This window comes from Runella limosa DSM 17973 (assembly GCF_000482465.1).
GTDB lineage: Bacteria > Bacteroidota > Bacteroidia > Cytophagales > Spirosomataceae > Runella > Runella limosa.
Map to the genome: position 1 here is coordinate 148,872 of NZ_KI519424.1, position 56,735 is coordinate 205,606.

64 protein-coding genes, 1 tRNA gene and 1 pseudogene (2 of these 66 cut by a window edge) are annotated in these 56,735 nt (G+C 43.7%); 11 read left to right on the forward strand and 55 right to left on the reverse strand.

Translation table 11 applies throughout. The features are described from left to right. The 8 genes from K339_RS34475 to mog all read right to left on the reverse strand — a co-directional run. Positions 1-1,642, reverse strand: partial view of a right-handed parallel beta-helix repeat-containing protein gene (locus K339_RS34475; RefSeq protein WP_051398169.1) — the 5' portion only. The gene continues 107 nt to the left of window position 1, outside the view; only the first 1,642 of its 1,749 coding nucleotides appear in the window; the start codon lies at positions 1,640-1,642; its stop codon lies beyond the left edge, outside the window. Between the two features lie 321 nt (positions 1,643-1,963). Beyond that, positions 1,964-3,424, reverse strand: coding sequence for an endo-alpha-N-acetylgalactosaminidase family protein (locus tag K339_RS34480; RefSeq protein ID WP_051398170.1), 1,461 nt, complete (start codon positions 3,422-3,424; stop codon positions 1,964-1,966). A 90-nt stretch (positions 3,425-3,514) separates the two neighbouring features. Next, positions 3,515-4,018 carry a DUF5018-related domain-containing protein gene (locus K339_RS0122205; protein ID WP_051398171.1) on the reverse strand — a complete coding sequence of 168 codons (504 nt, stop codon included), beginning with the start codon at positions 4,016-4,018 and terminating at the stop codon, positions 3,515-3,517. A 26-nt stretch (positions 4,019-4,044) separates the two neighbouring features. Beyond that, complete coding sequence (locus K339_RS0122210; RefSeq protein WP_037301595.1) at positions 4,045-5,826, reverse strand: RagB/SusD family nutrient uptake outer membrane protein; 1,782 nt, start codon at positions 5,824-5,826, stop codon at positions 4,045-4,047. A 19-nt stretch (positions 5,827-5,845) separates the two neighbouring features. Continuing rightward, positions 5,846-9,262, reverse strand: coding sequence for a TonB-dependent receptor (locus tag K339_RS0122215; RefSeq protein ID WP_051398173.1), 3,417 nt, complete (start codon positions 9,260-9,262; stop codon positions 5,846-5,848). A 160-nt stretch (positions 9,263-9,422) separates the two neighbouring features. Continuing rightward, positions 9,423-10,514: a FecR family protein gene (locus tag K339_RS0122220; protein ID WP_028525571.1), complete on the reverse strand. Its 1,092-nt coding sequence runs from the start codon at positions 10,512-10,514 to the stop codon at positions 9,423-9,425. Positions 10,515-10,593: 79 nt separating this feature from the next. Further along, complete coding sequence (locus K339_RS0122225; protein ID WP_051398174.1) at positions 10,594-11,202, reverse strand: RNA polymerase sigma factor; 609 nt, start codon at positions 11,200-11,202, stop codon at positions 10,594-10,596. 520 nt (positions 11,203-11,722) lie between these two features. Continuing rightward, the gene (mog, locus tag K339_RS0122230) at positions 11,723-12,244 is read right to left on the reverse strand and encodes a molybdopterin adenylyltransferase (RefSeq protein WP_028525573.1); all 522 of its coding nucleotides are present in this window, start codon (positions 12,242-12,244) and stop codon (positions 11,723-11,725) included. Positions 12,245-12,344: 100 nt separating this feature from the next. Here mog and K339_RS0122235 point away from each other — a divergent pair, with 100 nt between their 5' ends. Both K339_RS0122235 and K339_RS0122240 read left to right on the forward strand, forming a co-directional pair. Continuing rightward, entirely contained in the window at positions 12,345-12,761 is a 417-nt protein-coding gene (locus K339_RS0122235; protein WP_028525574.1) for a Fur family transcriptional regulator, read from the forward strand. A 92-nt stretch (positions 12,762-12,853) separates the two neighbouring features. Next, complete coding sequence (locus K339_RS0122240; RefSeq protein WP_157607701.1) at positions 12,854-13,816, forward strand: hypothetical protein; 963 nt, start codon at positions 12,854-12,856, stop codon at positions 13,814-13,816. 212 nt (positions 13,817-14,028) lie between these two features. On the opposite strand, the gene K339_RS36170 is transcribed toward K339_RS0122240, so the two are convergent. Together K339_RS36170 and K339_RS36175 are read right to left on the reverse strand one after the other, a co-directional pair. Next, on the reverse strand, positions 14,029-14,682 hold the full coding sequence (locus tag K339_RS36170) for a hypothetical protein (RefSeq protein WP_051398175.1): 654 nt from the start codon (positions 14,680-14,682) through the stop codon (positions 14,029-14,031). Beyond that, a pseudogene (locus K339_RS36175) lies at positions 14,679-15,098 on the reverse strand (DUF4136 domain-containing protein); the annotation flags it as partial. The pseudogene K339_RS36175 and the gene K339_RS36170, both read right to left, overlap by 4 nt. Positions 15,099-15,677: 579 nt before the next feature. Between K339_RS36175 and K339_RS0122255 the strand changes: the two are divergent. From K339_RS0122255 to K339_RS0122265, 3 genes are all read left to right on the forward strand, one after another. Further along, on the forward strand, positions 15,678-16,352 hold the full coding sequence (locus K339_RS0122255; protein WP_028525576.1) for a response regulator transcription factor: 675 nt from the start codon (positions 15,678-15,680) through the stop codon (positions 16,350-16,352). Beyond that, complete coding sequence (locus K339_RS34495) at positions 16,349-17,611, forward strand: sensor histidine kinase (RefSeq protein WP_051398177.1); 1,263 nt, start codon at positions 16,349-16,351, stop codon at positions 17,609-17,611. The genes K339_RS0122255 and K339_RS34495 overlap by 4 nt, the downstream gene beginning before the upstream one ends. 114 nt (positions 17,612-17,725) lie before the next feature. Continuing rightward, a complete protein-coding gene (locus tag K339_RS0122265; RefSeq protein WP_028525577.1) occupies positions 17,726-19,255 on the forward strand; it encodes a Do family serine endopeptidase in 1,530 nt (509 codons plus the stop codon). Positions 19,256-19,325: 70 nt separating this feature from the next. On the opposite strand, the gene K339_RS0122270 is transcribed toward K339_RS0122265, so the two are convergent. Continuing rightward, positions 19,326-20,651 carry a DEAD/DEAH box helicase gene (locus K339_RS0122270; RefSeq protein WP_028525578.1) on the reverse strand — a complete coding sequence of 442 codons (1,326 nt, stop codon included), beginning with the start codon at positions 20,649-20,651 and terminating at the stop codon, positions 19,326-19,328. 83 nt (positions 20,652-20,734) lie between these two features. Then, entirely contained in the window at positions 20,735-21,286 is a 552-nt protein-coding gene (locus K339_RS0122275; protein ID WP_229598801.1) for a 3-keto-disaccharide hydrolase, read from the reverse strand. Between the two features lie 130 nt (positions 21,287-21,416). On the opposite strand from K339_RS0122275, the gene K339_RS0122280 reads away from it, so the two are divergent. The 4 genes from K339_RS0122280 (at position 21,417) to K339_RS0122295 (ending at position 25,215) form a co-directional block, all read left to right on the forward strand. After that, entirely contained in the window at positions 21,417-22,271 is an 855-nt protein-coding gene (locus K339_RS0122280) for an SMP-30/gluconolactonase/LRE family protein (protein ID WP_028525580.1), read from the forward strand. An 85-nt stretch (positions 22,272-22,356) separates the two neighbouring features. Continuing rightward, complete coding sequence (locus K339_RS0122285) at positions 22,357-22,917, forward strand: DUF4126 domain-containing protein (RefSeq protein WP_028525581.1); 561 nt, start codon at positions 22,357-22,359, stop codon at positions 22,915-22,917. A gap of 48 nt (positions 22,918-22,965) precedes the next feature. Then, a complete protein-coding gene (locus K339_RS0122290; RefSeq protein WP_028525582.1) occupies positions 22,966-24,315 on the forward strand; it encodes a Gfo/Idh/MocA family protein in 1,350 nt (449 codons plus the stop codon). Positions 24,316-24,318: 3 nt separating this feature from the next. Continuing rightward, on the forward strand, positions 24,319-25,215 hold the full coding sequence (locus tag K339_RS0122295; RefSeq protein ID WP_028525583.1) for an EamA family transporter: 897 nt from the start codon (positions 24,319-24,321) through the stop codon (positions 25,213-25,215). Between the two features lie 72 nt (positions 25,216-25,287). Here K339_RS0122295 and K339_RS0122300 read toward each other — a convergent pair whose 3' ends face one another. From K339_RS0122300 to galK, 4 genes are read right to left on the reverse strand one after another with little or no spacing between them, the layout of a single operon-like run. Further along, entirely contained in the window at positions 25,288-26,364 is a 1,077-nt protein-coding gene (locus K339_RS0122300) for a mandelate racemase/muconate lactonizing enzyme family protein (protein ID WP_028525584.1), read from the reverse strand. Positions 26,365-26,376: 12 nt separating this feature from the next. After that, complete coding sequence (locus K339_RS0122305; RefSeq protein ID WP_028525585.1) at positions 26,377-27,429, reverse strand: N-acetyltransferase DgcN family protein; 1,053 nt, start codon at positions 27,427-27,429, stop codon at positions 26,377-26,379. A gap of 7 nt (positions 27,430-27,436) precedes the next feature. After that, the gene (locus K339_RS0122310; protein WP_028525586.1) at positions 27,437-29,068 is read right to left on the reverse strand and encodes a glycerol-3-phosphate dehydrogenase/oxidase; all 1,632 of its coding nucleotides are present in this window, start codon (positions 29,066-29,068) and stop codon (positions 27,437-27,439) included. Between the two features lie 23 nt (positions 29,069-29,091). Beyond that, on the reverse strand, positions 29,092-30,261 hold the full coding sequence (gene galK / locus K339_RS0122315; RefSeq protein ID WP_310586646.1) for a galactokinase: 1,170 nt from the start codon (positions 30,259-30,261) through the stop codon (positions 29,092-29,094). 134 nt (positions 30,262-30,395) lie between these two features. On the opposite strand from galK, the gene K339_RS0122320 reads away from it, so the two are divergent. Both K339_RS0122320 and K339_RS0122325 read left to right on the forward strand, forming a co-directional pair. Then, positions 30,396-30,469, forward strand: a tRNA-Arg gene (locus K339_RS0122320). A gap of 266 nt (positions 30,470-30,735) precedes the next feature. Then, entirely contained in the window at positions 30,736-31,929 is a 1,194-nt protein-coding gene (locus K339_RS0122325) for a site-specific integrase (RefSeq protein ID WP_028525588.1), read from the forward strand. Positions 31,930-31,970: 41 nt separating this feature from the next. Here the strand turns inward: K339_RS0122325 and K339_RS0122330 are convergent, their stop codons facing one another. The 39 genes from K339_RS0122330 to K339_RS0122540 form a co-directional block, all read right to left on the reverse strand. Further along, entirely contained in the window at positions 31,971-32,474 is a 504-nt protein-coding gene (locus K339_RS0122330; protein ID WP_157607703.1) for a hypothetical protein, read from the reverse strand. Positions 32,475-32,476: 2 nt separating this feature from the next. Further along, positions 32,477-33,637 (reverse strand): DUF4344 domain-containing metallopeptidase, encoded by a 1,161-nt coding sequence (locus K339_RS0122335; protein WP_028525590.1) that lies wholly within the window; start codon positions 33,635-33,637, stop codon positions 32,477-32,479. A gap of 98 nt (positions 33,638-33,735) precedes the next feature. Further along, entirely contained in the window at positions 33,736-33,981 is a 246-nt protein-coding gene (locus K339_RS0122340) for a type II toxin-antitoxin system HicA family toxin (RefSeq protein WP_028525591.1), read from the reverse strand. After that, positions 33,981-34,373 carry a hypothetical protein gene (locus tag K339_RS0122345; protein ID WP_028525592.1) on the reverse strand — a complete coding sequence of 131 codons (393 nt, stop codon included), beginning with the start codon at positions 34,371-34,373 and terminating at the stop codon, positions 33,981-33,983. Before K339_RS0122345 ends, K339_RS0122340 begins: the two co-directional genes overlap by 1 nt. 83 nt (positions 34,374-34,456) lie before the next feature. Next, positions 34,457-34,639, reverse strand: coding sequence for a hypothetical protein (locus tag K339_RS0122350; RefSeq protein ID WP_028525593.1), 183 nt, complete (start codon positions 34,637-34,639; stop codon positions 34,457-34,459). 28 nt (positions 34,640-34,667) lie between these two features. After that, positions 34,668-35,099, reverse strand: coding sequence for a hypothetical protein (locus tag K339_RS0122355; RefSeq protein WP_028525594.1), 432 nt, complete (start codon positions 35,097-35,099; stop codon positions 34,668-34,670). Position 35,100: 1 nt separating this feature from the next. Beyond that, positions 35,101-35,514, reverse strand: coding sequence for a hypothetical protein (locus K339_RS0122360; RefSeq protein WP_028525595.1), 414 nt, complete (start codon positions 35,512-35,514; stop codon positions 35,101-35,103). Beyond that, positions 35,514-36,827 (reverse strand): phage tail-like protein, encoded by a 1,314-nt coding sequence (locus tag K339_RS0122365; protein ID WP_037301600.1) that lies wholly within the window; start codon positions 36,825-36,827, stop codon positions 35,514-35,516. Before K339_RS0122365 ends, K339_RS0122360 begins: the two co-directional genes overlap by 1 nt. A gap of 1 nt (position 36,828) precedes the next feature. Next, complete coding sequence (locus K339_RS0122370) at positions 36,829-37,101, reverse strand: hypothetical protein (RefSeq protein ID WP_157607704.1); 273 nt, start codon at positions 37,099-37,101, stop codon at positions 36,829-36,831. Next, complete coding sequence (locus tag K339_RS0122375; protein ID WP_157607705.1) at positions 37,101-37,457, reverse strand: hypothetical protein; 357 nt, start codon at positions 37,455-37,457, stop codon at positions 37,101-37,103. The genes K339_RS0122370 and K339_RS0122375 overlap by 1 nt, the downstream gene beginning before the upstream one ends. Positions 37,458-37,583: 126 nt before the next feature. Further along, positions 37,584-38,054, reverse strand: coding sequence for a phage holin family protein (locus tag K339_RS0122380; RefSeq protein WP_211243830.1), 471 nt, complete (start codon positions 38,052-38,054; stop codon positions 37,584-37,586). A 23-nt stretch (positions 38,055-38,077) separates the two neighbouring features. Further along, positions 38,078-40,828 carry a putative phage tail protein gene (locus tag K339_RS0122385; protein ID WP_211243831.1) on the reverse strand — a complete coding sequence of 917 codons (2,751 nt, stop codon included), beginning with the start codon at positions 40,826-40,828 and terminating at the stop codon, positions 38,078-38,080. Next, entirely contained in the window at positions 40,812-41,072 is a 261-nt protein-coding gene (locus K339_RS0122390) for a hypothetical protein (RefSeq protein ID WP_028525601.1), read from the reverse strand. Before K339_RS0122390 ends, K339_RS0122385 begins: the two co-directional genes overlap by 17 nt. A gap of 2 nt (positions 41,073-41,074) precedes the next feature. Further along, entirely contained in the window at positions 41,075-42,613 is a 1,539-nt protein-coding gene (locus K339_RS0122395) for a hypothetical protein (RefSeq protein ID WP_028525602.1), read from the reverse strand. Positions 42,614-42,618: 5 nt separating this feature from the next. Next, a complete protein-coding gene (locus K339_RS0122400; protein ID WP_028525603.1) occupies positions 42,619-44,172 on the reverse strand; it encodes a hypothetical protein in 1,554 nt (517 codons plus the stop codon). Positions 44,173-44,174: 2 nt separating this feature from the next. Next, positions 44,175-44,660: a hypothetical protein gene (locus K339_RS0122405; RefSeq protein WP_028525604.1), complete on the reverse strand. Its 486-nt coding sequence runs from the start codon at positions 44,658-44,660 to the stop codon at positions 44,175-44,177. 2 nt (positions 44,661-44,662) lie between these two features. Continuing rightward, positions 44,663-45,343: a hypothetical protein gene (locus K339_RS0122410; protein WP_028525605.1), complete on the reverse strand. Its 681-nt coding sequence runs from the start codon at positions 45,341-45,343 to the stop codon at positions 44,663-44,665. Positions 45,344-45,668: 325 nt separating this feature from the next. After that, the gene (locus tag K339_RS0122425; RefSeq protein WP_037301604.1) at positions 45,669-46,187 is read right to left on the reverse strand and encodes a transglycosylase SLT domain-containing protein; all 519 of its coding nucleotides are present in this window, start codon (positions 46,185-46,187) and stop codon (positions 45,669-45,671) included. Then, positions 46,187-46,375 (reverse strand): hypothetical protein, encoded by a 189-nt coding sequence (locus tag K339_RS0122430; protein ID WP_028525607.1) that lies wholly within the window; start codon positions 46,373-46,375, stop codon positions 46,187-46,189. The genes K339_RS0122425 and K339_RS0122430 overlap by 1 nt, the downstream gene beginning before the upstream one ends. 11 nt (positions 46,376-46,386) lie before the next feature. Further along, positions 46,387-46,863 (reverse strand): hypothetical protein, encoded by a 477-nt coding sequence (locus tag K339_RS0122435; RefSeq protein WP_028525608.1) that lies wholly within the window; start codon positions 46,861-46,863, stop codon positions 46,387-46,389. Further along, positions 46,841-47,455: an SH3 domain-containing protein gene (locus tag K339_RS0122440; protein ID WP_028525609.1), complete on the reverse strand. Its 615-nt coding sequence runs from the start codon at positions 47,453-47,455 to the stop codon at positions 46,841-46,843. The genes K339_RS0122435 and K339_RS0122440 overlap by 23 nt, the downstream gene beginning before the upstream one ends. A gap of 1 nt (position 47,456) precedes the next feature. Continuing rightward, a complete protein-coding gene (locus tag K339_RS0122445) occupies positions 47,457-47,981 on the reverse strand; it encodes a hypothetical protein (RefSeq protein ID WP_028525610.1) in 525 nt (174 codons plus the stop codon). 1 nt (position 47,982) lies between these two features. Continuing rightward, positions 47,983-48,696 (reverse strand): hypothetical protein, encoded by a 714-nt coding sequence (locus tag K339_RS0122450; protein WP_028525611.1) that lies wholly within the window; start codon positions 48,694-48,696, stop codon positions 47,983-47,985. Between the two features lie 90 nt (positions 48,697-48,786). Further along, positions 48,787-49,440, reverse strand: coding sequence for a hypothetical protein (locus K339_RS0122455; RefSeq protein WP_028525612.1), 654 nt, complete (start codon positions 49,438-49,440; stop codon positions 48,787-48,789). 197 nt (positions 49,441-49,637) lie between these two features. After that, complete coding sequence (locus K339_RS0122465; RefSeq protein WP_028525613.1) at positions 49,638-49,952, reverse strand: hypothetical protein; 315 nt, start codon at positions 49,950-49,952, stop codon at positions 49,638-49,640. 3 nt (positions 49,953-49,955) lie between these two features. After that, a complete protein-coding gene (locus K339_RS0122470) occupies positions 49,956-50,297 on the reverse strand; it encodes a hypothetical protein (protein ID WP_028525614.1) in 342 nt (113 codons plus the stop codon). A gap of 1 nt (position 50,298) precedes the next feature. Beyond that, entirely contained in the window at positions 50,299-50,634 is a 336-nt protein-coding gene (locus K339_RS0122475; protein ID WP_028525615.1) for a hypothetical protein, read from the reverse strand. Continuing rightward, positions 50,597-50,980, reverse strand: a complete 384-nt coding sequence (locus K339_RS0122480; RefSeq protein WP_028525616.1) for a hypothetical protein — start codon at positions 50,978-50,980, stop codon at positions 50,597-50,599. The genes K339_RS0122475 and K339_RS0122480 overlap by 38 nt, the downstream gene beginning before the upstream one ends. Positions 50,981-51,281: 301 nt before the next feature. Next, positions 51,282-51,506, reverse strand: coding sequence for a hypothetical protein (locus K339_RS0122490; RefSeq protein ID WP_028525618.1), 225 nt, complete (start codon positions 51,504-51,506; stop codon positions 51,282-51,284). Continuing rightward, a complete protein-coding gene (locus tag K339_RS0122495) occupies positions 51,506-52,138 on the reverse strand; it encodes a hypothetical protein (RefSeq protein WP_028525619.1) in 633 nt (210 codons plus the stop codon). The genes K339_RS0122490 and K339_RS0122495 overlap by 1 nt, the downstream gene beginning before the upstream one ends. A 2-nt stretch (positions 52,139-52,140) precedes the next feature. Then, complete coding sequence (locus K339_RS0122500) at positions 52,141-52,803, reverse strand: hypothetical protein (protein WP_211243832.1); 663 nt, start codon at positions 52,801-52,803, stop codon at positions 52,141-52,143. Continuing rightward, positions 52,775-53,323, reverse strand: a complete 549-nt coding sequence (locus K339_RS0122505; RefSeq protein ID WP_157607706.1) for a hypothetical protein — start codon at positions 53,321-53,323, stop codon at positions 52,775-52,777. Before K339_RS0122505 ends, K339_RS0122500 begins: the two co-directional genes overlap by 29 nt. Positions 53,324-53,354: 31 nt before the next feature. After that, on the reverse strand, positions 53,355-53,870 hold the full coding sequence (locus K339_RS0122510; RefSeq protein WP_028525622.1) for a hypothetical protein: 516 nt from the start codon (positions 53,868-53,870) through the stop codon (positions 53,355-53,357). A gap of 107 nt (positions 53,871-53,977) precedes the next feature. Continuing rightward, on the reverse strand, positions 53,978-54,235 hold the full coding sequence (locus K339_RS0122515) for a hypothetical protein (RefSeq protein ID WP_028525623.1): 258 nt from the start codon (positions 54,233-54,235) through the stop codon (positions 53,978-53,980). Between the two features lie 66 nt (positions 54,236-54,301). Beyond that, entirely contained in the window at positions 54,302-55,201 is a 900-nt protein-coding gene (locus K339_RS0122520) for an LPD1 domain-containing protein (RefSeq protein WP_028525624.1), read from the reverse strand. After that, the gene (locus K339_RS37265) at positions 55,188-55,343 is read right to left on the reverse strand and encodes a hypothetical protein (protein WP_157607707.1); all 156 of its coding nucleotides are present in this window, start codon (positions 55,341-55,343) and stop codon (positions 55,188-55,190) included. Before K339_RS37265 ends, K339_RS0122520 begins: the two co-directional genes overlap by 14 nt. A gap of 21 nt (positions 55,344-55,364) precedes the next feature. Continuing rightward, positions 55,365-55,952, reverse strand: coding sequence for a hypothetical protein (locus tag K339_RS0122530; RefSeq protein ID WP_028525625.1), 588 nt, complete (start codon positions 55,950-55,952; stop codon positions 55,365-55,367). A 13-nt stretch (positions 55,953-55,965) separates the two neighbouring features. After that, positions 55,966-56,718 (reverse strand): DNA cytosine methyltransferase, encoded by a 753-nt coding sequence (locus K339_RS36180; RefSeq protein WP_051398178.1) that lies wholly within the window; start codon positions 56,716-56,718, stop codon positions 55,966-55,968. Further along, positions 56,715-56,735: the end of a hypothetical protein gene (locus K339_RS0122540; protein WP_028525626.1), read on the reverse strand. The gene runs 186 nt beyond the window's last position; 21 of the gene's 207 nt are visible here — the last part of the coding sequence; its start codon lies off the right edge, out of view — the gene reads right to left on this strand; it ends in the stop codon at positions 56,715-56,717. Before K339_RS0122540 ends, K339_RS36180 begins: the two co-directional genes overlap by 4 nt.

The following is a 56,735-nucleotide window of genomic DNA, read 5'->3' on the forward strand; positions in this document are numbered from 1 at the left end:
CCAGTTGAAAATTGGTTTTGTCAGCCGTAAACTCTACCGTTTTTGACGAAATGATTTTGTTATAACGAAATACCAATCCATCCACACTTTTAGCTGAAAGCAAGGGCGCTACCGAAGTTTTGAAAGTATTATTTTCAATGAGAATGTTTCGATGCACATAAAAACCATTGACTAAATCGTGGTTTTCGGGGGCAATTGCAATCACATAACTACCTGGTATTGAATTATATCCGCATTCTTCAAACACATTATTACGAATCACTACATCTTGTACGGGGCCTGACTCAAACCAACTGGCGGCATCGTCAGCAATGAGAATGGCGTGCATTCCTGTTTTGTAAAATTGGTTGTTTTCAATCACCACTTTACGGCGCGTGGTCATCAAAATCCCGCGCGTATTGGTCCGTTCAAAACGACAGTTGCGTATCGTCACTTCGGGCGTCCAAGTGAGGTTTTCGATGCATTGCCCCACCGCCACATTGGCAGCAAAAGGTTTGTCGGTTTCTATTTCCATCTCCCGTTTGTTTTTCAAGACGGCGTTTTTCAGTTTGGCATAAGCGATGGGTTGCAACGTTTTTGGGTTCACAAACGCAATGCTGTCCCTTTTAAAAAATGCCTCAAAACCGTACGTTTGGTGGTGCATAAACCGCACCGTGAGTTTGTTGGAACCCGTTTTAGCTATAATCTGCAAATGCGTTCCGTGAACATTGATGGGGTCATCGTGCGCACCTGAAGTGAAACAACTGTCAACCAAGATTTTGCCCTTACATCCCGAAAAATGAAAACAGTCGGCAAAGGCACTGATAATCCGCCCCGATTCGAGACGAGGCGCCACGTTGACTTTTCGGATGGTGATGTTTTCGGAAAACTGCGATACTACGCCCAATCCGTGCATGTAGTGCAAATTGATGCTATGCAACAACACATGCTGACTAAGCGTGATAAATCCACCGCAATTGTCGCGGTAGGTATCACGAATCGACAGCCTCTCCCCTGCTTTTAGTTTCATTTTGGAAAAATCTCCCGTAAATACTACCTCTCCTCGTTGTTTTTCTTCCACTTTGCTCTCCAAAAACGCCCTAAACGAGCTGTATTTCATGGTTTGGTCGGTTTCATTGAAAACAATGGTGTGGTGATTGTTGCTTTTCCAACCTTCTCCGTAAAAACCAAATTTTCCATTTTTGATAAAATAACGCGTGTCAGGATGCAGCTTGGCTTCTACTTTGGTGGGCGATACCGACGTCAGTAACAACTCGCTCATGGTAGGCCGTTCGTAGTCAAAAGAGAGGTTGCGAATGGTGATGTTTGAAGACTTAAAAAGGGCAAAAGCTACCATTTTTCCATGCAAGTAAATCTGCGTTCCGTTGCCTTCAATCGTCAGGTTTTTGAACTCTTTCAGCAAAAAAGCGACGTTTTTTACCTTCGGTAAGGTATCATTTTCCGTGCTGTTTGAAATATAAATTTCCTGTTTATAAGCACCGTCGGGCCACAAATCCAAGCGCCCACCTGGCAATACAAGCGTGGCGTTTGGGAGTTTTCGGCACTGTTCAATGGCTCTAACAAGTGCGGGGCTTGCGTTTTCGTAGCTGTCGGGCTTGACTCCAAAATTGCTTAAAAGTACCTGCTGTTGGGCAAAAGTCATTTGGCAAAGACACCGCATTAAACACAAGCCGAGACACTTTATTTTATGGTTATTCATGGGTTTCAGGTAGGATTTTTGTTGTTCTACCGAACCGTCGGCATCCATTTCGAGGGAGTTAATCCCCTCAAAATGAACACCTCGACTGTACGGATAATATCGTCGGGCAATACGCCAAATTTCGTCACTGAAATTTGGCTAAATGAAAGAAAAGTGTGGATAAAGAAAACTGTAATTAGTATAACGCTTCGTCGGAAAGCCATAGAAAATAAAATTGAACACATGAAAATAATAACAATCAGGTCTGAAACTGCCCATAAGTACTCAATCAATCAAAACGGCTTCGCCAGCGCCAAGTGTCAGCATGACCGAATTGGCTTCTACTTTTACCTTTTTTGATAATTTTAGTCCCTCTGTCGTTATCAAAGACACCGAAAGTTGATTTTTCCCTTGAAAAGAAGACGGAAGTTTCCAACGGCGATTTTGGTAGCCGTTTTTACTGTATGCAACCACCGAGGGCTTTTTCAACCACAAGGCAGGCACAAAAACATCTTCATTTTCGGCCAAAACGGCCTCACCAGCTACCAGCGTATAGGCGTTTTGTTTGAGCGTTGTGCTGGTATTCTGAGAAAAATGAACCGATTTTTGGGAGGCATTATTGACGAAAAACTTTCGTTCGAGGCGGTTCAAATAATACCAAATCAGGGTTTTAGTGCAAAACTGCGGTAAAAATCCCGTCAATTGTCTTGGGTCTTTCACTACTACATCCTCTCCGTGCATACTTGTCCCAAACAGCTTTCCCCATTCGGAATTATCTTGCCCACCGCAGTAGTAATTTGCAGGCCACTTCAAGTATTTATCCAAGCCCGTAAACCACCAAGCCATTGGCTGATAGCCCTCAAACGACGATTCGCGTAGAAAATCGACACCCTCGCAGGTAACATCAATTCCTTTGGAAGCCCAGTAAAGAAAAATCTTGCGCTGTGCCGCCGTTTCGTCTTCTACTGTATTACCCAAAAACGGACTAATTGGGCCCTTGTCCAGCGTTATTTTGTATTTTCCATCGACTAGTTGTGGCACAGGCGGCCACGTATGGAAAGCATCAATATGAATGGTTTTGGCATGTTGAATCGGCAACATTTGGCACAGTTGATCGATACGTTTTTGGGCAAAGCCCGTCTCCCATTCACGCGCTAAACTAATCGGATAGCCCCATTCGCAGGCCCGCAGGGTTCCGTCGGCGTTACGGGCAATGATGTTATTTTTTACGTAGGTCTCCCACAAAGGGCTGTCTTCGTACGCATCAAACATATTGATGTGGAGGCTCACCACCGTATGGTACTTGGTAGCTTCTTCCATCAACCATTTCAAACTTTCCAAGGCTGTTTTGTCTTCAGGGCGTTTTAGGCGCTCATTTACTTCAAACCACGCGGGGTATTTGGAATCATGGCCGTTGTATTGCCAACCCACGAGATAGACAATTTTAGGAATCCCAAGGGTCAACTTATCCATTTTTTTGATGACCTCCAGTGCTTGTGCAAAAGTCAGCGCCACCTCAGAAGCTCCGTTGTCTTTCCGTTTAAATTTACCATCATACAAGGCTTGCGACAAAAACAACTTCATCGTTAAGGTTTGGTCGTAGCGATGTTTTGGTTGAATCACAGCTTTCAAATCCGTCGGATAACTGATGTGAATCGTGTCTTTTTGCTGGGCTAAACCCGCCCCAACCGCCAGTTGAAGCGCTAAAACAAGGTTAAAAGCTTTCGATTTAGTAAAGGATAACACTGTTTAAAATAACGTTTTGGGTGAAAAATAAGGGAGAAGGAAAGCTCCCTCCCCCTTCAGTTGAATCAAATCTACTGAATCTATGGGAACTTAATTGTTAAAATTGCCAATCTTCACTACCCAAACGCGGCTATCACCGTTGGCTGCCGTGATTTTGTACTTACGCGGTTGGGAAAAATCACCTGGCAAACCTGGCTGCGGGGCACCTTCCAAGGGCTCCATGGTAGCAGCGGGCGAAATATTGGTCATCAATACCAATCGGCTTTTAGACACTTTGACTTTTTCTTCGGCCGTAAATGACCCCGACGCCGCAGGTACCGTTACGTTGAAAATCAACGAATCAAGCGACGCCCCAGCCGTACTTTCTTTCCGCTTAAATTGCTTTTGGCTGAGGGTCAACGTTACATTTCGTACCAAAGGACTTCCACCAGAGGTTGCTTTAGAATCCTCGAAACGATACTCCATAAAAACCTCCGTGATAAGGGCATCCTTAAATTTGGGCAAGTTATCTTCCAGTCCATATTTGAGGCAGGAAGACAAGCTCAATGCCATTCCAAGAATCATCAAATACTTCATTTTATGTATTGTTTGCATTGTCTTTCTCATTTATTTGTAAACGTTTACCAGTTAGGATTTTGCGTCATCGCCCCGTGGCGTACAATTTGCGAATTTTGAATCGGCAACAAGTAACGGCGCGTTTCGTCAAACAAACGCTGGTCATTGAGTTGGAAATTAATCACTTCGATGCGGTAGCCTTTGCGTGTTGCGTTGATTTCCATGTACGTCGGTTTTTCCAAAAATTCAGCGATTTTAGCTCCAGGAGCCGCGCCTCCGTTGGCACTTCCACCGTATTTCCCCCAACGCAACAAACTCCAGTAATAATCTTTTTCCTTAAAAAGCTCTACCCTACGCTCCCGCTTATAGTCTTTCCAAGCATCTTCGGCGGTTGTAGCCGTCGATGGAGGCAAACCTCCGTGGCTTTGGCGAGTAATGTTAAGCGTCGTCACAGCCTCCGCAAATTTGTTTTGCATCAGCAGCGCCTCCGCTTTGTTCAAATACACGCGCCCCATTCGGAAAATTACCCAGTGATAATCCACAGGCGTATTGTAAAAAGGCCGTGGAGACACGTTGTAGATTCCCTTACGGAAATAAGCATTAGTGATTTGGGTACAACAGCCCGAGTTCAGGCTTCCTTTAATCATTCGGTTTAGGTTTCCGTTGCGGTTGGTTGTCACCAATTCGCCGTACCAAGCCGTTGAATCATACACAATCGACGCCGCCAAGCGCTTATCGCGGTTGTTATAAATGATATTATTGATGCTTCCCGAACCCGTCACTACGGCACTGTCGAGGAATGGTGATTGTTTTTTGGTTACATTTTTCAAAAACTGCGACGACTGATCCCATTTCACCGCTTTAGAAGGGTTGGCGGCATCAATGACCAAGTATTCGTCGATGATGTTTTGGGTAGGTGAATATTTCCCCCAATCCTCAAATACTTTGTCCAATTTAAACAGTGGCGTAGCGTTCCGCAATTTTAGGTCGTCGTTGTTCACGTTGGGAATCGCTTCTTGCATATCAGCAATGTTTGATACGACGGTATTGGACTTATCACGGTAAGTCGCCAGTAAGATTTCGGGTGAAAATCGCGCTTTTTCGTTAAACATTCCTTCGTAATCAGCTTCCAATGGCTTGCCCGTTGCAATGACGGCGTTGGCCGCGTCAATGGCTTTTTGGTAATAGGTATTATCGCCCGTGTAAGCCGCCGCTTGCAAAGCTGCTTCGGATTTTAAGGCATACGCCGAAGCCTTAGACGCAAGCCCCGCTGGCGACGAAGCAGGCAGGCCAGCAATCGCGTCGTCTATATCTTTCATAATCAAGTTATAGGTTTCAGCGATGTTGGCCGTTTGAGGCAACGCGTAATTCGTTTCGTTTTCGGTCAATACTTTTTCCACCCATATTACCCTTCCAAAACGGCGCGCAAGCCAGTAGTAGGTCATGGCCCGCAAAAATTTACCATGCGCTACCAATTCTGCCTTATCTCCGTCGCCCAAGGCAGTTGAAGCCGTTGCTTTTTCAATGATGAGATTACAACTACGAATTTTGCTAAATTGGTTAAAACCGTAATCGTCGTCTCGCGTAATTGACTCTCTTGTAAAGGCGTTTCCATCACTTTGAATGACATTACTGGTTCGAACTTCGTCCTCAACGGTGTTGGTATATAACCCTAACACTGATGAATATACGCCGTTGACAAAAAGCATGGCGTTGCCCTTCGAGCTCCACACCGATGTCTCGTCAAATTTGTCAAACGGTCGGGTATCGTCCAATTGCTTACAAGAGTAAATACCAACACAAAGGACTGTTAGTATCAAAACTATTTTTGTGATATATCGTTTCATTGCTTTCAGTTGCTTTGAGTTAAAAACCTAGATTTACCGATAAGGCATACACGCGTTGCGACGGGTAGTCGTAGTTGTTGTTACTTCCCGTTTCGGGGTCAAGTCCGTATTGCTTTATCTTCGAAAACGTGAGTAAGTTGGTCGCGCTCAACGTCACTCTCAGGTCTGAAATGAATTTTAGGTCTTTGGAAAGATAATTTTTAAAGTTGTAGCCTACCTGCAAGGCTTTCAAGCGCAAGTAACCCGCGTTTATCACCCAAAAATCGGACGTAACGGCATTGTGGCCACCGTTGACGGCTGCGCCCGAAATCAAGCGCGGGAATTGCGAATTGCCTGCTCCTGGCTCCCAGTGGTTTTTGGTTTGAAACTCGTAGCGGATATTGGTTGAATAATTACTCTGGATGACGTCACCTAAATAAATACTTCGCTTACCGCTGCCTTGCCAAAGCATGTTCATAAACCAGCCTCCGTACGTTAAATCAGCCGTAAAACCGTACGTTACCCGTGGAAATGCTGACTTTCCTACTCTTCTAAAGTCATCGCCGTCGATTTTTCCGTCGCCATTTACGTCTCGGTAAATAATATCACCAGGCGCAACGATTGAGGCCATTCGGCGCGGGCTGTTCATGATGTCGGTAGAGTTTTGGTACAAGCCTGCCGACAAATAAGCCGTTTGTAAGAACCCAATTTGATGATACGAAGTTGTATTTGGGTTTTTGAGCGTTGTGCTGTCCTCGTTGGGGTTTACTTCCCAGAGTTGGTCAAATTTCACAAAATTTGAGCCCAACGTATATTTCAACTTCCCAATGTTATTGTTGTATTTGACCGTAAAGTCAAAACCTGCTCTTCTAAATGCACCGTTTGATTTGCGGGTTGGCAAAGCCGTTCCAAGGGGGTCGGTATAGCCCACTCCCGAAGGAGAAGCCAAGTAGCCCGTGGTACGCAAGTAAAAATAATCTAGGCTGCCGCTGAGTTTATTTCCCAACGTTCCAAAATCAAAACCTGTGTTGAACGATTGTTGGTCGTACCAACTGATGTCGGGGCTTGGGATGCTCGGGGCATTGAGGCTGGGTTGAAGCACGCCACCTACCACGTAACCACCGCCTGTGGAGTAACCTGGTACATAGGCAAAGCTACTCACGCCTGAGTTTTGTCCAACGGAGCCGTACGATATTCTAGCTTTCAAGAGGTTAACGATATTTTTTTCCATCAAACTTCCCATAAAGTTTTCGTGGGAAATGAGCCAACCCAAGGCTGCGCCAGGAAAAAATCCTTTTCTTTTTCCTGCGGGAAACAAGTCGCTTCCATCGTATCGAAAACTTCCTTCAAACAAATATTTCTCTTTGAAATCGTAACGAACGCGTCCCAACCAACCATTTCTAACGTTTTCAAAACTAGAACCGTTGTTGATAGCCGTTGACTGCGGCCCCGCAAAAATCTGGTCAATCCCAAACACGTAGGAGTTACGCCCCGTGCTGAAATTTTCGTTGTAGCCGTAGGCTTCTTCGTAGCCAAACATGGCCGAAACGTTATGGCTGCCAAACTTTCGTTCGTAGTTTCCAAACCCTTGCAATACATAATTATAGCCCGTTGTTGTCGAAACCGAAAGGTTGGGCTGGTTCGAGCTGGCGGGTGTTGAGCTACCAATAGCATATTGGGGCGCTGTGATGTTCCATGATTTACCAAAAGCCTGCACCTGACTTAAATTCCCGTTGGCCCGAAACGACAAGCCTTCTACACCTGGCACTTTCCAGTCAAGGTTCAACAAAGCATTAAGATTGCGGTCTTGGTTACGAACATAACCACTACGCGGGTCAATTTCGACAATAGGGTGATCTCCTTTGTTGGCGTATTTTGTACGTTCCAAATCCGCATAAGCTTTGTCGGTAGGCGGGGCATTTTGGATGTGACTCCACACCGCAAAATAACCACTCCCATAGCCGCTTGCATTGTCGCGGCGGGTTTCGTCCACCCCGTAAATAGTCATGCTGGTTTTCAAGCCAATTTTGGCAAAATCCCCCGTTAAGCTCAAGCGATAGTTATATCGTTTTAGCCAGTTGGTGTTAAATTGATACAACGTTCCTTGGTTCAAATAGCCCAATGAAGCATAGTATTTGATTTGTTCATTTCCTCCGTTGAGCGACAAATTGTGGTGTTGCTGCGGAGCAAACTCTTTCAATACGAGCTTTTGCCAGTCGTTGTTTGGGAAATTGAGGGGATCGGTTTGGTCGCGGTATTTTTGAACATCACTTTCCGAATATCGCCCCTGATTACCTTCTTTTACATCCACTTGATTTACCAACGACACCAATTCGTACGAGCTGATTTTGCGAGGCAAATACGTAGGCTGCGACAAATCTTGTCCAAAGTTGTAGTTGATAGAAAGTTTTTTGTTGTTTCCTCTTTTGGTCGTTACTAATACCAAGCCATTCCCCGCCGCTACCCCATAAATCGCCGTAGCGGGGCCGTCTTTTAAGAAAGAAATGTTTTCGATGTCATTGACCCCGAGGGTTTGAAACTGAAATTCGGTAGAAATAATGTCGTCGATGACATAAACGGGTGTACCACCTCCCCTGAGCGAAATCGAAGGTTTTTTCCCTGGCCCGCCCCCGCTGTTGGTAACGATGATTCCTGGAATACGCCCTCCCAAGGTTTCTCCTACCGAAGAAGCCCCAAGGTTGGTGATTTTTTCGGCCTCTAAGGTCGAAACAGACGTAATATTTTTTTCCTTTTTAATGGTGCCATAACCCACCACTATCACCTCCTCAAGGGCCTTGGTGTCGGTTACTAGCGCTACCTTGATGGTGGTACGATTATCAATCAAGACTTCTTGGGGTTTGTAACCGATGTATGAAAACACCAAAATCCCTTTGCCATCGGCAACGCTAATTTCGTAATCACCATTGGCGTTGGTGGTTGTCCCACGGGTAGTTCCTTTGATTGTGATGCTTACCCCTGGCAGCTTTTCCCCTTTTTCGTCGGTGACGGTGCCTTTTACGCCCCAATCCACATTCGCAAGAACTTGCGGTTTGGACGATTCTTCATTTTCGTATAAAAAACCCGTTTTCGAGCCGATTTCTTTGCGTAACACAATTTTTTTGCTCACTACTACATACCTAATACTCAGCGGCTTGAGCATCTTGGTGAGTATTGTAGAAAGCGATTCGTTTTTTTCGCTCACACTTACTTTCTGATTGAGATTTAACGTGCGCGAATTGTACGAAAACTTGACGTGGGCTGTTTTTTCAATTTCAGACAACGCACTTTCGAGGCTCACGTTGTTGAGAACAAGCGTCACTTTTGAGTCAAGCATTTCTTGCCCTTTCGCGGGCGTGGCCATTGCGATTCCCACAAAAACAACAGCAAGTATCATTTGAAACACCGATATTTTCACGATCTGAAAAAGGAGCCGTTGGTGAATAAAACTTTTTTCCATACTTTTGATTGTTAATTTTAATACTATTAGACTGGTATTGACATGACGTTCCCGCCCTTTGCAGAGGGTTGAGGAAAACTAGAAGCGTTGGAATGTTGCAGCATTTCGACGCTTTTTTTTGCTACTTTTTTTAGTGCATAGACAAGGGTTTAGGGGGTGGTTAGTTACATCCGGATGAAATAATTGTTACCTGATTTCCATTCATTTCGTAGCGTGTATCACTTCCTAAGCTTTCACAAATAATCTTTAGCTTTTCGGGAAGCGGTTCATCACTGAGGGATGTCGTCATGTAGCAATCTTTCAATTTTTCTTTTGGGTATTCAATTTTGACCAAATACGCTTGTTCGATGGTCGTAAAAATCTGCTCTACTGGTATATCGCGAAACTCAAAGCTCAACTGTTCGATGGTATTGGTTGAGGCGATAAGCGGTTTGTCTTGGGTAATGTCCAGGATTTTTTCAAACGAAAGGTTGTTCCGCACAAATCTTGCCGCTTGGTTGGGCAAAAGCATAATTCCTTCTTTGGTATCCGCTTCTATTTCTTCGTTGGGCATCACTTTTACTTTTCCCGTACGTACCAACACTTCTACGTTGGGCAGAGAAGGATAAGCGATTACCCGAAAACTCGTCCCATAAACTTTGGTCACGACTTCGTTGGCATATACATAAAAAGGTTTGCTGGGGTTTTTGCTAATTTCAAAAAAAGCCTCTCCCGAAAGGTAAACTTTCCGTTCGTTGCCACTAAATTCTTTGGGATAGCTAAGTTTACTTTTGGGCTGTAATAAGACCGAGCTGGCGTCGGCAAGGGTAATAAGTTGCGGCTTATTGGAATTATTGGTTTGTTCTATCAACCCTTCGGTATCTTTCTCCACCAAGTCTTTATAAGTAATGACCGCCTGAGCTGGATTTTTTTGTACCAAAAAATAAGTCATTGCCGCTGTTCCAACAAGCAACACCGCCGCCGCTACTCGAAACCAACTCATTTTCCAAATTGGCTTCTGGACTTGTTGCGTCTGTATTGCTTCCCAAGTATCCTGTAAGCTTCGCTGTATTTCTTGGGCCGAAAGCTCGGTTTCTTCTATTTTCATTGACAAAACCCATACCCTGGCTTCGGCGACTAATTTCGCCCTTTCTGGACTCTCCAAGGTCCATTCTTCCCAATGTGTATGGTTTTCCTTGAACCTGACCCATCGCTGGAAAGATTCGTCGGAAAGAAAGTCTTCAACTTTGGTGTATAAATCGCGTGGTTGCATCTGAAAATTAATTTCAAATGCAGAGAGGACAGCAGGTTTAAAGAGTACTCACTTGTTTAGATTTTTTTTTGAAAAAATTTCACAAAGCAAGGTAACCACCGATTAAGAGCAGAGAAATCGAGCCTTTCCACTCCTTACGAAGGTGCAAAATAGCGCGGTGAAGCAGGTTTTTAACCGACTGATGATTGATTTCTAGTACCTCAGCGATTTGCTCCAGGGATAAGCCTTGGTGGTATCGAAGGTATAAAGTTTCTTTTTGGCGAGGTGGTAAGGTATTGAGAAGTTGATTGAGCTGGCGAACTTCCAACTCCAACGTTTCATCGTTTATCATGGAATGCTCAATCGAAAACTTGAGCGAAAATTCAAGGTCTTCCAATGGGGTCGTTTGCCGAAAAATGCGGTCTCGTTCGTACAACCGCGCGATGCGTTTGCGCACACTCGAAAATAAATAGGCTTTTACCACCACTTCATCACTGAGAGAATGCCGATACAGCCAAATATCCACAAACACATCCTGAACGCAATCTTTGACTTTCTCGTGCGATGGCATTAAAGTCTTGCCATAATTTACCAAAGGATTCAAATACTTCTCAAACAGCGCAGAAAAGGCGGCTTTGTCGTCAGCAATCAACTGATTCCAAAGCTTCAAATCGCTTATGATTTCGGTATTTTTTTGAGGAAGAGGCACCTAAAATTATCCTTTTGGTACTTTTATGAGCAAATGTAGCATATTTTTAATACAAAAAAGCAAGCCAGTATGATTTTATTTAATATATTTTATTAAACAAAGACCATATATTATTATATTTTAATTTCTTATCAGGTTCAACGCATTAAAATCTAGAGTGGCTATTGATTGCTCCAGCGAGGCTACTTTTTTAATGCGTTTAACCTGATTTTTTTTAAAGTAGTTGAGCAAAAGTTCCAGAGTAATTCAAAGTAGCCTCGGTAGAGGCGCAACATTTGTAGTAGCAGAAAGATATTTTTTTAATTTTTGCTTCGGACGGGGCCGCCCGAGCAGAAGCATAACCTATTGCTTTGTTATGCTTCCGCACAGGCGGCCCTGTCCGAAGCAAAAGAATTCGAACTCTATGTACGAATTTCTCTACTCTACAAAGGTTATGCTTCGCCGAAGCAAAATAACCTACTAATGCACTAAAATTTATGCGCAACTACTTAACTTTCCAAGGTTCTAAACCTTGGAATGGTTATTTAGGCCGAAACACCTTTATGACGGCTTCGTTGGTTTCCAAAAACGGCCCGCCAATCAAATCAATGCAATACGGAATGGCAGGAAAAACGACATCTAAGCACTGACGTATCGCCGATGGTTTTCCTGGCAAATTGACAATCAGCGTTTTACCCCGAATCCCTGCCGTTTGTCGGGATAATATGGCCGTGGGCACGTACTGCAAACTCACCTGCCGCATCAGTTCTCCAAACCCAGGCATAATTTTATGGCAAACGGCCTCGGTAGCTTCGGGAGTGACATCGCGGGGTGCGGGGCCCGTTCCACCGCACGTCACGACCAAACAACAACCCTCTTTGTCAGCCATTTCGACAAGGGCTTGACTAATCAAATGTTGTTCGTCTGGAATGACACGATACACAGGCTCCCAAGCACTGGTTAGGTATTCGTTGAGCGTTGACACAATCGCCTTCCCTGGAATGTCTTCATAAACGCCCGCACTGGCGCGGTCTGAAACGTTAATAATGCCTATTTTAATCATAATGGAACAGTTTGTTTATAGCAACCGTTTAAAAAGAAAGCCCATTCAGTTCGGTAAATCCGAAGGTAACTTGATAAATTTGGGCAAAAATAACAAGGTCATGAATACTTTCGCCAAAGATACCCTGCGATTACACGAATTACGCCATACAAGCTGCCGTGAAGATATTTTAGAAATTTTACAAAACCGCGCTTCTGCACTTTCGCACGGGGATTTAGAAAATGGCTTAAAAGACCGCTACGACCGCGTTACCATTTACCGTACCCTAAAAACCTTTGTTGATAAAGGCATTATTCATAAAGTTTTGGACGAAGATGGCCTTCGTTATGCCTTGTGCAAAGATGCTTGCCAAGAACATAATCACCACCACGACCACGTTCATTTTAAATGCCAAATGTGCGGTAAAACCACTTGTTTGGAAGATATTCACGTTCCGTCTCTGGCCTTACCCGCAGGTTTCAAATCCAAAGAAGTAAATTTATTGATTCAAGGTACTTGTTCGATTTGTAATAAGTAACTTTTACCGTTAACTAAAACAAGTTGATTTTCTGAGCATTAGCAGCAATTTTTGTCGTAAAGAATACCCTCACTTCAAATTTCTACACGACAATGAAACAGTTATCCATGCTAACCGCAGCACTTCTTCTTTTGAATGTGCTTTCTCTGAATGCTCAGTCCATTACCCTCACGCCCAACACAAATGGCAATCCCCAAGAAGGCCGATTGTATTATGATAATTCGGCAAAAGAACTTCGGTTTTGGAATGGGTCGGTGTATGTCCCAGTTGGTAACTCGGGTAGCCCAACGCCAGGTTGGGTCAATTCGGGGGCAAATCTCTACAATGCCAATACGGGCAATTTGGGCGTAGGCACCGAATCGCCTACCTCAAAACTTACGATACGTCATAATTTCTCTAACATCCTGTCACTTCAAAACCTCAACGCGTTAAGCACGGGGTTGACTAATTCTATTTTGTTTGGAGGCAGTAACTACACTACTGGAATTATCTCCACCATTGGCACCTCTAGTTCGGCAGCCCGCATGGCTTTTTCAACGGGCTATTCGTTTTCGGGGGGCGTTTTCAGCATGCAAGAACGACTGAGCATTGCCAATGATGGAAAAGTAGGGGTCAATCAACCTTCGCCCCAAGCAACGTTGGATGTGGGTGGAAGCATTCGTTTTTCGGGGAGTAACCCTGCGGCGTTTGTAGTAACGGCAACCTCAGGAGTCAATACCTATTCCTCACTGCCGTTTTCGGGTTCACCTACCTTAATCACTGCCGCTGGGGGCAAATGTTACGCCATCAGAATCGACCACCCGATGTGTAACAATAACGCCAATGCTATTTTGATGGTGACTGCCCAGGTGTCAACCTTCGGCGGGGTGCAATATAATAACGGCTATTGGTACTTGATTCCCAGCAGCAACGAGCGCTACACCGTTGGACGGTTTAGCGCTCGTCTCGGTTGTAGCGACACAGCGGCTTGCGTTGATGCCCTTTTTATTGGCGACCGAGAGTCGGAGTATTTTTTTAACGGGAATAAATTCAATGTGCTGATAATTCAGAATTAACCAACAACGGTGATTTCGGTTTTGAGAAACCTCATTCGCCAGATTTGAGAATCTGGCGGCACATCGCACGAATCTGGCAGCACGTCACGTGCGGTTATACGTGCTGTCGGTTACTCATCACCTACAAAAAAGGTTTCTCAAAACCTTGGCTTTATTCGGTTTTGAGAAACCTCTTCCGCCAGATTTGAGAATCTGGCGGCACATCGCACGCATTAATGACGACCGCCTCGTCCGCCACCGCCTCCAAATCCACCTCGGAATCCTCCACCTCCATAGCCATAACTTCTTGGCGCAGAAAATGACTGGTACGACTGACGAGTTTGGGGTCGTGCTTGATACGTCCGTGCTGATTCTGTGCGGTAGTTTTGGCGCCCCATATTTCCCGCCGACATACGAGAGCTGGAAGGACGTGGCATGTTTAAGATACGATTTTCGGGAGAAAAACCAGACCGATGAGCGTAATAACCAGCGGGGTAACGACGCACATAAAAAGAGTTATTTAACCAAGGACGTCGAATGCCTTGATTAAGCATGACGATATAGGCCGAATTAAGGTTTATTCCAGCATACATACTTGGCAAAAAGGCCGATGAAGCCCAAATACCCGCATTGTTGTACCAAAATAGTTGAGACGACAAGTCGTAATACATGCCGTAATCGGGCAAATAATAGTACTGGACACCTGCTACGGCTGCTCCCTGCGGAGCCCAAGTGGGTGGAACATAACTTTGGTACGTTGTCCCAGAAGCGATGGTGTATGTATTAGGGGAACAAGAATCGAGCGAAATAAGCGTTACGAAAGCCACTACGCCCACGCCGATTGTTCTACGTATCCATTGAAGCGGTGTGTGTTGCTGCGTTTTCATGACAATGTTTGTTTTAATGGATAATACTTAGTGAACATTTTACGAACACTCGAATTAATTTGATTTTGAATACGGTTGATTTTACCACTGAGCGTTCCCTGTGCTACCCCTTCCCAAAGTACTTCTTTGGTTTTGGCATCCAAAATGTCAATTACCAATGTTCCTTCGGTGTATTGGGTTTGGTAAGGGTAGCCCCCGCCCCATCCCATCATTCCATACGGATAAAAACCTCCCCAACGTCCCCAACCTCCGAAGTAGGGATAAAAACCTCCTGTGTAGTTTGTGCGGCGTTGTTGCTGGGTGTAGGTATGAAATTGAATAAGGACATCAGGAGCGTCTTCGTCTTCTTTCATTCCCCGAGTGATTAACTGCGTACCCACTGATTGCTTGACGGTGGCCGAAAGCAAATCGCGGTCAGGGCTATCATCCCGAAAACCACTGACCCCATTTTTACGAACTTTTTCATTGTTTTCTAGCTATTAATTGGGTTATTTTCTACACCAAAAGAATACCATGATTCTGTAGAAAATCTGTAGAAAACTGTATTTCACCGTATTTTTTCAACTTTTAACAGGTTGAACGCATTAAAAAAGTAGCCTCAGCGAGGCTAAATCTTAGTAGAAAAAGGTGCAAAGGCCATCCAAAAGCCCCATCGGGGTGACATCTTTCACCGAACGTCGGCCGCCCCGATGGGGATTGGAGGGGGATTTCATTCATTTTTCTACTAAGATGTAGCTCCTCTGGAGCAATCAATAGCAAGAACTTCTTGACCGCATTCATCTGCGCTAATCAGCGAGTAAAACTTTAATATTTCAACTTTAGAGAAGGGTTGACACAACACATTGGCCTCAAAACGCGTATTTGTGTTTATAAGAATATTTCGTAGAACCGATGAACCCATCACTACCCAACTAACCAACTTTCTAAGTTCATCTCCTGTAAGCCCCCAACCCACCCAATACGTTTGTTGAAGGGCATTTACACCACCAAATCCTATGAAAATCTTAATCATCGAAGACGAAACCTCCTTAGCCCAACCCTTACGCGAATACCTCACGGGTGAAGGCCACGTATGCGAATGGGTAGCGACGTTCCAAGCAGCAGAAGAAAAAATCGGGGTCTATGAGTACGATTGCGTACTGGTTGACATCATGCTTCCTGGCGGCTCGGGGCTCGATTTAGTTGACTCTCTCAAAAAAATGCAACCCCACGCTGGCATTATTATTATTTCGGCAAAAAACGCCCTCGACGACAAAATTTTAGGGCTTGAACTGGGCGCCGACGATTATTTAACCAAGCCGTTTCACTTATCGGAATTGAATGCCCGTATCAAATCCATTCAACGGCGGCGGCAGTTTGCGGGAAACCGAGAGATTAAATTTGGCGACATTCGGATTGTACCCGACTCCAAAGAAGTGTGGGTAAATGATTCGGAAATCGTGCTTACCCGTAAAGAATACGATTTATTGATGTACTTGGTCGCCAATGCCAACCGAGTTCTGAGTAAAGGCTCTATTTCTGAACATTTGTACGGCGATGAAATCGACCAAGCCAACAGCTTCGATTTTCTTTATTCACACATGAAGAATCTACGAAAAAAATTATCCGAACAAGGCTGCCCCGACTACATTCAGACCGTGTACGGGGTAGGTTATAAATTTGCGGCATGACACTCATCACCAAAGCCACTCGCTCCTTTTTGCTCGCCTGCATTGCGGCCTTGGCCGTGGGAGGAGTGAGTTGCTTTTGGTTTTTGCACCAAATCATGGACAGCGAGGCGTCTGACCAGTTGCTCCACGAGAAGGAACAAGTAGAAGCTTACGTCAATGAAATTGGTTTTTTACCCAAGCGTTGGTTTTCGATTTCGGACAGCCTTTGGGCAGTTCGTACGCATCCTCCCGTCCCAATCGTCATGAGCGATACGGTGTTGTTTAGTACGGTACAACAAGAATATTTAGCGTACCGCCAACTCAGTTTTGGAATTGCTACCCTCAACGGATACTACCAAGTCAACATTCGGAAGGCGCTTTACGAAACTCAAGGGTTGAAACAAGCGTTATTGTGGGCCTTTTCGGGGTTGACGATTCTATTGGTAGGTTTACTGTTTTTTATCAACTATCGTCTATCCCGTAGTTTGTGGAAACCCTTCTATCGTACGTTAGATACCCTCCAAACCTTCCAATTGGCTCAAAAAGAGCCGTTGAAATTTCGCCGAACCAGCATCACGGAGTTTCAAACACTACAAGCTAATCTCCAAAAATTGACCAATCAACTGCGGCAAGATTACCAAAGCCTCAAAACTTTTACCGAAAACGCATCTCATGAATTACAAACGCCGCTGGCAGTGATTGCTTCCAATTTAGAAATGTTGATTCAAGCACCCAATTTGACTGACAAACAACTCGAACGCATCGGAAACTTGATTGAAACCGTCGGCAATTTGTCAAAAATGAATCACAGTTTATTGCTCTTGACCAAAATCGAAAATGGGCAATTTACCGATGCCACTGACATTGCTTTCAGCACGCTTCTTTCGGAGAAAATTGACCTTTGGCAACCGCTTATTCAAGATAAATCGCTCCAACTTAGTACCCAGATTACCCCAAACGTTCGTCTTCAAATGAATGCTTTTTTGGTGGATGTGTTGCTAAATAACTTACTGGGAAATGCCCTCAAACACAATCAGCCCAATGGAAGCATTACTATTGAGCTAACAAAAACTACGTTAACTATTTCAAATACAGGACCTCAACCCAGCATTCCCGTTGATCAGCTTTGGGAACGCTTTAGCAAAGGTTCTTCCCGCTCCGACTCCGTGGGGTTGGGGCTGGCACTCGTCAAACAGATTGCCGATACCTATTATTTCCTTATTTCTTACCACTTCCAAGACGGTTGGCACCGCGTCCAAATCTCATTTAACATTTCTTAACACTCAGGGCAAAGTTTCTACAGAATCTCTACAAAATCGCGCCGTAATCTTGTTGCATCAATCAGCCACAAAGGCGTTGACAAACGATTCTTACAACCTAAAAAACAAAAAGCCATGAGTCAACATTGGAAACAACTCGCCTTAGTAGGATTAATCTCTGGGGGAGTATCAGTCGGAGCCCTTGAATTGCTCCACCAATCAAGTCAAGACGTTATTTTGAAAGAAGCCCCAACCGCTTCGTTGACCAAGCTCACTTCCGCAGGAGGCCCCGCTGGCGTGCCAGGAGATTTTACCTACGCCGCCGATGTTTCAATGCCTGCCGTCGTACACATTACCTCAACCATCAAGACGAGGGGAGAAAGCGCCCAACAACTTCAGATTCCCGAAGCGTTCCGTGAGTTTTTTGGCGACCGTGCCCCCAACATGCCACAAGGCGGCCCCCAAAAACAGCAAGCGTCGGGTTCGGGGGTAATTATTAGTCCTGACGGGTACATCGTCACCAACAACCACGTCGTTGAAGGAGCCGAAGAATTGGAAGTTGTTCTAAACAATAAACACACCTACAAAGCCAAAGTCATTGGTACTGACCCTTCTACGGACTTGGCAGTGATTCAAATTTCGGCGAAAAACCTGCCTGCCTTGTCATTTGGCAACTCTGACGCGGCTAAAATTGGTGAATGGGTAGTAGCCGTGGGTAACCCATTCAACTTGGAATCGACCGTGACAACGGGGATTATTAGTGCCAAAGGCCGTGGCTTGGGGATTATTGGTCAAAAACAACAAAATGAATTTAGCGGCCCAGCGCGTAAAGGCGACTCTCCACTTGAGTCCTTTATCCAAACGGATGCCGTCGTAAACCCTGGTAATTCAGGAGGTGCGTTGGTAAACCTAAAAGGTGAATTGGTAGGCATCAATACCGCAATCGCAAGTCCAACAGGAAGTTACGCGGGATATTCCTTTGCCGTGCCGTCTAATTTGGTCAAAAAAGTAGCGGGCGATTTGATTAAATACGGCAACGTACAACGTGGTTATTTAGGCATTATGCTCGACGAATTGGACAGCAAAAAAGCCGACGAATACGGCGTAAAAGAAACCGAAGGGGTGTACGTAAAATCGTTTTCTCCCAACAGTGCCGCCAAAGAAGCGGGTCTAAAACCTGGGGACGTGATTTTGAAAGTCGATGGCAACAACGTGAATGCCGTACCTCAATTGCAAGAATTGATTGGTCGTAAACAACCTGGTGAATCGGTAAAACTTACTGTGAGCCGTGAAGGAACAGTAAAAGAGTTTAGTGTCAACTTACGTAACCGTGATGGTGGAAGTCAGTTGATTAAGCCCGATGCCGCAGAGGTAGTTTTAAACGACTTAGGTGTGCAATTGAACGACCTTTCACCCCGCGAAAAGACCGTATTAAAAGCAAACGGCGTTGAAGGTGGCGCCAAGATTGGAGCTATCGAGGCTGGAAAACTTGCCAGAGCGGGTGTTCAAGAAGGCTTCATTATCACCAAATTGAACGGAAAAACCATTCATTCAGTGCAAGAGTTCAAAAACGCCATTGAAGGTAAAAAAGGAACAAGGGTTCAGATAGAAGGAATTTATTCCGATGAGCCTACCGAAAGTTTTACGTTTGGATTTAACGTTTAAACGTAAATTCATGGCTGTGTTAAGAGAAGTAAACGCACTCGGCAGTTTGTCGAGTGCGTTTCTTTTATAACTATCGAGGGCCTTTTTTACCCTCGTTGCGTTTAGCATACCAAGGGCGTTGTCCACTCTTTGCCTTGGCAGCGCCTCCTTGCTCAGGAGCATTGCCCGACGGCTTGGGTCTAAATCTTTGGAAATTGTTTGATTTTTGAGTCGCCGACTGTTGACTAGACTTAGCAACCTCATTTCCAGGCTTCTGACTCTGCGGATACGGGTGTTCTTCGACCACAGGAATAACCTTATCAATCAGTTTTTGAATATCTTTCAACGACTTACGTTCTTCCGTTTCGCAAAATGAGTAAGCCGTTCCCGAAGCTCCCGCCCGCCCTGTCCGACCGATACGGTGAACATAAGTTTCGGGAATATTCGGTATTTCGTAATTGAATACGTGCGCCAACTCATCCACGTCGATACCACGCGCGGCAATGTCCGTCGCTACCAAAACACGGGTGGTTTTTGCTTTGAAGTTGCTCAACGCATTTTGGCGCGCATTCTGTGATTTATTACCGTGGATTGACTCCGCTTTAATATTATGACGCATCAGCACTTTCATCACCTTATCGGCCCCAAATTTAGTCCGCGTAAAAACCAGTGCATTCTCAATTTTTGGGTCTTCCAACAAATGAATCAACAAATTTGCTTTGTTTTCTTTGTCCACAAAATACACCCGTTGTTGAATCAAATCCACCGTAGAAGACACAGGAGTTACCTCTACTTTTTCGGGTTCGTGCAAAATGGTATCGGCCAATTTGACAATCTCAGGGGGCATCGTAGCCGAGAAAAACAGCGATTGACGGCGCGGAGGCAATACCGCAATCACTTTCCGAACGTCGTGGACAAAACCCATGTCTAGCATTCGGTCAGCTTCGTCCAACACAAAAATTTCGAGGTGTTTTAGGCTCACAAAACGTTGGGCCATCAAGTCCAACAAACGCCCAGGTGTAGCCACCAAAATATCCACACCGTTGTGAAGGGCATCCGTCTGGCGTGCTTGTTTTACCCCTCCAAAAATAACGGTATGTTTCAAACCTGTATAACGGCCATAAGAGGCCAAACTTTCCCCGATTTGAATCGCTAACTCGCGGGTTGGCGTCAGAATTAGGGCTTTAATGGCACGTTGTTTCGCATTTCGGTGCAATTGCCGCTCCGACAAAAGTTGAAGTATAGGAATGGCAAAAGCGGCGGTTTTTCCCGTTCCCGTTTGGGCGCATCCGAGCAAATCTTTTCCGTTTAAAACAATCGGAATGGCTTCGGCCTGAATCGGGGTTGGTGTTTCGTATCCCTCGGCCGTTAGTGCGCGGCGAATAGGGTCAATTAATTGAAGTGAGTCAAATGTCATGTAATCTTGTATAAATAAAAAGCGTGGAAAGTAGCTACTTCCCACGCTCATCGGGTAACTATACCGCAAAGATAGGTAAATAATTACAACGACTTAATTTTTAAATTCTTCCAGTTCACTTTGATACCTCCACCGTCGTGAATTTGAAGGGCAATTGACCCGTTTCCAGCGCCAATTTTCTCGTCGTTGATGTCCACCATTTCGTGTCCGTTCAACCACGTGCGAACGCGCGGCCCTTCTGCTCTGATTTTAAGGGTATTCCATTCGCCAAACTTCAAAAAGCCTTCTTTCTCATCGGGAATCTGAATCAACCAACCACGGCCGTACGACTCGTAAATTCCGCCCGTATCGTGGTTTGGAGGGGCAACTTCTACCTGCCAGCCGCTCACTTTGGTGCTACCATCGGGAATATTAGAACGAATGAATACGCCACTGTTGCCGTTGGCACCTTGTTTGAAATCGACCGATAGTTCAAAATTCTTGTAGGTTTTGGTCGTTGCTAAGTATCCATAACCTTTGTCAGGACCACTTTCACAGATCAATTCGCCGTCTTGAACGAACCATTTTTCGGTACCATACACCTTCCAGCCCGTGAGGTCTTTACCGTTAAATAAATTTTCTTTTTTTTGAGCCATAGCCCCCGTTGTCAACGCCAACGAGCAGGCAGCAATTAGAAATGGTTTACGTAGATTTGAGAGAAACATTACTTTAAAGGATAAACGGTTCGTGTAAATAATTGTCATTACAAAACAAGTCTTTTTTAACGTGAAAACCTCATTTTTTCTTACCTCCGCCCTCATTATTGGTAGCTTTTTTTCAACAAAAGCGCAAGATAATGCCCCCATTAGCCTTCAAGAGCTTTGGAAATCAGACACGCTCCTCCGCACGCCCGAGTCGGTTTTGTACGACCCCAAAGGAAAACAATTGTTTGTGGCCAACATCAACAAAATGAACGCTGATAAGCCCGACGGCGACGGCTTTATTTCCATTTTGAACACCGATGGCAAAATCAAAAACCTCAAATGGACGACAGGGCTTAATGACCCAAAAGGCATGGGTATTGTAAAAAAATCGTTGTTTGTGGCTGATTTAAAAGACCTTGTCGAAATAGACTTAACCTCAGGAGCCATCCTGAAACGCCACGCGGCCGTTGGTTCGGTGATGCTCAACGACGTAAGTGTAAGTCCCAAAGGAGAAATTTTTGTGAGTGATTCGCGGGGTCATAAACTGTACCGCTACGCCGATGGAAAATTGGAATTGTTTTTGGATGACCCTAATTTGCAAGGCCCTAACGGCGTATTTGCCGAAAAAGAGCACCTCATTGTGGCTTCGGCAGGAACGGGTAATTTGTGGAAATTGGATTATGACACCAAGAAATACAGTTCATGGGCGATGACCAACAAAACGGCCGATGGGATTCTTCGTCATGGTGATAACTACTTGATTTCGTGCTGGCACGGTGAAATTTACTGCGTTAAACCAGATGGTAAAGTGTGGAAACTCATCGACAGCAAAAGTCCACAGGTAAATACGGCAGATTTTGGGTTTATTCCGAATAAAAAAACGGTTTTAGTCCCTAACTTTTATAAAAATACGGTGACTGCTTACGTGATAAAATAGTATTTTTGAACCATATAAAACATATAAGGGATTATAAGAACTTACATTTTCTTATATGACTTATATGGTTCAAAACATCCCCACAATGGAAATCTTCCTTAGTCTCTGCTTAGGAGTCGGTTTAGCCGCTTGCTCAGGTTTTCGGGTGTTTGTGCCCTTGCTCATCAGCAGCTTGGGCATTCATTTTGGCCTCGTCAATGTCGATACGGGCTTTGAATGGATGGGAACGTGGGCTGCCATCGCAGTCCTAGCCAGTGCAACTGTGCTCGAAATTGGGGGCTATTACATTCCTTGGGTGGACAACTTGCTAGACACCATCGCCACCCCCGCCGCCGTAGCCGCAGGCACACTATTGACCACTTCTTTCATCGAAATCGACAACCCATTGTTACAGTGGGGCTTGGGAATCATCATGGGCGGAGGAACGGCTGGCTTCATCCAAGCGGGAACGAGCCTTGTCCGACTGGCTTCCACCAAATTCAGTGGAGGGCTGGCCAACCCCGTCGTCTCCACCGTCGAAAATGTCACCGCCATCGGCTTTTCACTTTTCACCTTCTGGTTGCCCGTGGTCGCTTTTGTATTGGTCGTTTTATTTATCGTTTGGTTAATACAAAAGTTATTAGCTCGAAAAAGTAAAACCACTTAAATCTAGGCTTTTAGCCATATACGCGTCTCTGCCTGCAAAAAAAGAAACATGAAAACCAACCGTCGCGACTTCGTCAAACAACTTGGAATTGTATCGGCTTCAACGGCTGCTGTTCCTCACTTCAATATCATTAAAAGCCTAAACGACAACAAAATCCGAATTGCTACCATTGGAATGGGAATTCAGGGTTTTCAGGACACCAAAGCCGCGCTACGCACCGATATGTGTGAGCTAGTTGCTGCGGCAGACTTGTACGACGGGCGGCTCGCTCACGTAAAAGAAACGTTTGGTAATCACGTATTTACCACCCGAGACTACCGCGAGGTATTGGAACGAAAAGACGTTGACGCCGTCCTCATCGTTACGCCCGACCACTGGCACGACCGTATTTCGATTGCCGCCCTCAAGAAAGGCAAACACGTTTACTGCGAAAAACCGATGGTGCAAAACATCGAAGAAGGAGCAGCTGTCATTGCTGCTGCAAAAGCCGCAGGCAAGGTAATGCAAGTTGGCAGCCAACGCATTAGTGGTGCCGCTTTTCAGGAAGCAAAACGATTGGTAGAAGCTGGAGATATTGGGAACATTAACTTTATCGAATCCACCAACGACCGCTTTAACGCCATTGGCGCGTGGCAATATTCTATCCCGACCGATGCCTCCCCCAAAACCATCGACTGGGAAACATTTCTAGGCGACGCTCCCAAACGTGCATTCGACCCCGTTCGCTTTTTTCGCTGGCGCAACTACCGCGACTACGGAACGGGTGTAGCGGGCGATTTGTTTGTCCACCTCATTACGGGCGTTCACTTCGTGACAGGTTCGCTGGGGCCAAGTCGGATTTATTCGTCAGGGCAGCTTTCGTACTGGAAAGATGGCCGCGATGTACCCGATGTCATGGTGGCAAGCATGGAATACCCCGCCCAAGGTAAATTTGACGCTTTCCAAATGGTACTACGGGTTAATTTTGCCAACGCAGGTTCCATCAAAAACGTTACCCGCATCGTTGGTAACGAAGGCGAAATTACGTTTGGTGGTGATTCTCTCACGCTTACCAAGCGTAAATTGCCAGCTGCGCCAGGTTATGGCAACGGCGAAAGCTTCGGTACATTTTCGGACGCCCAACAAAAAGAATATTTAGCGGCCTACGACGCCAAATACCCCGCCGATTCACGCACACCTGAGCCAGTCAAAGAGGTAAAATTTGACGCTCCCCAGGGCGATGACGCCCATAAAAATCACTTTGCCAACTTTTTTGAAGGCATCAAAGACAACAAACCCGTTATCGAAGGGCCGTTGTTTGGTTTCCGTGCCGCAGCGCCCGTTTTGGCCTGTAACAAAAGCTATTTTGAGAAAAAAGTAGTAAAATGGGATGCCAAAAACCTCAAAATTTTACCGTAGCGAATGCTCTTACTCATTCTTACTACGACGACTTTGGCGATTGGGATTAGGATTTTGGTAAACCCTTTATCCAACGTTTTCCAAAAATACCTAACCCAGCGCCAAGCCAATCCTTTGTTTATTGTCACTTGTACCTACGGGTTTCTCAGTTTGGGTTGTTTAGGTTACTTATTGGTAGCTTTCCCTTCCAACCTACCCAGCTCTTTTTGGCAAAACTCCCTTATTTTTAACATTTTAGCGGTAGGAGGCAACTATTTTTTGGTCAAATCCCTCCAACACGGCGATTTATCAGTTTTGGGACCAGTCAATGCCTACAAATCGTTAGTTAGCCTAGTTTTTGGATTATTTTTATTGGGAGAAATTCCCAATCGTTGGGGTGTTATAGGAATGTTGTTGATTGTGGCGGGGAGCTATTTTGTCTTGAGCCAATCAGGTTCTAAAAATGCACTGAGCTGGAAATTATTCCAACAACCTGAAGTACGATACCGTTTTTTCGCCCTGTTTCTTTCTGCCACCGATGCCTTATTTTTGAAGAAACTCATCATCGCTACCAACCCTACATTGGCGTATGTTTCGTGGTGTATGGGAGGCTTTTTTTTCTCGCTAATTGGGCTACTTTTTCTACAGAAAAACGAACCACTTTTACCTCAATTCCAAACACTTAAAGCTTATAAATGGCATTTCTTAGCCCTTGCTATTTCAACGGGATTGATGCAACTTTCAACCAACTTTGCCTTTGAAGGCATTCAAGTAAGTTACGCCTTGGCTTTGTTCCAAATTTCGGCCTTGGTGAGTGTATTTTTTGGGGTTCATTTTTTTCAAGAAACCCAGTTGTGGAAAAAACTAGCGGGGGCGTCAATCATGGTGGCAGGTGCTGTTCTGATTATTTTGTTCAAATAATTCGGTCAGACGATAGTCAGAAATAATTCGGTCAGACGATAGTCAGACCGTACAAGCAGGCCAATGGTCTGACTATCGTCTGACCTGTGTGGATAACCCTAAACCTGCTTTGTCTGTCAGACTTAAAAAGCCATTCTCCAGCACAAAACCACTCGAAACCACGTCTTCGGCAAGGTCAAAACTTCCGTCTAAATCTAAATAACGGGTAGTTGAGCAGGCAAAAGCAGCGTGCAAAGCCGCAGTAATGCTAACGATACTTTCGTCGTTACAGCCCCAAAAGAGCTCAATAGCTGCGTTTTTGGCAATAGTAGCAATCTCAAAAGCATTGAGAATCCCCCCACACTTCATGAGTTTAACATTAAAAACTCCAAACGGCTGAGGATGTTGCGCCAGCGTTAACGCCGCATGGGCATTTTTGAGCGATTCGTCCGCGACGAGATTCGTTCTTAGTTCGGCATCAAGCGATAGTAGGGAAGCCTCCTCTCCTACTACCAGCGGTTGTTCGATGACTTCAATCCCTACTTTTTCGGTGGCTTTTACAAAATGTTTTAATTCGCCCAAACTGTATCCTTGGTTGGCATCCACCCGAATTTTGAACGTAGAACCATAACATTCGTGAAGTCGTAAGACCCGTTCAATGTCTTCTTCCACCACCTCTCCTGTCTTGATTTTCAGCACTTTAAAACCTAACCTTCGGTATTCTTCCGCTTCTTTCAATGTTTCTTCTACCGACATAATCCCGATGGTAACGGAGGTAGGAAGTGAGGTTATTTTTTGTCCGTATAACTCCACAATGGGGATTCCAAGGTACTGCCCAAACGCATCGTGCAGCGCAATGTCCACCACGGCTTGCGTACCAGGAAGCATTGGAAAAGCTTGACAAGTTTCAAATATTAGTTGCCTAAAATGACGAATATCTCGTCCAACAAACCTTTGAAAAAAATCCGATTGCAATTGGGCAAACGTCTGCGTTCCTGTTTCCCCAACCACTTCTTCCGCTGGACTAGCCGCACCAAGCCCAACGATGCCATTTTCAAGTTCAATTTCCAAGAAAACATTTTCCGCGTCCGTAAACGTATAACCCGCAATAGCATAAGGTTTACTCAATGCCAATTTTTTGAGAAAAGGACGAACGCGAGTAATTTTCATAAAGTGTTGATTTTATACCAAAAGTAGTTGAAGCTGCGCCACAATTTCCTGAACCCCTTGTTCCAAAGGCAACACCACAGGAATAGTCAACCTTGAACGGTATTCTTGCTGAAAATCAATGGCTTCTTGATGGGTACAACCTTCGGTATTGAGGGCTAGAGCTATTACTTTTGACCCGAATTTTTCAATAATGTCGATTTCGGACTCCACCGACGGGATTTTACCCCAATGCGCCTCGTTGTCAAAATAGGTGCGTTTTGGAGCGTGTACCAATACCACATACTTGGCTTGACCCGAAATCAAAAACTCCAGTCCGCACGGGCCACTGGGGTTTCGGAGCGACGATTGACCTTCCACCAAAATCAGGTCGGCATTGGTTTCTTTCCAACACGAAACAATGGCGTGTTCGACCTCGCCCGACACAAAATCATTGAGCGTTGAATCAAAAATAAAACCGTATTTTCCGCCCTGCAACCAGCCCGTTTGACCCGTATAAATCATTTGGGCATTGACATTTTTTTGTTCACAAGCTTGACGAATCAACCTTGCCGTGGTGCGTTTGCCTAAGGCACAATCCATCCCAATCACCGCTACAATCGGACAACTTACGTCGTAAATTTCTCCCGTCCAAAAATGCAAATCTTTACGGGCTTTCGGTTTACGAACGTCAATGAGTTGGACTTTATGTTGGGCAGCCAACGCCGCAATTTCAGGTTTTTCCGACAAATATTCGTGCAAACCATTCACAATGGAAAGTCCACGTTCGATGGCCTCCTCCACAATCGTGAGCATATCAGGTGGCAAAACCCCTCCCACCGTTGCGACCCCAATGATTAGATAATCAACTGATGGTAAATACTTTAAGCTTTCCGACAAGCTACTAAAAATGGGAATATTGCGATTTTTGCCATCCAATACCTCACCTGCATCTTGCCCAGCGGTGGGTGCATCAATCACTCCCACGATGGTATATCGCTCCGTGCCACGAATCAGGCCGTGAGCCGTTTTGGCATCATTGGTACTTAAAAGGCCATTGGTTAAAATGAGCGCATTGTTACTTTTCATTTCAATTTTATTGCGCAGATTTGATAAATGATTGAAGTTGAGCGGTATATTCGTCGATTTGCTGCTGTTTCTGTTCCGTCGTCCAGCCCAATTCTTGCGCCATCAAATCGGCCACAATGGGCAAGGCTTCCAAAACTGCCTCCCAATCCAGAATCTCCAAACGCGTACGGCGGGCAAACACATCTCGCAAGGTCAAGGCCATTTCTTCCCGAACTTGATAAATAACTTCTGCCTGAATAAAAGGATATTTGTCCACCAAGCGTTGCGCCCAAAGGATGTTTTCTTGCGTCAGACGTGCGACTTTGTGCGCCCTACTTCCGTATTTACGAATGAGGTTTTTGGCTATATCTTTGGCCAAACGATATACCGTTTGGATAATTTTCCAATCTTCAAACGCGTAGTCTTCACCACCCACAAGAACGTGTTGAGCCGTTGTACATTCACGGTCAACGCTCAACAATTCACAGGCTTTGTCGATGGTATCTTTGGCCATATAACGGTAGGTTGTCCATTTCCCCCCCAACAAACTTACCAAATTCGACGTAGGGTCATGTTCAACTTCGTGGTCACGAACCAGCTTTTTGGTAGAAGCCGACTCGCTCGCCGCCAACAAAGGCCGCAGTCCACCAAAACCAGCTTTCACCTGCGACTTATCGGGGCGTCTGGCCAAGTAGCGCGTAAGCGTATCCAACAGAAAATCAACCTCTTTGTCATCCAAAATAGGTTCTTTATCTAAGTCTTTATAATCGGTATCGGTTGTTCCCAACAACAATTGTCCCTCAAAAGGAATCGCAAAAACGACACGTCCGTCGCTGGTTTTTGGAATGAGCATGGCGTCATCACTTTTGAGCACTTCGTACGGCAACACCACGTGAACCCCTTTACTGGGACGAATACGTTTTGATAATTTAGGATTGGCCATCAATCGAACGTGATCCGCCAATGCTCCTGTGCAATTGATAAATAATTTCGCTTTTATCCCAAACGTAGCCTCCCCTTCTGTTGGTCTTACTTGCGCTTCGGTCAGCTTGCCATTGGTATCTTTTTTTACCCCCACTAATTCCGTATAATTTGCCACGGCAACACCTGCTTCTTCGGCCGCGTGGGCCAAGGCAAGACAGTACCGCGCATCGTCGAGCTGTCCGTCAAAATACAAAACCGCACTGTGCAATTTTTTAGCATCCAAAGAAGGCATTCGCAAAAGCGTTTCTTTTTTACTCAACCAACGGCTTTTGGGCAAAGCATCCCCTTTGGCAAAAAAGTCGTACATCCGCAATCCAATCGTAAAATACAATCCTTCAAACCAGCTAAAAACGGGCGTCAGAAGCGGCAACGGACGGGCTAAATGCGGCGCATTTTGCAGCACAATTTGGCGTTCTTCTAAGCCGTGACGTACTTGTTTTAATTGGGCAAAATCTAAATTTTTAAACGCTTGTTCAAGGTAACGTACTCCCCCATGAATCAGCTTTGTCGATTTCGACGAAGTTTCGGAGGCAAAGTCTTTTTTTTCAATCAATGCCACCTTAAAGCCGCGCAATGCCGCGTCGAGCGCACAACCTGCCCCGCTGGCCCCGCCTCCAATGATACAAATGTCAAACGTTTCATTTTGAAGGCGTTGCAAATTTTTTGAACGATTCATGGGAATGAGTTTTTAGTGTAACGTTATAGCTTTTCTAGTCGGGCAACCCCTTCCGTGATACCCACGACGTAGCAGACCAGTTTTTTGTTGAACTGCTCGCGGTAGGCCACCGTCATCTTTTCGATAAAAGAATCCACCTGTGCCGTTTCGACGATATTAATGGTGCAGCCGCCAAAACCACCGCCCATCAAACGAGCCCCTAAGACTTCGGTAAGAGCAACCGTTTGATCTACCAAAAAATCAAGTTCTACGCAACTCACTTCATAATCCTCACTCAATCCCGTATGCGTTTCGTACATTTTTTTACCAAAAGCCGCTAAATCACCCCGTTGCAAATCTTCACACGCACTTACGACCCGCTCAATTTCACCCGTCACGTACCGACAACGGCGATAAACGTTTTCAGAAAAATCAGCTTTATGGGCCTCCACTTGGGCCAAGCTCACATCCCGCAAACTATCAATGGAAGGATAAAACCCTTTCAAAATTGCCACCCCTTGCTCACATTCTTGGCGGCGGGTGTTGTAGGCAGAATCGGCCAACGTATGTTTTACCCCAGAGTTGCAAAGCACCAACTGGTAATTTTCAAAATCGAAGGGAAAATATTCAAACGTCAAATCGCGACAATCAAGGCGAATAACGGAATTAGCTTTGCCGTGGATAGACGCAAACATGTCCATGATCCCGCACTGAAGCCCAGCGAAGTGGTGTTCAGCCCGTTGCGCAACGAGGGCGAGTTGTAAGCGCGGGATTTGTAACCCAAATAACTCACTTAACGCCCATCCCATTCCACTCTCCACTGCCGCCGACGACGAAAGCCCCGCACCGTTTGGTACATCTCCCCCAAAAGCAACCTCAAAACCAGTCGGGATGACATACCCGTCCGTAATCAGTTCGCTAGTTACGCCAATGAGGTAATTAGCCCAACTTTTGGGGCATTTATGGAGCGAATCAAGGCTAAACTCAAACGTATCGTTCAAATCGGCGGCATATACCTTACAAAGTCGGTCGGTGCGAGGTGCAATGGCAAAATAAATCGCCTTGTCGATAGCCGCAGGCAGCACAAATCCATTATTATAATCGGTATGTTCGCCAATAAGATTGATGCGACCAGGGGCACGCACGACGAAAGAAGGAGTTTTTCCAAAAATTTGTTGAAAGTCCTCGACAATTTTTTCTGAATACAAATACACGCTAAATAGTTGGTTTGTGGGTCTTTAGTAAGTCACAAAAATAGGCAGATTCGGGAGGGATACACAATTTTTGGGTAGAATGTTGTTAAAAGTCGCAAAAACATTTATTTTTGCACCCGCGTTCGACACGAACAGGTCCCGTAGCTCAGCTGGATAGAGCAACAGATTTCTAATCTGTCGGTCTTAGGTTCGAATCCTAACGGGGTCACGAGTTCAAATCCTTCTTTTAAGTCATTCGCATCAGCCCTTATCCGTAAGGGCTTTTTTTATGCCTTCTTTATTCGATGCACCCTTAACAATGCTCATAGTAATACCCTTTTTTTGGGTACTTGTGACATGTACTGGGTACTCAGCTTCGGGCACTTTTTACCGCTAACTAAGTTTATATCATATTCACATCTTTTAGTATGGATGTTGTGAACAAGAAATCAAACTTTTTTTCACTAAACAACATACAATCATGCTCAAAAAAGAATGAAAATCGTCATTCGGTTCAAAGTTCGTTCAAAAAAGAACGCATTGGCCAACACACCACACTACATCTATTGTCGCCTGACTGTAAACGGTATCCAAGCACGTTCTGACATGGCTACGGGCGTTCACTGCAAACGAGACGAATGGGATAACAACTTCCAGCAAATCAAAGGCGATACTGAGGGCGTTCGGTTACAAAATCAGAAACTGCAACAAATGCGGGACGATTTGGATGAAATATTCAACGAGTACCGAAAATACGACAAAGCCATCACCGCCGAAATAATCAAACAGGCGTATCTAAACAAGAATGATGTCACACCACGAACGATTTTGGTGTGGTACAACAAATACATTGATGAGGACCTACGACAACGTATTCAAGACGACACCATAGATTCTTGGTTAAGCCGCCGAAACGTATTATCGCAGTACATTACGGAGGTTTTAAAACGGAAAGATGTCGATATACAGGAAGTGACCGCCGCGTGGCTAAGGTCGTATCAGAAATATCATATCAGCAAAGGGAATGGCGCCGACCACGCCGCACGATCAATAGGAAGTATCAAAAAGGTGCTTGATTATGCCGTTATAGAGGGTGCTTTGAGCTACAATTCGACCGTTTCGTACAAACCACCCCGAAGCAAACGCAGCCCAATAAAATACCTTTCCGCAACTGAGGTACAGCAACTGGCAACTTGCCCTTATTATTCTGACCGATTGCAAAGAATCGTGGACTGTTTTTTGCTACAAACCTATACTGGTATGGCCTACAAAGAGCTTTACACCTTCGATGCAAAAAAACACCTTACGACCGACGAACTTGGAATTGGCTGGATAATGATTCACAGGGGCAAAACACAGGAATTATCAACCATTCCAATACTTCGACAGACCCGCGATTTGCTTGAAAAATACAATTATAAGCTACCTGTAATCACCAATCAACGCATGAACGAATACATCAAAGAGGCCGCTACGATTGCAGGGTTTCCGCCCGAAAAAGTGGAAGATTTTACAACGCACCTGGCCCGAAAAACGGCAGGAATGTTTCTGCTAAATTCGGGGCTAAGAATTGAAACGGTGTCCAAAATTCTCGGCCATAAATCCATCAAGGTCACAGAACGACACTACGCAAAGATTCTAACTTCGTCCATCGTAAAAGACCTAAAAAACAATGGGTTGCTAGTTTAAGCAAAAACAGCCCCGTCACGTCGGCGGGGCTGTTTTTGCTTTTAATTGTCAACTTTTACACCTTTAAGCTTCTTTTTTTCATACTTTGACTTATTAACATCTTTAGAGAGTAAATAAAGATAAACTGGCGTATCAACAGACCTTTCTACTTCCTGAGTCCCATAATAAAATGTACGACGTATTGAATAGAACTTGCTTTTATTATCATAGAAGAAACGTATAGGCTCACCATTTACATCAAATAAAACATCAACGTAAGAATAATCTGAAGCAACGTTTTTAATAACACAAAGTGTACGTGCAATCACATTGGTTTTTAACACCAGCTTATTACTTTTTACAGCCAAATCCCCACCTTTTTCAAGACTAATATTGGCCTGTTGTTGCTTAAATGTCCACTCAAAGGGATAATTATTACGGAGTTGCACTTTTTGAGGATTTATAGCGCTTTCCTCTAAAAACCTAAACGTATCCTTATTAAGATAGAGACGTTCTGCACAACTGGTAAAAAAAAGGCTTATACCAACGTAAATCATTCTTTTCATTCTCATTGATGTTTTATATTAAATGTAATTATTCCTTTGGAAGTAGATGGTACATTGTCCGACTTTGGCACTAACTTCATTTTAAAGACGGCTTGTTTATACAACTCCACAACTTTTTGACTTACTGTAGATTCTTTTGACCTTGCTCCGATGATATTCCCAATATCATCGACTGTAATTTCAAAAACAATCCTGCCTGATTCGTTAGATTCATCATTGACTATTGGCCTTTCTCCAACACCAAAACCAGAAACGTTTAGGGCTAGACCTATCTTTGCTTTGCTAGTTGAACCATACAAATGTTCCTGTGAAATTACATGATGTTTTCCCTCTGGTTTTTTGTATAAAGGATCACCCAAGGTTTTTTCTGATAAATTTGGATTCAAATAAGGGCTAAGTAAACGGCTCCAAATCTTCTTTTTTTGTTCATACTCCCCTGAAGAATACGATACGCGTGAACGAGGCATTTGCCACGGCTTAGATGGGTATCCTTCAATGAGTAATGAACGATAATCCTGACCAATACCGCTATCATAATACAGGTTCAGTAAATCATAATAACGAACCAGGCTAGGAGCATGAGCGGACGCATAACGTTGAAACCCCATGGATTTCGTCTCATTCACTCCACTGTAAAACCAGGCTATAACACCATAAAAGCTTCTTACATCTTTTGGTTCTTCTTTGTAGTCAAGAAAGGTCATAAGTGAAAACTCATCTACGGCACTTTCTTCTTTGCCCGTAAATGGCATCTGATGAAAGTCCGCAAAACCATGACCCAATTCATGCCCTAAGGTTAATGTTGCAATACCCAATACAGCTTCTCTTTCTAGCTTTTCATGGCCAACGACTTTACTATCAATTAGATTTTGACGCACTCTTTCGTATTTCGTTTTTATGTAATTGTAACAAATCGTAATTTTTCCATTACTATAAAACGCATTCTCATTTGCACAATCAGTAAAATGTACGGTTACATTAAATGGGAATACAAACTTTCGATTTAGGTACTCTTTATATTTTTCTAGTCCTTTATTAAAATACAGTTCTTGAGTTACACGATTATATTCATTAGGTGCATCATAGATAAAAACCAAGTCACCTTTGTCTTGGGCAATGGTAGAAAATGACAATAAAATGCAGAGTAATAGAATCCGTCTCATATCGTGAAATTTAGCCCCAAAAGTTAGTTTAAACTAATTGCATGAGCAACAAAAATGATTAAACGGTAACAAAAAAGCCGCTCGGATTGAGTGGCTTTTTACTTTTTCATCAATTTGAAGAAATCATCTTTGGACAATCCCAAGTGCCGTAGTATCTGCTTCATGATAAATTCGGGCACGGGGTCAATGTGAGTTTGAAAAATGATAGGGCGGGTCAACTGCTTACCCGTCCATTTTTCGTGGCCACCACGCCCCTTGCTTTGAGTGCTTTGATTCAGCCCTAGCTTTAAAAGAAAGCGCCGTAACTCTTCAACCGAAATATTGGATAGTTTTTGAGTGGACATTAGGCGTAAGCAGGAATCCCAAAGTTTTGTTTGAAAGTCTTAACGGGGTATTTGTCCAAAATTTCAGACATATATTTGTTTGACTTGAGCAACGACGATAACGATGGTGCAACGGGCGTTTTGGGACGCTTTGAGGTTTCTTTAAACGTCCAACCCATTTTCTTCAATTCACTACCCAATGTACCTTTTTTGGTAGTATAATCAAGAAATTCCACAAAACAGATTTCAAACGACTCTTTGGCCTCTTTCAGCGTATTGCCATACCCTGTAATGTCCAAATGTGGTGAATACACAAAATGTAGCTGATTTTCGACGAAATGAAACAGAAATAAGCTCACCTTATAGGAAGCCACTTCGTTTTCAAAACTTCCTTTGAATCCGATTTTTGCCATACTGAACAATGTTTGGTCAAATCTAAACACTGAACATCAAAAAACAAAAAAGCCGCTCGGATTGAGTGGCTTTTTTGTTTTGGCTATTTCCAAACTCGGGTTGCGGCTGCTTTCAAATATGCCTTAGGCGACTTGATGCGATTGCCCTTTTTGCCGTCCAAATAGGCTTGGGTAAAGGCTAATTCATTGGTGCGTTTGGCCTTCGCGCCGAATTTTTTGTTTTGGGCAGTAACCTTTCTTTTGGTTTTAGTGGTTTTGGTTTTCATGGTTTCATGGTACTGTTTTATTGGAATATTAACGATTTCTAAAATACACGAATCCTGCTACAATGAGCAATCCTACTACCCCCGCCCCTGTGTACCACATCCACGGCTTAATTTTCGACGCGGCGGGTTCGGCAACTGGCGCGGCCACGGGTGCGGGCACTTGTGCTTCAGGTTTCTTTTCTTCCTGCTTTTTTTCTTCGGGCTTCGGTACCGTAAGTGCCAGGCTCGACGCCCTCGTAAGTATCGAACTTAAAGAGCCAAATATCCCGCCCGAACTTCCCGACGAAGTGCCGCCGTTGATGTTCAAGAACGGATTAGTGGACGTGGTTGTCGAACTGGCCCCGCCCGAACTTCCCGCGCCGCCGTTGATATTAAAGAACGGGTTGCTATCCGTGGTTGTATTGATATTGGTGCCTACACCAATGTAATCTTCGTAAGTGAGGGTTTCTTCGGGTAGCATATTATTGTTCTGTATCTGGTTTTAACACTATTCCGTAGCCTGCCAACATGGTTCTGATAGCCGAAAATTTCTGTGTTTTTGTTCCGCACAGTACAGCAGAATAGACTTGCTGAATAATTGCCGAATGCTGACTTTCAGGGATATTATTTTTCAAGCAAGCCTTCACCATGTCGTCGTATGTTACATTTCTTCCGCTTATAATCCGATTATCTTCGGAAACCAATTCTAAATAAAAAACTGGTTTTTGTTCGGATGTCTCAGCTTGTATGTCAAGCCACACACATCGAAAGTGGACCACAGTTGCCGTGTCGGCGACCAAGTCTTTTTGAAGTTTCAAAGGTTGAATTTTGAAATTTTTTTGCGCTTGCGCCACCACTCCCGATAGCACAAGTAAGATTGTTAGTAGAGTTTTCATTAATAGTGGTTTTTCCAAGTTGAACCATTATAGGTCTGAGATACGCCAGTGCTAGCGTCGGTTGCCGTACAGTCTGTACAGTAGATGATTAGGCCAGCGACAGGGGAAGAAATAGCATTGCGCTGAGTGGTAGTCATTCGTGGTGGTAAAAAACCTTGTGTTGTAGAATTAATTGCTACTCGCGCCGAAGAGATGTCTGTGTATGTTCCGCCATTTTGAAAGTGAGCATTTCCATTTGTCGCAAACAATCGAAAAGCTTCTACGTCGTTATTAAGCCTAAATCCAATATGGCTTCCAGCGTATCGTTCTTTTATTACTTGCGTCAATACTGTACCTATTCTAGCACCCCCAAAAGAACGTCCTCCACCTCCAAGCTCACCGCCCCCATCTATCGCAGGAGAGATGTTGGTAGTTACAGTCAAATCACCGCTGATCCTTGTAGTTCCATTAATGTCACACGTATATCCTGCGTCTGTGGTGGTTTTTAGGCCAAAATTTCCTGACGGGAAAAACCTGGCTCGTTCTGTACTACTTGAAACAAATATCATGTTGGAAAGTGTTGCATCTATTCCCCCAATGTACATGTCGTTATTGCTATTTATCCCTAAAATTCGGGTAGAACTTCCCCCTGCGTTTTCTGCATTAATATATTGCGCATTCTTTAGGAATAAAGTCCCATTAATGGCTAAGGAACTTTGAAATCTTGATATTCCATTCACGTCCAACTTATAGGCTGAGTTTGTGGTAGTACCAATAAGTAAGTTGTTGCCTGTAACCCTAAACACCTCTGTATTATTTTGAACAAAAGCCAGAGGTGTGTTTGAGCTAGTTCCAAACGTCGTATAGCCGTCTGCTGTCTCAACTTTAAAAGTTGACAAATTTGGGCTTATCTGTTGAAATACATTTATTGTTGCATTTTGCTTCACTAGACCATTAAATGTATTGATTCCCGTCCACGAATTGCTACTACCTAAACGCCCATATCGCCCATCCGAAAACGTCTGAACGCGCGAATCTGAGTAGTACAAATTACTACCCTCCGCTAGTGCCGACGTTGTCTGATTCGCAAACCGCGCCGCCCACGCCGTCGTCCAGTCGCTTAAATCGCTAGTAGTGTGAGTGTGTAGATTTGGTGATTTATTCGCCGAATAATCAACTATTTTTCGGAGCACAAAACGTAGAAGCGAAGGCGTGATTTTTCCAGCTCCGTTTTCAACAATGGTAGTATCAATAGATGTTTCGACATCCGCTTTGCTTTGTGCCCAGGCACCCATATTGAATAGGAGTGCGAAAAGAAAAAATATCCGTTTCATTTTAAAAGTCGTTACTGAATCCAGATGAGAAATGAAGTCCTGAATAAGTTGGTTTTTGCTTATTCATATTTAGGAAACGATAATTGTTTTGAGTTGCTGCATAAGCGCCCCCGTAAGCGTCCGAAAGGTGAAACAAGTAGATTTCAGGGATTCTTTTGGGTACAACTACCGTCTCATTTTTTGCGTCGTTGTCGTCAGTTTCAATCCATTCAAGAATAACAAACAACACAATCATTAAAAAGAAAAGCGCCAAAAAGCCTATCATCCTTAGCATTATCGTAAGTGTTTTTTGATTTTAAAAAATAGGCTTGTGACTACAGCTACCAAAAGCCCCGCAAGTGCCCAACGATTTTGATTCCGTTGTTTTCTGTATGTTTCAGAAAGTTGCTCAAGGTCAGATATGTCTTTTGCAAGTTTTGTGTTGGCCTCTTTTAGCTTATAGTTTTGGACAATCAAATTGGTGTTTTCGAATTCATACAAAGCACCTTTTTCGGCTTTTTTTGTCAATTCGACCAATTGGGATTTTTCAATACTAATTTTTTGACTTTGGGCGGGTAAGGGCGTCAATGCGACGCAAAAGCTCATCGTCAGAAATGTGATTATACACAGAATCAATTCGTGCTTTTTCATAGCTGTACATTATTTTTTGGTGATTGAGAATAGAATCTTGTGAGGCTCGATAACTTCTTATTTCATATAGTATCTGCTTTTTGGTTACGCATCCAGTAGCCAAAAAGATTAGGAAAAATAGCCGTTTCATGGGTTAAAATTTGGCTTGGTAAGTTGCCCTTTTTCCGCAGCGTCCTTAAAAAGTTTGGTAATCCAACTAGGAAGCAAAGTCGGGTTAATGGCATTGATGTTTTGGACAATACTCCAAAATTCCGCCAAGGCCACACCCATATAGAGATAATCGTCAACGCCCTGAATCCACTCTGCTTTTTGGTTGTCAACTTTCATTTTGAGTAAGATTCCAACCCCTGCGACGAAAAAAGCGTAAGCAGCAATTTTTACAATCGTTTTTTTGAAATAGGTAGGCAAATCAAACTCCCCTTTTACGAATGCCTTCACGGTTCCCGATAGATTGTCGAGCGTAAAAAGCAACGTAATTCCTATCAAGAATTGGACATCAGAGAAAACGTGCTCAAGAATAAATTGCTTGAGTAGCGTCAAAATTGAAGCGGCCAATATCGTCGTCAACTTCATGTTGAACTGTACGAAATCAATCATGTGGTCTTTCATGGTTAAATACGTTAGAAAAAGTTTTCGGTTTGAAAACCATTTGAATTTCCAGCACTTATACTAGCTTTTGTGCCCGTGCAAGCTTTCATATTGTTCCTGCTAATGATATTATAATCATGGGCCCCAGTGGCTACTTCGATTTGAATACCATTAACACAACTTGTAAGTGCTTGATTTTGCAGTATTTGTAAGTCTGTACTGGCTGTACCTGAAAGGATTGTTGTATTTTTAATACACCAACCAGAAATGTTTTTAAATCTATTTTCGGTGATTTTTGCGTATTTCGTAGCTTGATTTATAAAGATGCCATCTACGGTATTTGCAAAATTATTCCCCTGTATTGAAATAAATGAAGCCTGATTGTCGGAGTTTGCATGATATATTCCTGCAGTAGAATTTCCTAGAAAATTACACGATTCAATGGCCAAATGTCGAATCGAATTCCAAACGGCATAAATACCATGAGTTCCTCCATTAAAAGTACATTCACGAACTAATATGTCATTGCAATAGGTATTGAATGTGCTGAAATGAATACCATAATCAGAAGTTTGAAAATCACATTGAACAAATGTATGAAAGCCATAATCACTACTTTGAAATTCGGCTTTTTTTAAAAATTTACATTTTTGAAAAATAACAGCTTTATTTTCTACACTACCGAGCGTTACTTTGTCTTTAAACAAACAATTCTCAAATTTCCCAAATTGAATACCATTGAAGCTGATTGGGCTAGTAAAGACACAATTGTCAACCAGTAAATAGGAATCTCCAATTCCAACATAAAAATCAGTTGCCGCTAAATTAGGAGACAAAAACTGACAATCTTTTAATGTGGTATTTTTCCCAATTCTTGCTAATCCTAGCGCTAAGTCTTTTACGGTACTACTATCGACATTGATATTTATAAAGCGGTTAAAATCACCCGCCGCCATTGTAATCCCATAGTAAGACTTTTTTATTTTTACATTTTCAAAAGTGTTGTAAACCGACAAATTTCCGTAAGCAATTCCTGTGCATAATCGGTAATTGACTCCATAAATGGTTTGGGGATTAAAATATTTTGTGTAATTACCAGCACTTTCAATTGTCATATTTTTAACACTTACATAACGTCCTTCTTCAAGATCAATACCAGATAAAGCGGCATTTCGACAATTGCAGTCTGAAAACTGAACATTTTCTCCAAAAGATTCATTTCCAACCCCTCTTTCGCCTGCAACCGTAAAGCAATGCCTTCCTACATTTTCGACACTGCAATGTCGTACGTAAACGTTTCTTGGCACACGGAATGTACTGGATGAAAAACCTGCGATATAAATACCATCGCCCATAACCATCCCTCCACCTGCGATATTGATGATACGGCATTTTTCAACAATTACATTGTTTACTTCACCATTTCGAGATTCTACAACTATTCCGTATCCACCATAACCATTATCTATCGTATCTATTGTTGGATGCCTAACGCCACATTTTTCGATAGTTAGATTTGTGATGTAAATGTTATTGGCATTACTGACATATACACCATACCCAGCTCTAATACCTATCTTTTCATTGGTCGTTTGGCCACCCCCATCAATGCCTATATCACGAATTGTAATATTTTTCAGAACTGAACCAGACTGATAGATATTAAATGCCTTTACACCATCGGCATTGATTTTAATAATACTTTCAGCTCCATTTCCATAGATAATTCGATTTGATTGCGGCAATAAATCGGCTCCAATTAGGTAAGTTCCTTTTCCGATATACGTTGTTCCTAGATTAAGGCAAGATTGAATAGCGACATCATCATTAGAAGCGTCATTTGGCATTCCTCCAAACCATTCGGGTTTATATGGCCCTGTTACAACACGCTTAAATCGAGCGCCCGAAGCCGTTACAATAACGGTACCTATATTATCTGTACTCACAACATCTGAAGCATCGTAATACCATTCGCCTTCTTTTCCTAAGTCCGTAACAAAAACTCTAGGCTTTGCTACTACATCACCTGAGACAAAAGCACGTAACTGCGCAATTGTATGAGGACTGACCTTTCCATTCAGTGCCGTTTGAGTCGCGGTGCTGATAGGTTTGTTGACATCACTGGTATTGTCCACATTGGAAAGGCCAACCGCAGTTTTGTCAAGCGTTTGCCAAGTTTTGTCCCCTCTCCTGTACTGAGCCGTTGTGCCTGCGGTAATCGTCGGTTCTTTGCCATTTAGCGCCGTTTGAGTCGCGGTGCTAATAGGTTTGTTGACATCACTTGTATTGTCCACATTGGAAAGGCCAACCGCCGATTTGTCCAATGTCTGAAACGTTTTGTCACCACGCCAATATTGAGCCGTTGTGCCTGCTGTTATTGTGGTTTCTTTCCCCGATAATGCACTACTTAAATCAGTTTGGCTGGCCAATGTGCCCAAAATCCCGCCCCATGTTGGCGCGCTGCCTGTCACGTCAGTCGATGGTACCCATGCAGTGCCGTTCCATTTCAAGACCTGCCCCGTTGTCGCCGAACCAGACGCAATCTTAGATAAACCAATACTTTGTGCAGGAAAATTACTTGGGTCTGCATAATTGCTAACCAATTTAATTGCTTGACGAATACGTAAAGCTGTAATTTTCTGCGTCGTATTGCTTGGTAAAAGGGTGTCGATTTGCTCATCAATCTGTTGGCGCAACTGTGCGCTTATATCAAAGCAACATGCAAGCAAAGGGAATAATATTGAAAATTTCAGTTTGGATTTCATCTTAAAAAAACTCTTCATTGTTAAACTCATTTTCATCAAATTCAATCATCTGCGGTTCTATGGGCGAATTGCCACCACCGCCACCGCCACTACCCAAAAAAGCAATCGGTTTTGTCTCGATTTCATGCACTTGTGTAGTCACTTCAACGGCATCAGGAGACTGTCTAAAAAATAGCCAAATAAGAAGGTACACGAAAAATATCAGCAACAATAAGATGATGATAATTAGTGGCCACTTTTTATATTCCTTCTTTTTAGCCATGGTTAATCAATTCTAAAGGCGTGCGTGTTTAAGCCCTCTGCCGTGTATTCGTAAGAAGTGCCTCCTATGTTTGCTCGGTACTGAATCGGTTCGTATGATTCGGCAAATGGGTGTTGGAACAAGACGACGCGTTTGTTATTACCTGGCTTTGTCCACACTTTCAATACGGGTTGCTTGTATTTCCACGAACGGGCAAATTCGGACAAATCCGAAATAGCTCCCACGGTAGTCCAGTTACTTGCACCGTCACGTTTGAACTCAAAACTTGGGCAAGTGCCCGTTTGTGTTCCGTCCAAAATATCTTGATGCAGACCGAAGCGGTTCAGCCCTTGCATGATGGCGTTGAAACCAATGGCTTCGTCTCCGTAATAGTCAAGGCCAGAGCTTGGGCATGGTGGATTATCATTCCCATCGTAATTGACTAGGTCGAAACCAAGTACCGACGATTGACAAGCATTATTCCAATTGCGCTTTGCGTAACGTAGAATATCCTGCGGGTCCTCAGAGTTTGGAAGAATCCACGCGTGAAGACGCGCCACGTTAGGCACACAAGCCGCCCAAAAAGTATTATCCGCAATCAGATTTGTGGGATAGGTCAGGCGATTATCCAACATTCGTACATATCCTTGCGGGTTTGTACTGTTATCGAGGGCTTTGGGTTTATAACGAGATTGTTGGTAATTCAATCGTTCTTGATCTTCCCGAGGCCAAATAATGTACAAAACGGCTTTTGTGGAGTCTTTGGCCAAACCTCTATTTATACCACACAACGAAGACAGGTAGCTTGGAATAGGCCCAAAATTAACGTTTGACGCGTAGGTACTACCCCCTGCATTATCAGGTTTATAAGTAATGCTTGAGTATCCCCAACCACATTTTGCAATTGAACTTCCGTCCTGAAAATTTGAGGCCAGGTTAGGGTTTGCGTAGTAGGCAATATAATCATCGACTGATACAGTTGTTCCGTTTTGCCAGACGCCATTGTTCGTCATCAATCCTAAGGATTTGGCATTAAACGTAAATCCTTTTGCCTGAAACCAATCAAGGAATTTTTTAAAGAAATTGCCTGATTGCGTAAGCTGTTTGACTTTCTGACTTATGTAGCTGATTTTGTCGGGATGTTGAAAAGACACCCAAACCCAATCGTCGCCAACAGTATCGTAAGGGATGTAATTATTATCGTGAGGCTCATAATCGGCAATGATAAACTCACCCGACATCCCTGCGATGTTCGATGCAATTTGGTCAAGTTCGGCATTACTCAGCGTATGCAAACCATTCGGAGCCGATTTACCTAATGTACCAATTACAATATTTTTGATGGCTTCTTCATACAACCAAGTGAGACGTTTCGACGCGTCAGTGTTATATCCGATTCGCGCACGTTGTGCATCGTTTCGTTGTGCCGTCGCATACGGTTTATCGAAAAATTTTGTCGTAAGATTGACCGTGGCTAAGTCATCATAAGCAGCTAATTTCCCAACTGCTTGATTATTTTTCCAAAGGCATTGATTTGCACGGGGAATGATTGTTGCTGGCATAATTATTAGCTATTGATGTTTTGATTTGAGGCCGTTCTTACCCAAAATTCGAGTCTAGCACCCTGCTTGTTATAAGAGAGTTCACCATGGAAAAGACTGTTTTCAGCGACATTGATATTGCCAAATGCAGGGTCAACCAAGAACTTGATAACTTGACAATGTCGCATGGCTGGAATGGGGCGTGGGCTAAGAATAGACCCGTTCCATGAGGTACCGTCAAAGTACTGACTCCCATCTTTCCAGTAGAAAGCCACCATTCCCATGTTTTCGCCCAAATCTTCCAATTTGATTCGAGCGCTATTGAACGGTTTCATGTATCGGAGCATAAGGATTCTATCGGCAAGGTCTGGATATTCCACCGCTTGCCCAGTAAACGTTTTCTTTGGTTCGTATTCCCTACATACCATTTCGGGCGTAAAGAAGGAAACGGTAGTTACTACGCCACTTTTTTCAATCTCCCACGTGAGGGTTTGTCCTGCCAAATCTTGCTGATCATGAAAGCGATTGATGGTACATTCGACGTAGCTTCCATAGTTGGCGTTGTTGGCCGTTCCCACTGAAGTAGCGCCTAATTGGGCGGTGATGTTATAAGCACCCGAACCACCAACTAATTTGAACCGTCCTGTGATTTGAGTTGGACTTACAATCATTTCCACATTCGCGTTCGGGTCTGATGGTTCCACCCATCCCGAAATATCGCCCGTAGCCTGGTTATTACCTGGGCTACCACCGCCCGTTCCAACGGCAAAATCATCCGCATTTAAGGAGAAGCTAGACGTATGGGTGTAGGTAGTACCTGAGATAACCACCGAAACCATGACTTGATACGTGCCTTGGGTAGTAATTCCTTCGTTAGATGGCGTAAAAGTACAGAACGGTACGGAGCTGGTATTCAACCCTGAAACGGTTCGGCTACTTATTGTTGTGCCACTACCGTTTTTGAATGTCAGCACGTAGTCTCTCGTTCCGCGAATAGACTCATGCAGGGAGATTCGTTGCGTAAATGGCCACCATTGCGGGTCGCGTCCTACTGACGTCAGCAACGCATAGCCTGACGGCAAATCTTGAGTAGCGATAGTGAACGAAGCATCTGAACTGTAGGTAACACCTCCAACAACTGTACTTACTGTAATTTTGTAATTACCAACCGCGCTGATTAAATCATTGAACGGGACAAACGTCAAAAACGGCGTAAGGAAACTATTGTGGTTTGAAACCGTTCGGCGGCTGATTTCGGTGCCTGATTCGGTTTTGAAGATAATCGTAAAATTCCGTATTGCCCCCTGACTTTCGTTCAGTGAAATGCGCCACGTATGCGGCCACCATTGAGGGTCACGCGCAACTGATATTCCGAAAGAATAACCACTTCCATTTCCACCGCCACCACCGCCGCCGCCACCTACAAACCCAAGTGGGGCCACAATGGCGGGCAATGATTCTGGCAATTCAAGCCTTTCCCCGATTTCAGCACGTTGTTTTTTTGCCTCATTAAAGAACCAAATCGTAATACCTAGTATGACGACAAATAGTAGGAGAATAATGATTGTTTTTTTCTTCATGGCTATTGGTACAAAGTTGAATAAGCATCAACAGGTTGTGCTCCTGCTTTTTGGAGGAGCTTAAACAAAGCCCCTGGGTGGATTAATTCTTTTGGATAACTTGGTAAATGATAGATTCCATAATTTTTGGCCGCGATGTAACACAGCTCTGAGCAAAACCAACTTTCTCTGACGCCGATGGGAACTGGCAATACCATTCGTACAATATCACCGTAGTCGTATGGTTTCCCAATTTCTACCATGACCCACGCATGAAACTTGGATGGTTCGGCGGTGGGCACATACAGAAAATCCCAATTACTACTTCTTTGCAAGACCTCTTTTGCTGGCTTGAAGCTTACCCCTTTTCCATCCGTTCGAGCTGACAACGCCAACCCGTGCGGTTCGATGAATAACTCACAATGCGTATAAGGCGTTTGTGTAAACCATTGGGTTATTTTGCCCTTTACACGTTCGTTTTCACCGTTATGACAAAATCCAATAATCATCTTTACGAGAGGGTTTCCATCATTCCGTTTGCCCCCGCCATTTTTTTGATGTAGTTACGCGGCTCTTTTGGTAGTTGGGCGATCAATGTATCGGTCATGGCTTTCGGTATTTTGTAATAATAGCCTTGATTGTAACGAACAATGACACGGTCTAATCGAACCAATTCTCCGTCGGAAGTTCGTTCAATTTCTTCGTCAATTAATTGACTTGCATACATTGCTGAGACCAATAAATTGAACTCAACATTTTTAAGGTCGTTGTTATTGACGATTGAATAACCCAAATCAATCGGCTGATTTCCTGCTTTTTTGGGGTCAACATCTGACGCAAACAACACATCAATTCTTTTTCCAAGCTGCTTCCGTAGCAGTTCAATTTCTTCGTTACTCAAGCGTTTTTTTTTCTTTTCCCGAATAATCACGTCTGAGGCTGTGTCGGTATTAATTTGCCCAAGCCCAACAAAACCAAATGAGTTGATGAATTGTGGGTCAAGCTTTGCATTTTCGATGAGAATTATACCTTGAAAAACAGTCAACGGAATATTTGCCAAGGCGACGGCTTGTTTCACCAAAGAACCATAGCGATTCATTAAATCCGTCCGAATGTTTTTGAACGCCTCAGCTTCTTTCGGCTCATAGAAACCGTAGTTTGTGTATCGTCGTTTGATAATAACCTCAGCCATTTTTACACAAGTTTGAAGGTGCGATTTTGTTTTCTTTTGAGCGGGTACAAGTTTCGGTAGTAATACAATGCCGCCGACGCTATACCCACCACTAGGGCCAGAATTGAAAAGGTGAAAAATGGTTTTTTCATGGTTTTTTCATCAAATGTTCACGAATTGTGAAAGAGTTGGCAATTATTGTCAACACGCCAGATACGAGGACAACAATCCCTGCTAATACGTGAATGATGCCTGCTTTTTTACGCATACAAGTACTGTTTAAGAGTTGTCTTTGTGAGTACTAGGTAAGTCACCACACTTAGTACAACCGCTACAATGACATAGCTTACCCGATTGCTTTTTTTTTTGACTCATAATTTTGAGCCTCTTTCGGGAGTTTTGAGATCAACCAACCTTCAATGTCGCTGATTGTAATTACTCCGTTTCGATTAATATCGAGTCCTGCGTTTTGGTTGTAAATTGTTGAACCACTTTTGGCAATGACATAATTACTTGCTTTTCCTATTGCTGCTGGATAAAAGACAGCTAAGTAAACATAAATCAATCGGCTCATTTTTGCCTTATATGGCCGTAAATAGCGCTCAACATAATCAAGTTGTTCTACGTTGGACATTGCCGCCAATGCTTCCGTCGTAGTACCTAATGAACGCGCGGTCGATGGCATGAATTGGATAAGCCCCGTAGCGCCTGACTTGCTATTGACTGCACGATGATTGAGTTTACTTTCTTTGTACATCACAATCATCAATTCGTTGGGGTCAATGCCCAGGCTCGACGCTACTTGGCTCACTTTTGCTCCAAAGGCCGCTTGATTCTCTTTTACGTATGAAAGGAGTATGAGCATTATCGTACTTTTTTAGAATAGGTATAAGCTATAGCCATGACGCCACCTGCGAGTAAACCAGCAATAGCAAAACCTGCTATTAAGTATCCACCCGTCGTTGCAAGCGTTTTTTGTTCTACACCGACATTTAACGGAATCCCATCTTTGGTCAGTTTGTCGATGTTGGTAAGGATTTGAGTAATATCCATGACAGAATTATTTAAGTCGTTGTTTTGCCTGCGCCAATGGTTCGGAGTCGTGCCAAAATTTTGTCTCTCCACGCTCCTTCGGTGCCCCACCAATCGTTTTCGATTTCGGTGTATAGGTTGTCGTTTTTGAGTGGGACATATCGGTCGTTGTACTGATTATTAAGCAATTTCAGCTCATCGTTAGTAAGTGTAATAAGTCGTTTGACCAATTCTACTTTGTAATAAGTAGAACCTGGCAACCACGAAATATCATCGAAATACTTTTTACACTCTGTAATTAGTCGCTCTAATTCTTCACGTGTGATAGTCACAATAAGGTCTTTGTCAGAAGGCAAAGGTACTTTATCCATTTTGGCCGTTTGAAGTGCGGATTTTCGCCCAAAGAAATAGACGATGACCAAAAATACTAGGGCCAATACAATGTACTGAAACGGCCTACTTTTAAACGCTTGCACGTACCACTGGTTAGTCTTGGAATTTGATAGCATAGCGAACAAGCATTAAGAGTGTGACACATGAAAGAAAGATAATGCCTGGCAATAAGAATTGCTTATAGTCCCGTGTTTCTACGAGCGACATTTCTACTGTTGGTGGTATTTCGACCCCTGTATTGGTGGCCTGCGATGTTACTACATTGCTTCGAGTGAGATAATCGCCGCTAACCCATCCGTAACCACCGCCATTTAGCGAAAGAAACACGAATCCGTTTTCTGTGTACCCATCCGATTTCCCTGCCAACGTTCCACCGTTTAATTTTTTTAATACCCCTGCCGTAAGGCTTGGTGCATTGCGAACGTTGACCCCTGTACGTCCGTTTTGGATATAGTACCCGTACGGCGCTTGCCACTGAACTAATTTATCCGACAAAATCCAGCCGTATTGGTTACCGCTGATAGGATTACGTAGTCGAATTTGTGTCCACTCACCCACCGATTGCGCGAAACTCCCTACATAGGAAGATGGTTTCAACGTTCCGATAGCTTTGCCATTGGCTGACCCGTACACCTTAAATGCTCCATTCGGCGTATTGGTGCTATCTGCTTTAGTTTTGAGGATTGCCCCTCCGATGAAAGCTGCCATATTATTTTGAAAGGGTTTTGTACAATACAGCCAAGGCCGTAACACTACCAAGAATCACCACTACCCATAGGCCATACTTTAGCCATTTCGGAAATGAACTCTGAGATGTGGGTACTGCCTCTTTTTTTACGACAAATACTCGTTTCCCGTTCATTTCGTCTCCAGTCGGAATCGCATCAGGATATTCATAAGCAGTGCCTGGTAATTTATTGCCATTTTCGTCGTACACGATGGTATCATTTGTATCTACGTCTTCTGAGATTATATCAATGTCAGAAAACGGCACATAGACGATATTGACATCATACTCGGCATCTGGAACCATCACGTATTTTGTAAGGATAACTTCAACGTAATTTACGAAGTCGCCACCTTGGTCAATTTGTGTTTTTGAAATTGTCCCAACGACTTCGCCTGCTTTAAAATACTTTACAATATTAGCATTGATTGTATCAGGGAAATCGTAGGCAATGGTTTGTGGTACGTCTGCTTTTACACGCACCTTTTTTCCAACTGTTAGCGCCATTTTACAGTTTTTTTAGAAGTTGATAACCACCTATTCCGACAACTGCAACACCTAAAACTAACAGCACTGCTTTAGCCCATGTCGGAATGGTAGTAGTTAGTTCGGGTTGTTTTGTGATTTCGGCTTTTCCCATTGGTGCCGCTTCAATACTTAGCGCTATGTTTTTTCGTTCAGCTAATGACAATTGTCCATATTTGGTGACCGATGTTACATAACCATTGGGTAATTGAACACTCCACACACCGTCATCGTCTTTGAAAATTTTTGTTGGACGATACTTCGTTTCTAATACGGCTGCATCTTGAGCGACTTTTCTTTCAATAACCGCATATTCGTTTTCTACCCTTGTTTCATTTGTAAAGAAATCGCCCTCTTTAACGTAAGCATTTTTTTCGACTCGTATCCATTCTTCAGCTACTGATGTAATAGCAGCCGCCGCTATATTTAGCCCAGGTATGAACCACACACCTTTGGGTGTATTTTTTGATAGCTTTTGACGTACCCATGCCCTTGTTTTAACTTCGACCCAAACACCTTCACTATTAGAAACAAGTATTCCTGTTGCATTTCCAATTGGGTCATTAGCTTGCCAAGCACGGCTTTGGCCTTTTGTGTCAGTGGCATACGGAATCATTTCAGATTTCGTACTTGAATCGGCAAACACTCGTGTACTAGCAGTCTTGGCGAATAAGGGTATATTGGCAGTAACAGACATGATATTTAGGAGATAAAAAAGCCGCTCCACCCGAACAAAAGCGCGGTTCGGAGCGGCTTTTAAGAACTATCTAACTAATTGACAAAAAATCTACTTGGTGACCAACTTGTAAATCAGTACACCCAACCCCACTACACCCGATACAATCAACACAACTTTAACTACGCTCATTGCCGTGCTAGTTGTGGTGGTAGGCGCATCAGGCGCGGCACTTGCACCCAAGAATTGCGAGTTTGCCGACACCAAAGACGATTTTAACAAATCAGTCAATTCCTGTTGCTGTTTCGCGGGGTCGATTGGTTCGTAGTACGGCTTTACCTTGCCATTTGCATCCATCGTGAATGGAATCAAAAAGCTGTTTGGTGTTGCAGGAATGGGGCCACCCGTGGTATAGCCAAGCGCTTGCAATTCGGCGGTACTGGCCACGTAGTCAAGCCATGCTTGCATGTTGGTGTACGTCTTTGAAACGTCGGGTGCAGCGTTATCCGATGCCGTTGGCGGCGCGGTTTCCGCGTACATACGAAGGGACTCACGCCCTACGAGTGTCCAATCTCCCGTTCCCAATTTCCGTTCCACCGCAAATCGGTCGTTACGGCCAATTTTACGGGCACGAAGGGAAACGACTTGTGTTCCAGTGCCAGAACCTAAGTTAAACCACAACCAAGTACCAAGGCTAGAACCATCTTTTAGTTGTGCATCCGCCACGAAATCACCCGGGGCGGTGTGGTTAGTTTGAAATGCCATTTTATTTGTAAGCTGTTAATAGGTGAAAAGTTGAAGGGGCAGTTTAAGAAAGAAACTTTTTAACCCTTGAAAGGAATGTTGATGTTGTTCTTTTCTTTTGAGTGGCTGCAATTTGCGCCTGTCTCAAATTGTTGAGAGCCAACGACGCCTTGAGGTTTGTCGTAAGGGCTTCGATTTGTTCTTGGGCAGTCATATTGTTAAGAATTGCGTTTAAAAAAGTACACGAGTAAAATAATGATGGATAGAAATGCAACCACCGCCGAAACCATTTGTAAAACTTTACGTTTTTGTTCTATTTGGGCTTTTTGCACTTCCAAAGCGGCTTCCGTTTGATTTGCCTCCGACACCGCCGCTAAATAGGCGGCATCCGATTGAATTACGGCCAATTTAGAGGCTTCTTTTGCTTGAGAAAGACCCGTTTGGGATTCATCTTTTAGGCTTTGGTTATTGGCAATACCAGTGTACAACTGAAGGCCAATGTTGAGCGCGGCAAGGGCTATCGGAATCCACATAAGTTAGTCTCGAATCCAAGTGACCACCGCTACTACTACCCCAATCACGACAATCCCTGCCAATCCGTAGCCCAGGTATAACTTTAAATTGTCGGCGTTTACTTGGGCAATTGCCGCGTCTCGACTTGCATTTAATTTGGCTAATTCGGTGTCCAATTCGGCTTTCGTTTTGGATTGGTCGTTGAGTAGCTTTTGAAGTTCAACTTTGTACGTACCTTCAATTTGCTTCCCTCTATTTTGGACTAATCCAACTCCGATGTCGCCTACGTCTCCGATGAGATTGCCGCCCGCTGTGGCACTACTCCCAGTGCTAAACAGCGTTGAAAAAAATGAGGTTTGGGCCATGTTAACGATTTCGGATAATATAGACAACGACGCCAGCGGCAACTACCAACGAGACTCCAACGATGATGAAAACATTGCGTTTTTTCTTTTTGGCCTCCGCATCTGCTTTTGCTTTGGCCTCCGCCTCGGCCTCGGCTGCTTGAATAGCCGCCATGGCAGTTGCTTCATCTTGACGGTTGGTAAGTGGACTTCTCGAACTGTTGATGAGAATTTGAATCACAATCAACAATATTTCCTGACCTTTTTGCAATAGCACGTTTTCCAGTTGTGCTTTTGTCGTAGGGTTTAACGAATTTGGGTCAACCCCCTGTTGTTTTAAGGCTGCTTCCAGTGTCATGTTCGGCTACTTTTTTTAGCTGAACAATCTTCCCATCAGGCTCTTTTTCTTGCGCGGTGCGGACTTTTTCCGCTTCGTTTTCGTCGCTGATTTCGTCGATTTCTTCGCGGTCGATTTGCGGCTTTTTGATTTCGACGTGCTTTTCTTTTTCGTAAAGCGGCCTTTGCTGTCTCGTTTGGGTGTCGTTGCCATTGTAGGAAACTTTTTGTTTACGGTTGATAAAATAGGTAACTGCATACAAGGCCCCACCCGCCAGAAGGCAGGCAGCAAAACAAGCCGCGAACGTGAAAGCAACTTGTGTCCAGTTGACCCGAACAAAACTTGGTTTAGTAACTTGATACTCCATGTGATTTTGGTGATTTGGTGATTGAATTACATGATTGAGTCGTTTTGGTTTGTTTTTTGTGTTGAACCCTTGCGGTGTTTAACTTGCCACTCACAAGGGTCAACACCAAAATCATGAGCTAAAGTAGTGGATGAAAACGGGGGCAGTTTTTCGATTTCTGCGTTTGGCGGCTTTTGTTGCTTTTTATCCGATTTTCTCCGCGTTTTCCCCGTGTTTTCCCCGAATTTTCGCAAAGGAGAACGGTAAAAAAAAAGCCCAAATCCAACGGATAAGGGCTTTTTGCTCACGCTATTTTTTAGTATTAAATTTGTTCTTTAAAATCTGCACATCCCCAGCGTTTTCGCAAATAGTTTACCACTGAGGGCGGTAATACGCGGCGCATCGTAAAGGGATTGTACCCAGCTTTGACCATACCTAAAAGCGTGGTTTGGTCAATCCAAGAAACCAACGTATCAGCGGTAATGCCAAACTCCTCCGCGAGTTCGGCCAAACTGCCAGCACGTTCATTTTTTACCTTGCGAGCCATTACCCAATTCGATTTTCTTCTTTATAGATGATTCGGTACGCGTATTTGTTACGATTTCGCTGATTTTCTTTCAATACTAGCGCCAATGCTTGCTTCACCGTTGGCCGAATGGTATAGGGGATTTTCGGCGGCAAATCGTTTGGGTCATCAATTGTTTCTCTGACCAAATAAATTTCACAGTGTTTCAGGATAAACGGCCCCACGTCGGAGAAGGAATGCACATTGAAAACGTAATCATTACACGAATTTCGGCTATTCAGAATGAGCCCTTTTACAATAGGGTGAAAGTTTCCTTCAACGTAGGTCGTAAAATCCTCAAAGAATACCACAGCATTACGGACATACTTGGAAACCATCGTGCAAAACTCCAAGATTTCGGGGAATACCTGTAAACTCTCGTACGGACGGTACACAAAGTATTTTTTCCCTGGCAATGAGTGTATTTTAGGGAGTTCTTCCAGCGTAATTCGTCTAAAATTGTCAAACGAAGGATGGCAACCAAGATCGAGTACGACAACTGGTTTGCCTTGTTTCTCGACAAATTCAACCATCATTTGCAACGACGCGGTCGTTTTGCCCGTGCGTTTCATCCCTACGTGAAGGATTGCCGCCGAATCTCGTAACTCATTCATTGTTATCGTTGCGCACTACGACGCGTAAACGTTGTTATTAGTCCCGAAAAATTTGTCAATTGTCGAGTAAGCATAAGTTTGAACATTATTCCCGAAATACTATCGTCGTTAACTTCATTTCTTTGGTTTTTACGCTCCAAATCGGCTTTGATGGCTTTGAACAGCATCTTTGCCTCCGCATCTTCTAACTCTGTTTCTTCTTCGATGGCTTCTAGCGTTTCGTCAAACTGTTTGCCTTTTAGCCAAATTTCTTTTACAGCGGGGTCAGACTCATAGACATTGACTACGCCGTCGGTAGCCAAATTGCTTTTTAACTCCAAATACGCGGCGTATTCGCCTTTTTTTAAGGTCATCGAAACTTTTACACACTCAATCAGAGCGTTGACCAATAAAATGACGGCACCATAGGTACGGGTTTGTACCTCGGCACGCGCCCGAATTTCATCGGCCGTCAATCGCTCGGGTTCGGGCGTAGCCGTATTTCCACCAAAAACGCTTGAAAGCAACGAATTGGGTTGTGTCGGTGCAGTTTGTTGCTCCGTTACTTCGGGTTCGGGCGGTGGTGGTGGCTCAGGCGGAGCAACGGTTCGCGGTGGCGTAGAAAGGAAGCTGGACAGCGGAGAACCCTCAAACGGATTAGTTGGCGCTTGAAACATTGTTGTCATTGATTAACGGTTGCAAAAACGACTCCAATTCGGGTAAAAGCGTATCAAGAATACGCGACATTTCAGGGTCACGCCGCGAATACGCGACGTAAGTGGGCAACAATGGCCCCAAGTACTTGAGTCCAACACCAATATCAATTGGCAGTTCACGGCCTTTGGGAAACAACTTTTTGAGCGTTTTTACCGATTTTTGGACGATAATGTAACCCATGTGGGTAGTGATTTCTTCGGGTAAATACCGTTCATTTGCCAAAAGCCCGTCAATTACGCTGCTGAGAGTGAAGTTTTTGAAATCAGTTTGGAACTGGTTGTTTTCATCTATCCATAAGGCACCAATTGAGTGCAAATAGGAAATGACACCATAATTAATCTTTCGGGTGAAATCTGCCCAATCTTGCACCGATTTTTGGATATTTTCCCAATAAGCCTCGAACGCTTCGGGCTCGGTCTCAAAATAAGTGCTAACTACACCTACAAACGCGTCGTTTTCGTCCGTTTGAATAATTGCTAGTTTCTTCATTTTTGTGTTGTTTTCGCGGTGTTTTCGCGTTTTATTCGGCGATTTGGGGAAGTATTTGTCGGAAGTACTCAATTACTAATGTTTCGTAGTATTCAGGCCCGTAATGTCCGTAAAACACATTTTCTGCGATTGTTCGAGACGCTTCTTTTACGGCCATTTCGAGGGCTTTCAATTTTTTTACGCTTGTCTTGGGCATTTCACTAGGTTGCGCGGTGTTTTCGCTAGGTAAACGTAGGTGTAGATTTTCCTGCGTAAGCCTTGCGTTTTCGGCGCGTAATGCCTCAATTTCGGCATCATAATTGCCGATTTTCTTGTGGTTTTTAAGCACATAGCGGCAATACATCGCTGTTTCAATCATTTCGCCGCGATTTTTCCGCGTTTTTACCTCGTTTTCGAGGTCAACAATCGTTGAAATAGGCAGGCGTAAGGGGAATTGTTTGGTAATTTCTTGCTCAGTGGTTGGTTGCTCGGCGGTTTCGTGGGGTAACTCTGGCGAAATTGCCGTGTTTTGAGCCTGTTCGGAAGCTGGAGTGTTAATATCGACCATGACTTTCGGTGTTTTTTCTACCGAAATTCAATGGTTTTTGAAAATTCCTCAAAATGGTGGGAGAAAGTAGGGCAAATGTTACGCGATTATTGAAAAACGCGTTGTTATCACTGTGTTTTTGCCCATAAATAAAACTCATGGTGTTGGGTGATGATTTCCACCAAGAAAAAGTATTCGTCGTAACAAAGAAGCAATCGACGTTCCATCAAACGTTGAAAGGTCGTGTCGGATTCTGAATAGTTGTATTTTTGATTGAACTCCCTACGAACTCTATTTTTTGTACGCTGATTCAGTACGCGGAACATTTCAATCAATTCGACAATTGAAGGAGTAGGCTTTGGGGTTTGTGGTTGATAGGTGCTCATGTTTTAAAAATACAAAAAAATCAGATTTTACACAACAAAAAAACCCTCGTTTTGAGGGCTTTTTGCTTAAATTTTGTCTTTGATTTGTTTGCAAAATCTTCTGAATAGTGGGGCTACTTTTTCAAGTTCTTTATCAGTTGGATAAATTCGTTCGTCGTATTTTCCTTGAGCCAAAAGACGATTTGTAATACCTTGCCTTTGTAACTCCCAAGATACCCAGGCTTCAAACCATCTTGCAAACATCTCGTTACGTCTTAGGTAGTATTCGCCCATGTCGTCAAGTCGACCAACAAGTTCAAAAAGACGTTTGTAATAATTAGAAAGCGTTTTGTTGGGTTCTCGCCAAATGATAGCTTCTAAAATATCGTCGGCGGTTTTTCGTATTTCCCCACCGACGTTTAATCGGTCTTTTGTCGTAATTCTACCTCCAGTGACGGCAAAATATGCGTTTGACTTATCAAGAAACTCGCCTGCGAAGTAATCAAGGTAATGCCCGTACTCATGGGCAAAGGCACCCATTCCTCCCGTGGCGATAAAACGGGCCATTTTAGTACTGCTTGAATCGTCTTCATAGCGGGTAATATTGATAATTTTCCACCAAGGTTCGTAATGAGCCGCCGCGCGACCTTTTCCACGTGCTCCGAAGGCGACCGCTAAATAACCAAATCCAATGTTATAATTAAACCCTACGACTTTGTTCAAATCATAGCAACAAACAATCAAGCTGTTTACATAGTTGTATCTGTCTTCATTCGTAACCCAATTCCCAAAATTCAGGTCTCGGATACTGAACCGATTTTGAATAATTTCTACACTTGAATTTGCTTGCAAGGATTTAGGAAGGCTGAATTTCGGACGAACGTAAGAAAGATAATCGGCAAATCCTTCACTTTTCCAAAACGCATCGGCACGACTTCCCAACGAAACATTGGTTGACGTGTCCACAATTTTACTACTTTTTGCCACGGTTTTTGAAATGGTTTGAGAGTTCAACTTCTGTTTTTTTTACGTCTCTTTTTTTAAAGAGTTTTGGGGAAGCATCCCCACCAATCACCCGTTCATTTTCAGGCAATTTGGCTTTTGTTGGAGCGAATCGTTTAGTTTTCATGGTTATTGTTGATTTAAATGGTTATCCAATTTCATTGGCAAAGTCAATCGCCATTTGCTTGGCATCTTCCATAGTGGTTGCTTCCCATTCGCCTTTGCCGTATTTTTCAGGGAAATGACAAAAAGCACCGCCAGTAGTACCAACCAACTTTTTGTTTGGCGTTTTTTCGTTGTAAGTCCACGAAATTTTTAGACCTGGCATACCTTTTTTATCCACACTATCCCCACATTTAATGTCGCTATGGCAATCGTCCTCCCAAAAATTTAAGGCATCTTCAATTGCCTCTTCTTTGTTTGATGGAATAAAATGACAATCCCCCTTTTTGCAAGTAGAGCCAATCCCGAACCCACAAATTGCACGATGCGACCATCCATACCATTTTTGTTCTTTCGGGTTAAATCCAATGTTTGATGTTGCATCTTTTTCGTTTTGTGCGTTTTGAATTTCTTCTGTAACTCCAATTTTTAGAAGAAATTTTAGCATCGAAGTGTTGGCCGCATGGCAAATATATGACCCGTCTATTTTTGAGACGTAAACTTCCGATGTCTCTGGTTCTAAATCTCCGTAATCATAAGAATGTGTTTCCTTGTTAGCAAATTGTTCAAACATAATTTGTGGTTGTTTAAATGGTTGATTGTTGGTCAAAATATTGAATCATTTTTAGGACTAATTCAGCGACGTGCGGGTTGACAGCATCGCCGTACGCTTCTATTTCGGCCTGAGCCAGTTTTGCGGAAATCCCTGTATCAACCGAAACAGCGTAGGCGTGGGCTTCTCGTAAAGAGTCACGGTCAAATATTCGGAAAGCTTTAGATTGAAGGTGGACTTTTTCCCTAATTTCTTTTCTACACACTTTAAAATACTGCTTATTGAAAACTTGCTGACCGTTATTCCGTCGGATTTGGTGGGGGTAGGCAACGATAAATATTCGTTCCCTCTCATCCGCGTAACCAATCGCTCTTTTGGATATAACTTCCCATTCTGCATTGTACCCGATTTGGGCAAAGGCCCTGAGAATGTCAAGTAATCCAAGGTTAACGAGATTTGGGGAGTTTTCCAGCACCACGTATCTTGGTCGATGTATGCAAATGATCCTGTAAAACTCCCACCAAAGGCCGCTTCGTGCGCCTTCGAGTCCTTTTCCGTTTGGGTTTGCCAAGCTAATATCTTGGCACGGGAAACCTCCTGTGAAAATGTCGGCATAGACGCCATTAGTTTTTCGTATGTCTCTGTCATTTATTGCGTACTTAAATCGGTAACTAATCCAGGTATTCCTAAAATCGTCAATTTCACAAGTGTAAACGGTTTGGATTCTACATTCCTCCGCAGCGAGCGAAAACCCGCCAATTCCTTCAAAAAATCCCGCGTGTGTCATAGCTTAACATTTTCTAG

Bases quoted from the DNA above. Each gene is read 5' to 3' on its own strand.
- K339_RS0122510 (WP_028525622.1), bottom strand. From the start codon at position 53,870: ATGGTCGATATTAACACTCCAGCTTCCGAACAGGCTCAAAACACGGCA.
- K339_RS0122470 (WP_028525614.1), bottom strand. From the start codon at position 50,297: ATGGCCCAAACCTCATTTTTTTCAACGCTGTTTAGCACTGGGAGTAGT.
- K339_RS0122400 (WP_028525603.1), bottom strand. From the start codon at position 44,172: ATGAAGAAAAAAACAATCATTATTCTCCTACTATTTGTCGTCATACTA.
- K339_RS0122505 (WP_157607706.1), bottom strand. From the start codon at position 53,323: ATGAAGAAACTAGCAATTATTCAAACGGACGAAAACGACGCGTTTGTA.
- K339_RS0122380 (WP_211243830.1), bottom strand. From the start codon at position 38,054: ATGATTGATTTCGTACAGTTCAACATGAAGTTGACGACGATATTGGCC.
- K339_RS0122355 (WP_028525594.1), bottom strand. From the start codon at position 35,099: ATGCTACCCGAAGAAACCCTCACTTACGAAGATTACATTGGTGTAGGC.
- K339_RS0122480 (WP_028525616.1), bottom strand. From the start codon at position 50,980: ATGGAGTATCAAGTTACTAAACCAAGTTTTGTTCGGGTCAACTGGACA.
- K339_RS0122310 (WP_028525586.1), bottom strand. From the start codon at position 29,068: ATGAATCGTTCAAAAAATTTGCAACGCCTTCAAAATGAAACGTTTGAC.
- K339_RS0122370 (WP_157607704.1), bottom strand. From the start codon at position 37,101: ATGCTAAGGATGATAGGCTTTTTGGCGCTTTTCTTTTTAATGATTGTG.
- K339_RS0122440 (WP_028525609.1), bottom strand. From the start codon at position 47,455: ATGGCAGCTTTCATCGGAGGGGCAATCCTCAAAACTAAAGCAGATAGC.
- K339_RS34495 (WP_051398177.1), top strand. From the start codon at position 16,349: ATGACACTCATCACCAAAGCCACTCGCTCCTTTTTGCTCGCCTGCATT.
- K339_RS0122270 (WP_028525578.1), bottom strand. From the start codon at position 20,651: ATGACATTTGACTCACTTCAATTAATTGACCCTATTCGCCGCGCACTA.
- K339_RS0122215 (WP_051398173.1), bottom strand. From the start codon at position 9,262: ATGGAAAAAAGTTTTATTCACCAACGGCTCCTTTTTCAGATCGTGAAA.
- K339_RS0122500 (WP_211243832.1), bottom strand. From the start codon at position 52,803: ATGACAACAATGTTTCAAGCGCCAACTAATCCGTTTGAGGGTTCTCCG.
- K339_RS0122375 (WP_157607705.1), bottom strand. From the start codon at position 37,457: ATGAAAAAGCACGAATTGATTCTGTGTATAATCACATTTCTGACGATG.
- K339_RS0122295 (WP_028525583.1), top strand. From the start codon at position 24,319: ATGCTCTTACTCATTCTTACTACGACGACTTTGGCGATTGGGATTAGG.
- K339_RS0122490 (WP_028525618.1), bottom strand. From the start codon at position 51,506: ATGGCTCGCAAGGTAAAAAATGAACGTGCTGGCAGTTTGGCCGAACTC.
- K339_RS0122530 (WP_028525625.1), bottom strand. From the start codon at position 55,952: ATGTTTGAACAATTTGCTAACAAGGAAACACATTCTTATGATTACGGA.
- K339_RS0122385 (WP_211243831.1), bottom strand. From the start codon at position 40,828: ATGAAGAGTTTTTTTAAGATGAAATCCAAACTGAAATTTTCAATATTA.
- K339_RS0122465 (WP_028525613.1), bottom strand. From the start codon at position 49,952: ATGTGGATTCCGATAGCCCTTGCCGCGCTCAACATTGGCCTTCAGTTG.
- K339_RS0122285 (WP_028525581.1), top strand. From the start codon at position 22,357: ATGGAAATCTTCCTTAGTCTCTGCTTAGGAGTCGGTTTAGCCGCTTGC.
- K339_RS0122445 (WP_028525610.1), bottom strand. From the start codon at position 47,981: ATGGCGCTAACAGTTGGAAAAAAGGTGCGTGTAAAAGCAGACGTACCA.
- K339_RS36180 (WP_051398178.1), bottom strand. From the start codon at position 56,718: ATGACACACGCGGGATTTTTTGAAGGAATTGGCGGGTTTTCGCTCGCT.
- K339_RS0122240 (WP_157607701.1), top strand. From the start codon at position 12,854: ATGAAACAGTTATCCATGCTAACCGCAGCACTTCTTCTTTTGAATGTG.
- K339_RS0122235 (WP_028525574.1), top strand. From the start codon at position 12,345: ATGAATACTTTCGCCAAAGATACCCTGCGATTACACGAATTACGCCAT.
- K339_RS36170 (WP_051398175.1), bottom strand. From the start codon at position 14,682: ATGAAAACGCAGCAACACACACCGCTTCAATGGATACGTAGAACAATC.
- K339_RS0122395 (WP_028525602.1), bottom strand. From the start codon at position 42,613: ATGCCAGCAACAATCATTCCCCGTGCAAATCAATGCCTTTGGAAAAAT.
- mog (WP_028525573.1), bottom strand. From the start codon at position 12,244: ATGATTAAAATAGGCATTATTAACGTTTCAGACCGCGCCAGTGCGGGC.
- K339_RS0122300 (WP_028525584.1), bottom strand. From the start codon at position 26,364: ATGAAAATTACTCGCGTTCGTCCTTTTCTCAAAAAATTGGCATTGAGT.
- K339_RS0122515 (WP_028525623.1), bottom strand. From the start codon at position 54,235: ATGAGCACCTATCAACCACAAACCCCAAAGCCTACTCCTTCAATTGTC.
- K339_RS0122455 (WP_028525612.1), bottom strand. From the start codon at position 49,440: ATGGCATTTCAAACTAACCACACCGCCCCGGGTGATTTCGTGGCGGAT.
- K339_RS0122220 (WP_028525571.1), bottom strand. From the start codon at position 10,514: ATGCAACCACGCGATTTATACACCAAAGTTGAAGACTTTCTTTCCGAC.
- K339_RS0122335 (WP_028525590.1), bottom strand. From the start codon at position 33,637: ATGAGACGGATTCTATTACTCTGCATTTTATTGTCATTTTCTACCATT.
- K339_RS0122405 (WP_028525604.1), bottom strand. From the start codon at position 44,660: ATGATTATTGGATTTTGTCATAACGGTGAAAACGAACGTGTAAAGGGC.
- K339_RS0122265 (WP_028525577.1), top strand. From the start codon at position 17,726: ATGAGTCAACATTGGAAACAACTCGCCTTAGTAGGATTAATCTCTGGG.
- K339_RS0122475 (WP_028525615.1), bottom strand. From the start codon at position 50,634: ATGACACTGGAAGCAGCCTTAAAACAACAGGGGGTTGACCCAAATTCG.
- K339_RS0122425 (WP_037301604.1), bottom strand. From the start codon at position 46,187: ATGCTCATACTCCTTTCATACGTAAAAGAGAATCAAGCGGCCTTTGGA.
- K339_RS0122290 (WP_028525582.1), top strand. From the start codon at position 22,966: ATGAAAACCAACCGTCGCGACTTCGTCAAACAACTTGGAATTGTATCG.
- K339_RS0122305 (WP_028525585.1), bottom strand. From the start codon at position 27,429: ATGAAAAGTAACAATGCGCTCATTTTAACCAATGGCCTTTTAAGTACC.
- K339_RS37265 (WP_157607707.1), bottom strand. From the start codon at position 55,343: ATGAAAACTAAACGATTCGCTCCAACAAAAGCCAAATTGCCTGAAAAT.
- K339_RS0122495 (WP_028525619.1), bottom strand. From the start codon at position 52,138: ATGAATGAGTTACGAGATTCGGCGGCAATCCTTCACGTAGGGATGAAA.
- K339_RS0122430 (WP_028525607.1), bottom strand. From the start codon at position 46,375: ATGGATATTACTCAAATCCTTACCAACATCGACAAACTGACCAAAGAT.
- K339_RS0122345 (WP_028525592.1), bottom strand. From the start codon at position 34,373: ATGGCAAAAATCGGATTCAAAGGAAGTTTTGAAAACGAAGTGGCTTCC.
- K339_RS0122210 (WP_037301595.1), bottom strand. From the start codon at position 5,826: ATGAAACGATATATCACAAAAATAGTTTTGATACTAACAGTCCTTTGT.
- K339_RS0122390 (WP_028525601.1), bottom strand. From the start codon at position 41,072: ATGGCTAAAAAGAAGGAATATAAAAAGTGGCCACTAATTATCATCATC.
- K339_RS0122435 (WP_028525608.1), bottom strand. From the start codon at position 46,863: ATGCTATCAAATTCCAAGACTAACCAGTGGTACGTGCAAGCGTTTAAA.
- K339_RS0122410 (WP_028525605.1), bottom strand. From the start codon at position 45,343: ATGGCTGAGGTTATTATCAAACGACGATACACAAACTACGGTTTCTAT.
- K339_RS0122450 (WP_028525611.1), bottom strand. From the start codon at position 48,696: ATGTCTGTTACTGCCAATATACCCTTATTCGCCAAGACTGCTAGTACA.
- K339_RS0122330 (WP_157607703.1), bottom strand. From the start codon at position 32,474: ATGAAAAGAATGATTTACGTTGGTATAAGCCTTTTTTTTACCAGTTGT.
- K339_RS0122325 (WP_028525588.1), top strand. From the start codon at position 30,736: ATGAAAATCGTCATTCGGTTCAAAGTTCGTTCAAAAAAGAACGCATTG.
- K339_RS0122275 (WP_229598801.1), bottom strand. From the start codon at position 21,286: ATGGCTCAAAAAAAAGAAAATTTATTTAACGGTAAAGACCTCACGGGC.
- K339_RS0122360 (WP_028525595.1), bottom strand. From the start codon at position 35,514: ATGAAAACTCTACTAACAATCTTACTTGTGCTATCGGGAGTGGTGGCG.
- K339_RS0122340 (WP_028525591.1), bottom strand. From the start codon at position 33,981: ATGTCCACTCAAAAACTATCCAATATTTCGGTTGAAGAGTTACGGCGC.
- K339_RS0122350 (WP_028525593.1), bottom strand. From the start codon at position 34,639: ATGAAAACCAAAACCACTAAAACCAAAAGAAAGGTTACTGCCCAAAAC.
- K339_RS0122205 (WP_051398171.1), bottom strand. From the start codon at position 4,018: ATGCAAACAATACATAAAATGAAGTATTTGATGATTCTTGGAATGGCA.
- K339_RS0122255 (WP_028525576.1), top strand. From the start codon at position 15,678: ATGAAAATCTTAATCATCGAAGACGAAACCTCCTTAGCCCAACCCTTA.
- K339_RS0122365 (WP_037301600.1), bottom strand. From the start codon at position 36,827: ATGAAACGGATATTTTTTCTTTTCGCACTCCTATTCAATATGGGTGCC.